Genomic DNA, 57,320 nt, shown 5'->3' with positions numbered 1-57,320 from the left:
GCTACCATGTCAGCCTCTGCTGCGCGCCGCCGCGCGCGCTTGTTCCGCTTTCCCCCCGCTTTTTTCGTTTTTCCCGCTTTCATCGAGGACGATTCCATGGCCTACGAAGCCGCTTCTGAACGCTATTCGGAGATGCAATATCGCTTTTGCGGCAAGTCGGGGCTCAAGCTGCCTGCGCTGTCGCTCGGCCTGTGGCACAACTTCGGCGACACCACGCCGATCTCGACGCAGCGCGAGATTCTGCGCACCGCTTTCGACCTCGGCATCACGCACTTCGATCTGGCCAACAACTACGGGCCGCCGTACGGCAGCGCCGAAATCAACTTCGGCCGCATCTTCAAGGACGACTTCCGTCCGTACCGCGACGAACTGCTGATTTCATCGAAGGCCGGCTGGGACATGTGGCCAGGTCCCTACGGACAGGGCGGCGGCTCGCGCAAATACGTGCTCGCGAGCCTCGACCAGAGCCTGCAGCGCATGGGGCTCGACTATGTCGACATCTTCTATTCGCACCGCTTCGATGTGGAAACGCCGCTCGAAGAGACTGCTGGCGCGCTCGCGAGCGCCGTGCAGCAGGGCAAGGCGCTCTATGTCGGCATCTCGTCGTATTCGCCCGAGAAGACGCGCGAAATGGCGAAGCTGCTCGCCGGATACAAGGTGCCGCTCCTGATCCATCAGCCGTCGTACAACCTGCTCAACCGCTGGATCGAGCGCGGTCTGCTCGATACGCTCGACGATCTGGGCGTGGGCAGCATCGCGTTCACGCCGCTCGCGCAAGGCCTCTTGACCAGCAAGTATCTGAACGGCGTGCCCGAAGACGCGCGCGTGAACCGCCCGGGCGGCGGCTCGCTTCTCGCCGGGCACCTGAGCGCGGAGAACATCGAACACGTGCGCAAGCTCGACGAGATCGCGAAGCGCCGCGGCCAGAGCCTCGCGCAGATGGCGATTGCATGGACGCTGCGTGGCGGGCGCGTGACTTCGGCCCTGATCGGCGCGAGCCGCGCGCAACAGGTGCGCGAGAACGTCGCCGCGCTGAAGAATCTCGAATTCTCGGTGGAAGAACTCGCCGAAATCGACCGCTACGCCACCGAAGGCGGCGTCAACCTGTGGGAAAAGCCGTCCACGGATCAGCACATCTGATCGTCTGATTCACCTCGCGGCGCGGTTGCGCCGGAACGCCTCGCAAAAAAGCGAGGCGTTTTTTTTCGTCTCTTCCCGTCGGCGGACCGGGAGCTGCGGCGTCCGTTGTTCTTCGTTGCCCTGTCACACGCCGCTGCTAACTTCGCGGCTGTCTTTGCCGCGAGGAGCGCCGATGGAGTCCGCAGTCGAGCCCACGATTGAGCCCGCAGTCGCTGACCGGATCGACAACCGAAGGGCCCACCGTCCTGGCACCCGGTCCGGGCACAAAATCCCGTTGCCTGCGCCTGACGCGCGCGCGAACGCCGCGATGCTCGCGCTCGCCGGGCTGGCGCTGGCCTGGCAGCTAATCGGGCTGCCGCTCGCGTTGCGCGCAGCGGGCGGGCCGTCGCTCGCGCTGTTGGCGACACTCGTGCCCGTCGTGCTCGCCACGCCGATCCACTGGGGCTTGATCCACGAGGGCATCCACGGCCAGCTGCTCTCCAGCCGGCGCGCCAACGAGCGGCTCGCGCGGCTGCTCGCGGTCGGCATTGCCATGCCGTTCAACGCCGTGCGCTTCGGACACCTGATGCATCACCGCTTCACGCGCGAGCCGTTCGACCGGCCCGACGTCGACGACGCAACCGAGCCGCGCTGGCGCAGGCGCCTCTGGTATTACGCGCGGCTCCTGGGCGGGCTCTACGTCGCCGAACTGCTGCTGCCGCTCCTCGCCTTCTTGCCCGTGCGCGTGGCGCGCGCGCTGATTGCGCGCGGCGTGGGCGCGCACGGCCCGGAAGGCGCGCAGGTGCAGCGGCACTTCGCGAACCACGCGGGCGATGCGCAAAACCGCCGCCGCGCGCGCCGCGACTGGCTCGCTTCGTGCGCGCTCTATGCGCTTTCGTTTTCGCTTTACGGACCAGCCTGGCCGGTTCTGCTGGCTGCGATGCTGCTGCGCGGCCTGTGGCTGTCGATGGCCGACAACCTGCCTCACTACGGCGTTGCACTCGAAGAACCCGGCCGCTCGCGCGACCTCCGCGTGCCGCGCGTTATTGGCGTGATGCTGATGAATCATCATCTGCACCGGCAGCATCACCTGCATCCGACGCTGCCGTGGACCGCCTTGCCTGCGCTCGCACGCGAGGAAGCGATGCGCGGGCAAGCAAAGGGAGTAGACGCACAACGCTCGCGCCCCGCGTATTTCCGCGCGGCGCTTGCGCAGCTAAGAGGATTGCAGCCCGGCAACCGGGTGCATTGAAGCGGGCTTTCGCGCCGCCGCCTCGCGCTACGGCAGCGCGGTTTCCTGAGGTTTTGTTACAGCAGCGTCGGCAGGGTTTCGACGAGCGCCACGGCGAGCATCGCGCCGATCAGCGCGCCTATCACGCGCAGTGTGTTGTGCCGGAATTCGGTCGCGCACGGAAACGCACCCAGACAAAGCGCGCCGGCGAGGGCCATCGGGATGATCATCACGAAATCGCCAACCGTGAAATAACCTTGCATGCTCGTCTCCTTATCATGTCGGCGGCGGAAACGGACGGTTGTTGTGCACGTTGTTGTGCTCGTCATGGCGCGACGGCTTCCGGCCTTTTCCGAGTATAGGTGAGGGCCGAAAACGCGGCGTGTGCTTTGCGCGCCGCTCGCGCGCGCCCGCCGTGCGGCGGGGGCACGCCCGGCGCTGCTTTGCGGCAGCGCGGCACGTGCGGCGCGGCATGCGCGCGCAGATCCCGGTTATTACAAATTGCCGACGATTGAGGGCGCGAGCGGGTACAAGCAGGGACAAGCGGGTGCTAGCGCGTACAAGCAGATACAAGCGCGCGCGTCAGGCTGTCCCGGCGCGCTCTTTCGCGCGCAGCGCGGCGGCGAGCGCGAGCCCTGCAATCAGCAGCACGCCGACGAGCGCCGCGACGCCGCCCCAGCCGCCGACCACCCAGAAGTGCCCGCCAAGGGAGCCCATGATGCTCGACCCGAGGTAGTACGCGAGCAGGTAGAGTGCGGCGGCCTGACCCTTGGCTTCGCGCGCGAGGCGGCCAACCCAGCCGCTGGCGACGGAGTGGCCCGTGAAGAATCCGATCGTCAGGCAGCAGATGCCTGCGGCGATCATGCCGAGCGACGGGAACAGCGTGAGCACGACGCCCGCGAGCATGGTCGCGAGACCGGCGATGAGGACGCGCCCGCGCCCAAAGGTGTCGGCCATGCGGCCCGACCACGGCGAGGCGATCACGCCGGTCAGATAGACGATGAAGATCACGCTGATGGCCGACTGGCTCATGTTGTACGGCGGCGCGATGAGCCGGTAGCCGATGTAGTTGTAGAGCGTGACGAAGCTGCCCATCAGCACGAAGCCCATCGCGAACAGCGCGGCGAGGCCGGGCCGCGCGAAGTGACTCAGGAGCGCGGCGCGGTGATGGGCGAAGCCGAGCCCCTTTTTCGGCACGAAGCGGCGCGAGGGCGGCAGGAGCGTGCGAAAGGCCAGCATCGAGCCGATGCCGAGCACGCCGATGACGCCGATCGACACGCGCCAGCCGAACAGATCGGCGAGCACGCCCGCGATGACGCGCCCCGACATGCCGCCGACGGCCGTGCCGCCGACATAGAGCCCCATCGCGAGGCCGAGGCCGTCCGGGTGCATTTCCTCGGCGAGCCAGGCCATGGCGACGGCGGGCACGCCGCCGAGCGCGAGCCCCTGGAGCGTGCGCAGCACCAGCAACTGGTGCCAGTGCGGCACGAACGCGGTGGCGAGCGTGAGCAGCGACGACACGCTGAGCGACGCGGTCATCATCGTGCGGCGGCTCCAGCCTTCGGAGACGAAGCCCGCGACGAAGATCGCGATTGCGAGCGCGGCGGTCGTCAGCGAGAGCGAGAGACTGCTCTGCGCGGGGCTCACGCCGAATGCCTGCGAAAACGCAGGCAGGATCGGCTGCACGCAGTAGAGCAGCGAGAACGTCGCGTAGCCCGCGAACAGCAGCGCAAGACAGGCGTGCCAGTAGGCGCGCGAGCCGCGTTCGAGCCAGGTCTGGCTCGACGGCGAAGACCCCGCGGCGTTGCGATCGGCGCCCGATGAAACGGTCACGACACCTTCTCCTGCGGATGACAGAGCCGCAACGATACCGCGGTTGTGCGAATCGGGTCGCCGAGCCCGCAACGAAGCCGGCTCATCCGCCGTGAGCAGCCGCGCCAGGCGCCGCCCGGCCGGGATGCACGAGCTGATCGTCGCCGGGCAGTTCCGCCGTGCTCCAGCCGCCGCCCAGCGCCTTCACGAGCGCGACGCTCGCGGCCATGCGATGGCGTGCTCGAATTGCGCGCGCTCCACGCCGAGGTCGATGGCCTGCGCCCGGGTGGTTTCGAGCTGTGTCTGCGCCTGGCCGACATCGGCATCCGTGGCGATGCCGCCGTCGTAGCGATGCTGCGTGAGGCCCAGCGATTCCTGGTACGCCTTGATCGTGTGTGCAGGCGTAAGCGGCGGCGTCAGGAAGATTACAGTCCGTTACCGTCAGCTTTCCGTAAGCAGTAGGGGCGGCCGATTTTACCGGCTGCACGGACGCAAACCCGGGCCGGGCGGCCGGTTCACCCCCCTAATATTTCACTTTGCGTACCGGCCCAAACACGCAACAATGCGGAAACCGGTGAGCTTTTTTCGTGCACGGTGCGCAAAGAAGGCGGGTTCGCCGGAACGCAGGTATCAAGCAAGGTAGCAAGCAGGTTTCAAGCAAGGTATGGATGCACGCACAACCGTTGGTGCGCGCGGCTTCGATCAGCTCACTGACCGGCGCTTCACACAAGGAAGCCGGCATCGATAACGGGGAAATCCTATGCAAGTCGGTTCTATCGTTCGCTCCGTGCATATCGCCGTGCCGCAAGGCGCGCGTGGCATCGTGATGCGCATTCTCGGCGACATGGCCATGGTGACGTGGTACGACGGCGAGCCTGGCGCATCGAAACAGCTCAATACCGAGCCCTTTTTTCTGGAAGATCTGATCGATACGGGCGAGCAGGTTCGTCCGGTCGGCTCGCTCATCCATTGAGTCGCGCGGCGGCGCGGCGCGCACGGAACGCCACGCGCCGCGTTCGCGCATCCGGCGCCCGGCCGGGGCGGCGCGCCGCGCCAGCCGCCGAATTTGCCCCCGAATTCGCCACCTACGTCGCTCCCGCAGCCCGCAAGAGGCACAATTGCGGGTATGAATCACGACACTCCTCATGCCACCCCCTTTCCGCCGTCCGACTCCCCGGACGACGCCTCATCCGAGGCGCCCTACGCGCGCCTCACGCCCGAGTGCGTGCTCGACGCGCTCGACAGCGTGCTGATTCCCGCCGGCCGCCGCACCGATGGCCGCATGCTCGCGCTCAACAGCTACGAAAACCGCGTCTATCAGGTGGGCGTCGAGGACGGCGCGCCGCTCGTCGTGAAGTTCTACCGGCCCGAACGCTGGTCCGATGAAGCGATCCTCGAAGAGCATGCGTTCGTCGCCGAACTCGTCGCGCGCGAGATTCCCGCCGTGCCCGCGCTCGCGTTCGAGCATCGCACGCTGCATAGCTTCGACGGTTTCCGCTTCGCCGTATTCGAGCGGCGCGGCGGGCGCGCGCCCGATCTGGACCGCCGCGACACGCTCGAATGGATCGGCCGCTTCATCGGCCGCATTCATGCGGTAGGCGCGATGGAGCCCTATCGCGCGCGTCCCACGCTCGACATCCAGACGTTCGGCTACGAGCCGCGCGCGTATCTGATCGAGCACGGTTTTGTGCCCGCCGACGTGCGGGACGCGTGGGAAACGGCCGTGGATCTCGCCCTGGAAGGCGTCGAAGCCGCGTTTGAGCGCGCGGGCGACGTGCGCACGCTGCGCACCCACGGCGACTGCCACTCGAGCAACCTGCTGTGGACGGATGCGGGGCCGCATTACGTCGATTTCGACGACAGCCGCATGGCTCCCGCGATCCAGGATCTGTGGCTGCTGCTGCCGGGCGACCGGGCGGATGCGGTGCGTGCGCTCGGCGATCTGCTCGCGGGCTACGAGGATTTCTGCGAATTCGAGCCGCGCGAACTGCATCTGATCGAAGCGCTGCGCACGCTGCGGCTCATTCACTACTGCGCGTGGCTCGCGCGGCGCTGGAACGATCCCGCGTTTCCGGCAGCGTTTCCGTGGTTCAACACGCAGCGCTACTGGGAAGACCGCATTCTCGAACTGCGCGAGCAGATCGGCGCGATGCAGGAAGGGCCGCTCTGGCCCGTGTGAGTTGCGCACGCGCGGCGTGCGCGTTCGTTGCACGCCCGGCGCGCGTTCGCCGCATCGGCAACGCGCGGCGCACATGGCGCATCGCGCACATCGAGCGTTTTAAACGTGGCAATCCGAGCCCGCGCCCGCCGCGATTTCGCGCGCGGCTTTGGCGCCTTCGACCTGAAGCAGCGTCGGTAGCGAGACGCCGTTTTTCGCCGCGGTCACTTCGGCGAGAATCGACACCGCGATTTCGGGCGGCGTGCGGCTGCCGATGTAAATCCCGACCGGTCCGTGCAGCCGCGCGAGCTCCGTCTCGTTCAGATCGAACTCCTTGAGCCGCTCGCGCCGCGCCGCGTTGTTGCGCCGCGAGCCGAGCGCGCCCACGTAAAACGCGTGGGTTTTGAGCGCTTCCATCAGCGCGAGATCATCGAGTTTCGGATCGTGCGTGAGCGCGATCACGGCGCACCGTTCGTCCAGTTTCATGTCGAGCACGGTGTCGTCGGGCATGGTGCGCACGAGCGTCGTGCCGGGCACGTCCCATGTATCGGTGTATTCCTCGCGCGGATCGCACACCGTCACCTGATAATCGAGCCCCACCGCAATCTGGCACAGATAGCGCGAAAGCTGTCCCGCGCCGATCACGAGCATGCGATAGCGCGGCCCGTGGATCGTGAGCAGACGCGCGCCGTCGAAAAAGACGCCATCGGTGGCGCTGGCGGGTCCGAGCGTGGCCTCGCCGCTCGCCATGTCGAGTGTGCGCGCAACGAGTTCTCCGCGCTCCACGGCGTCGAGCAGCGCGCGAATGCCACTGGCGTTCGCGAGCGGTTCCAGCACGAGCTGGATCGTGCCGCCGCACGGCAGGCCGAAGCGATGCGCTTCTTCAGCCGTAATGCCGTACTTCACGGTCTCGGGCTTGTCGATGTCGATGCCGTCGCGGCGCACGCGGTCGATCAGATCGTTTTCGATGCAGCCGCCCGACACGGAGCCTGCGACCAGCCCGTCGTCGCGCACGACGAGCATGGCGCCTTCAGGACGCGGCGACGAGCCCCACGTCTTCACCACCGTCACCAGCAGGATGCGGTGGCCTTCGTCGAGCCAGCGCACGCTGGATTTCAGGACCTCGATATCCACGCTGTCCATGATCGTTTCCCTTTCGTCGTGAGCGCGACGGCCCAGGCGTGCTCGCCGTCGGCTTCGATACTCTCGCAGCCGGGAATGCAGGCTTTCAGGACGGTTGCGTCGTTGAGCGCTTCCCAGGCCTGCTGTTGCGGCACCGGCAGCGAGCGGCTTTCGGTCAGCGCCATCGTGCTCCCTCTTCAAGTGGTGTGCGCAGCGATGTGCGGCCCGCGCGCGCGGCGAGCGGTGTCACGCTCAGGCTGTGCCCGAAGGCCTCGAGACTTTCGAGGTTATGGACGGGGTAGTGGGCGTCCACATGCGGCAGCATGGCTTGCACGCCGCGCGCCTTCGGTGTGAAGCCGCGATAGCGCAGCAGCGGATTGAGCCACACGACGCGGTGCGCAAAGCGGTGCAGGCGCGCCATTTCGGCTGCGAGCGTGGCCGTGGCTTCCTGATCGAGTCCATCGGTGACGAGCAGCACGGTTGCACGACCGCTCAGCATGCGGCGTGCCCAGCGGCGGTTGAATTCGCCGAGCGTCGCGCCGATGCGCGTGCCGCCCGACCAGTCCGCGACCTGCGCGCAAAGTTGTGCGAGCGCGATGTCGGGATCGCGTTCGCGCAGTGCGCGCGTTGCGTGCGTGAGGCGCGTACCGAACAGGAAGACCTGTAACCGCTCGCGCGATTGCAGCAGCGCGTGGCAGTAATAGAGCACCGCGCGCGAATAGCTGCTCATGGACCCGGAGATGTCGAGCAGCAGGACGACGGGCGGCTTGCGCTCGACGGGCGCGCGATATTTCCACACGGTCCAGTCGCCGCCTGCGTGCACCGCATGGCGCGCGCTCGCGCGCAGGTCGGCGTGGGTGCCGTGCGACGCGGCTTTGAGCCTGCGCGTGCGCTCGGTCGCGAGCGGCAGCCGCCGCGCGCGGATCAGGTGGCGCAGCGTGCGCCATTCGTCGGCGCTGAGCGTGTCGAAGTCGCGGTGGCGCAGGCGCTCTTCCGCGCTGAACGTTGCATGTGCGCGCAACTCGTACGCTTCGCGCGGCGCAGGCGGCTGTGTGCCGCGCTGCACATCCGCGCGCGCAGCGAGCGCATCGGCGAGCCGGTTGTTGCGGCGCGGCGGCGGCAAGCCGCCTTGCACCTTCGGCAGCAGCAGCGCGCGCAGCTTGCCTTCCCAGTCGGGATCGCGCCAGAAGAGATCGAATGCGGCGTAGAAGATGTCGCGCTCGTCGGGCGCAGAGGTGAGCAGCGCGGCCAGCGCCGCGCCAACGTCGTCGCGGCGGGCGAGATCGACGAGGCACAGCGCGTCGAGCGCATCGACGGCCTGCGCGGGCGACATCGGCAGACCCGCGCCGCGCAGCACGCGGATGAAATGCACGACATTGCGCGCGAGCATCGGCGGCGCAGCAACTGTTTCGGAAACGGACGGCGGCGCGGCGTTCATCGGCTCACTCCGCGAGCGCGAGCGTGTCGGCGATCCGCTGCGTGTCGAGCTGCGCGAGATCGTCCTGATACTTGAGCAGCACGCCGAGCGTGTCCTGCACCGATTGCGGATCGAGTTCGGTCACCGCGAGCGCGGCGAGCGCGCGGCACCAGTCGATGGTTTCGGCGATGCCCGGCGCCTTGAAGAGATCCATCGTGCGAAGCTGGTGCACGAAGGCGACGGCGCGGCGCTGCAACGCCGCCGAGCTTTCGGGCGCGCGTGCGGCCACGATCGCGAGTTCACGCTCGCGGCCAGGGTAGCCGAGCCATTGATAGAGACAGCGGCGCTTGAGTGCATCGTGCACTTCGCGCGTGCGGTTCGAGGTGATGACGACGAGCGGCGGTTCGTCGGCGCGCACCGTGCCGTACTCGGGGATGGATACCTGGAAGTCCGAAAGAAGCTCCAGCAGGAAGGCTTCGAACGGTTCGTCGGCGCGGTCGATTTCGTCGATCAGAAGCACGCGTCGCGCGGCCGGATTCTGCGGATCGGGCTGCAACGCCTGCAGCAACGGGCGCTTGAGCAGGAATTCGTCGCGATACAGCGTGCCGCCGCCCGGCTTCTCTCCGGCTGCTTCGGCAAGGCGCAGCGCCATGATCTGGCGCGGGTAATCCCATTCGTAGAGCGCGCTCGCGGTGTCGAGCCCTTCGTAGCATTGCAGCCGCAGGAGCGTGGTGCCGAGCATCGCGGCGGCGGCTTTCGCGAGTTCGGTCTTGCCGACGCCGGGCTCGCCTTCGAGAAAAAGCGGCCGCTGCATGCGCAGCGCGAGAAAGAGCGCGGTCGCGAGTTCTCGGCTCGCGAAATAGCCGCGCGACTGGAGTTGTGCGAGGGTGTCGTCGATCGAGGCCGGTTGCATGGCGCGCCTGAAAAAGCAAAACCACCGGGCGGTCGCTCGCGCGCCCGGAAAATGGTTGCGCGAGAAACCGTCCGGCGTCGGACCTAACCGTTCGCACGCGTCACCGCACGCGCCGCGAGCACCGGAATCAGGTGCGCGCGATACGCGGCGCTCGCGTGCAGGTCGGTGTTGAGGTCGTCGGCGGCAATCGTCACGGCGCGCGCAGCGGTGGGCGTGAAGCTCGCCGTGAGCGCCTGCTCCAGCGGCGCCGAGCGGAACACCGAGGCCGCCGCGCCCGTCACCGCCACGCGCACGCCGTCCGCGAACTTCGCGACGAACACGCCGGTCAGCGCAAAGCGCGACGCCGGGTTCGCGAACTTCTCGTAGGCGGCGCGCTCGGGCACCGGAAACTCGACCGCCACGATCAGCTCGTCGGGGGCGAGCGCGGTCTCGTACATGCCGAGGAAGAACGCGTCGGCCGCGATGCGCCGCCGGTCGGTGACGACCGTCGCGTTCAGCGCGAGCACGGCAGCGGGATAGTCGGCAGCCGGATCGTTGTTGGCGAGCGAGCCGCCAAGCGTGCCGAGCGCACGCACCTGGCGGTCGCCGATCTGCGCGGCGAGCTGTGAGAGCGCCGGCAGCACGTTCTGGATCTGCGCGTTTTCGGCGACGTCCGCATGGCACACGGCCGCGCCCAACTTCACTAGTTTGCTGTCCACCATGACTGCCTGGAGATCGGGAATGCGCGTCACGTCCACGAGCGTCGAAGGCTGCGCAAGCCGCAGCTTCATCGCTGCGAGCAGGCTCTGGCCGCCCGCGAGAAATTTCGCGTCCGGCGCGTTCGAGAGCGTTTTCACGGCGCTTTGCGCGTCGGTGGCGCGCTGGTAATCGAATGAATACATGGTTCGCCTCCGCTCAAGGGTGTGACGACGGGTTGGATGTCTGAGCTGCCTGAATCGCCGACCACACGCGATGCGGCGAAGCCGGCATCTGCAGGTCTTTCACACCGAGCGGCGCGAGCGCGTCGAGGACCGCGTTGATGACCGCGGGCGGCGAGCCGATTGCGCCCGCCTCGCCGCAGCCCTTTACGCCGAGCGGATTGTGCGTGCATGGCGTGCCCTTCGTAGTCTCGACGTCGAAGTTCGGCAGATCCGAGGCGCGCGGCATCGCGTAGTCCATGTACGAGCCGGAGAGCAACTGGCCGCTTTCGGCGTCGTAGACGCAGCGTTCGAGCAACGCCTGGCCGATGCCCTGGCCGATGCCGCCGTGCACCTGCCCCTCGACGATCATCGGATTGATGACGTTGCCGAAGTCGTCGACGGCGCTGAAGCGCTCGACGCGTGTCTCGCCCGTATCGGGATCGACTTCCACTTCGCACACGTACGCGCCCGACGGGTAGGTGAAGTTGGTCGGGTCGTAGAACGCGCTTTCGTCGAGGCCCGGTTCGAGCGTTTCGAGCGGATAGTTGTGCGGCACGTAGGCCGCGAGCGCGATTTCGGCGAACGCTTTGGTGCGGTCGGTGCCCGCGACGCGGAACACGCCGTTGGCGAACTCGATGTCCTCCACGCCTGCTTCGAGCAGATGCGCCGCGATCTTCTTCGCCTTCGACTCGATCTTGTCGAGCGCCTTCATGATCGCCGAGCCGCCCACGGCAATCGAGCGCGAGCCGTACGTGCCCATGCCGAACGGCACGCGGCCCGTGTCGCCGTGCACGATCTCGATCTGCTCGATCGGCACGCCGAGGCGGTCGGACACCACCTGCGCGAAGGTCGTCTCATGGCCCTGGCCGTGACTGTGCGAGCCGGTGAATACCGTGACCGAGCCGGTCGGGTTCACGCGCACTTCGCCCGCTTCGAAGAGCCCCGCGCGCGCGCCGAGCGCGCCCGCGATGTTCGACGGCGCGAGGCCGCACGCCTCGATGTAGCACGAGTGCCCGAGGCCGCGCAGCTTGCCGCGCGCCTTTGAGGCGTCGCGGCGTGCGGCAAAGCCTTTCACGTCGGCGAGTTCGAGCGCGCGCGACAGGCACGCCTCGTAGTCGCCGATGTCGTAGGTGAGGCCGACCGGCGTCGCGTACGGGAACGACGTGATGAAGTTGCGGCGGCGGATTTCGGCCGGGTCGATATTCATCTCGCGCGCCGCCGTTTCCACGATCCGCTCGACGACGTAGGTCGCCTCGGGGCGGCCCGCGCCGCGATAGGCATCGACGGGCACCGTGTTCGTGAACACGGCCTTCACCTCGGCGTAGATCGCAGGCGTCTTGTACTGGCCTGCGAGCAGCGTGGCGTAGAGGATCGTCGGCACGGCGGAGGCGAACGTCGAGAGATACGCACCCATGTTCGCAATCGTGTGCACGCGCATCGCGAGGAAGGTGCCGTCCTTGTCCATCGCGAGTTCGGCTTTCGTCACGTGGTCGCGGCCGTGCGCGTCGGAGACGAACGACTCGCTGCGCTCGGCCGTCCACTTCACCGGGCGGCGGATCTTCTTCGAGGCCCACGTGAGCGCCACGTCTTCCGCGTAGAGGAAGATCTTCGAGCCGAAGCCGCCGCCCACATCCGGCGCGACGATGCGCAGCTTCGTTTCGGGCAGCGAAAGCACGAACGCGGCCATCAGCAGGCGCTCGACGTGCGGGTTCTGGTTCGCGACGTAGACCGTGTAGCTGTCGTCGTGCAGCGAGTAGCTCGCGTTCACGGCGCGCGGCTCGATCGCGTTCGGCACGAGCCGGTTGTTCACGATGTCGAGCGTCGTGACGTGCGCGGCCTGGGCGAAGGCGGCGTCGGTTGCGGCCTTGTCGCCGTGGCCCCACGTGTAGCAGGTGTTGTTGGGCACGTCGTCGTGGACGAGCGGCTGGCCCGCGTCGGCGGCGTGCGCCGTATCGGCGACGGCGGGCAATTCCTCGTAATCGACTTCGACGCGTTCGGCGGCGTCTTTTGCCTCTTTCAGCGATTCGGCGATGACGAGCGCCACCTGGTCGCCCACGTGGCAGGCCTTCCTGTGTGCGATCACGGGATGCGGCGGCTCGTGCATCGGCGTGCCGTCGATGCTGTGGATCAGCCAGCCGCACGGCAGGCCGCCCACGTTTTCGGCGGCCATGTCGGCGCCGGTGAAGACGGCGACGACGCCGGGCGAGGCTTTCGCCGCGGCGGTATCGATGCGCTTGATGCGCGCGTGCGCGTACGGCGAGCGCACGAATACGGCCCAGGTTTGAGCCGGAAGGACGACGTCGTCGGTGTACTGACCGGCACCGGTGAGGAAGCGATAGTCTTCCTTGCGCTTTACCGCCGCGCCGATCATGCGCCTGGGTTCGGGTGCGTTCATGGCGGCCTCCCGGTCAGGCTGCCGTCGCGGCGGCCGGCGCGCCTGCGCGCATGCCTGCTGCGCCCGCGACCACGGCCTTCACGATGTTGTGATAACCCGTGCAGCGGCACAGGTTGCCTTCGAGGTTCGCGCGCACGTCGGCCTCGGTGAGATCCGGGTGAGCCGCCGCCAGCGCGGTCGCGCTCATGACCATGCCGGGCGTGCAGAAGCCGCACTGCAGGCCGTGGCATTCGCGGAACGCGGCCTGCATCGGATGCAGTTCGCCGTTCTTCGCCAGCCCTTCGATCGTGGTGACGTCCATGCCGTCGCACTGGACGGCGAGCCGGTTGCACGACTTGATCGCGCGGCCGTTCAGATGGACGGTGCAGGCGCCGCACTGCGCGGTGTCGCAGCCGACGTGCGTGCCCGTGAGGCGTAGCTGCTCGCGCAGGAACTGGACCAGAAGTGTGTGAGGTTCGACTTCGGCGGTCACGGGCTCGCCGTTGACCGTGAGGCGGATACTGATCGCCATAGACTGTCTCCTGTCGACCAGGGCACGCGTGCCGGCCGGAGCATGCACCTGTTCCGGCGCTTGTTCCGACGCTTGTTCCAACGACGCGTCTTGCACTGGTCCCATGCAACGTTATGGGAAAGAGACCGGCCTGGGCCCGCGTACGCCGAGTTGCCCCGAATTGCCGTCTGCTGGACTGCCATCCGTCGCGTGTGAAACGCACGGCTGCCGCGCGAGGTGCGCAGCCTGGATGGAGTGGGGGCGAGGGTCCGGCTGGTGCTTAGCTTTTCAGTGATGCCAGGGGGTGTTGCTCGGGACAGTAAAGCACAAATCGCCCGTTTGCGCTGCACGGGGTTTTTACGGTCGGGCAGATGAAAAACGGCCCGTTCCAACTGATGGGACGGGCCGTTTGTGCGACGCAGCGTGTTTTGCGCGAGCTTTGTGCGCCCGCTCGTTCGCTGCGTTCAGCGCGTTGTTTGGTGTGCGCTGAAGTGTGCCTGGGAGCGTGCCTGAAAGCGCGGCTTTTTAGTGCACGTCGTGCGGCTGCGCTTCGTGCGGTGCATGCGCGAGGCGCGAATGGCGGCGCGAGTAGCCGAAGTAAATGAACATGCCGATCACGAGCCAGACGACGAACGCGATCCAGGTAATCGGTTGAAGGTTCACCATCAGGAACAGGCACGAGGCGACCGCGAGGACCGGCACGACCGGCACGCCGGGGCAGCGGAACGCGCGCGGCAGATGCGGGTGCGTCTTGCGCAGGATGAGCACGGCGATCGACACCATCGAGAACGCCGCGAGCGTGCCGATGTTGATGAGTTCGGCGAGCACGTTGAGCGGCACGAGCGCGCCGATCAGGCCGAAGAACAGGCCGACGAGCCAGGTCGTGAGGAACGGCGTCGCGAAGCGCGGATGCAGGCGCGAGAGCGCGGCGGGCAGCAGTCCGTCACGCGACATCGCGAAGATGACGCGGGTCTGGCCGTAGCTCATCACGAGGATCACGGTCAGCATGCCGAGCACGGCGCCGAGGTCGATGAAGCCTGCGACCCACTTTTCGTTCGCCATCTGGAGCGCGAACGAAACCGGGTGCGCGATGTTCGCGAACTGCGCGGACGGCACGATGCCGGTGACCACTGCGGCGACGGCGACGTAGAGCACCGCGCACACCGCGAGCGACGCGATGATGCCGATCGGCAGGTCGCGCTTCGGATTTTTCACTTCTTCCGCTGCGGACGACACCGAATCGAAGCCGATGAACGCGAAGAACATCACGGCTGCCGCGCCGAACACGCCGTTCCAGCCGTTGGGCATGAACGGATGCCAGTTGGCGGGCGTGACGTGGAACGCGCCGACGGCGATCACGAGCAGCACGACCGTCACCTTGATGGCGACCATGATGTTGTTGATGCGGGTGGATTCGCGCACGCCGAAGGAGAGGAGCGCCGTGATCGCCATCATCACGAGGAACGCGGGCAGGTTGAAGAACGTGGTGACGCCCGGCAACGCGCCCGGCGCGGCCGAAATCGCGGCGGGCAGGCTGATGCCGAAGCCCGCGAGCAGCGACTGCAGATAACCCGACCAGCCGACCGACACCGCCGAGGTGGCGAGCCCGTATTCGAGCATCAGGTCCCAGCCGATCACCCACGCGGCCAGCTCGCCGAGCGTGGCATACGAGTAGGTGTAGATCGAGCCCGCGACGGGAATGGTCGAGGCGAATTCGGCATAGGCGAGCGCGGCGAAACAGCAGGCCACGGCGGCAATGAGGAACGCGATCATCAGCGCCGGGCCGGCCTGCACGGCGCCGGTGCCGGTCAGCACGAAAATGCCGGTGCCGATGATTGCGCCGATGCCGAGAAACGTGAGGTCCAGGGCGCCGAGTGCTTTCTTGAGACCGGCGCTCTCGGCGCTCGCCTTCAACATGTGCTCGACGTTCTTCTTGCGAAAGAGGGACATTTGGCGGGGAACTCCAGGTTCGTGCGCGGGGAACAGGGCTGGTTCGGAATGCTCAGTGGCCGCGCGCCGTATAAATCGGGAAAACTTTCGATTTTAACGGATATCGCCTGCCGCCCTGGCGAGAACCGGTTGCGAAGTCGATCCGGGTGCGTGCTTTTTTGCCGCAAACGGGCGTGACGGCGCGCGATTCTTGCCTGTGCGGCGGGGATCGGCGCGATCCATTCCCCGATTGCGGGGTGATGGCGGGAAGCCCGCCTCCTGGCGTCGCACCCGCCGCGAATGCCCTTGCGTCCCGCCCGAGGCCTGGCTGCCCGGGTTGGCCTGGTTGGCTTAGTTGCCCGGCGCGGGAGCGAGATCGACGAGCCGGTTGCTCATCACGTAGAACGTCAGCTCGGCGTTGTTGGTGAGCTTCATCTTTTCGAGCAGACGGGTGCGGTAGACGCTCACCGTCTTCACCGAGAGCGAGAGCACGCGCGCGATATCGGTGAGGCGCTGGCCCGTGGCGAGCATGCACAGCGTCTGGTATTCGCGGTCCGAGAGCTTTTCGTGCGGCAGTTGCTCTTCTTCGACGAGCACGTAGTCGGCGAGCGCCTGGGCCATCGCCGGGCTCACGTATTTGCGCCCGGCCGCGACCTGCTGGATGGCCGTGATCATCTGCGCGGCATCCACGGTTTTCGAGAGGTAACCCGCCGCGCCCGCCTTCAGCGCGCGCACCGCGTATTGATCCTCGCGATACATCGAGAACATCAGCACCGGCAGGCGCGGCGCCTTGCGCTTGGCGCGCCGGAGCACCTCGACGCCGTTCATGTCGGGCAGCGAGATGTCGAGCAGCACCACGTCGCACATGTGCTTGCCCATGGCCGCGAGCGCTTCGGCGCCCGTCTGGGCTTCGATGACTTCGCTCGCGACGCCGCGATCCAGCAGCAACTGGCGCACGCCCTGGCGGACGATCGCGTGGTCATCGACGAGCAGGATGCGATGGGTCATGAATGAGCGCCTTTCACGGCGGGCGTGGCGAGAGGGGAGGCCGGGGCGGCAAAGAGCGCGTCCCAGGCGAAGCGCGCGCGCACGACCGTTCCGGCGAGCGCGCCGCGCGTGCCGGCGCGCAGCGTGCCGCCGAAGGCGGCGCAACGCTCGCGCATGCCGGCGAGGCCGTAGCGGTTGCGACGCGCGCCCGTGCCCGTCCGGCTGGCGCCGCGCGGCAGGCCGATGCCGTCGTCGGCGATGGTGAGCGTGAGATGGCGCGCCGTGCATGCGAGCCGCACATCGACGCGCGCCGCGCAGGCGTGGCGCGCGACGTTGGCGAGCGCTTCCTGCGCCACGCGGAAGACGGCGAGCGTCGCGTCGGGGCAGAGGCGGGCGAGGCGTTCATCGGCCTCGCAGACGAAAATTATCGCAAGACCGGTTCGCGCGCCGAAGCAGCGCGTCCATTCGTCGAGCGCCGCAACGAGGCCCGCGTCGAGCTGTGGCGCGCTGAGTCCGTCGAGCACGTGGCGCACCGCTTCGGCCGCCGCGTTCAACGAGCGCGCGACCAGCGCGAGCGCTTCGGCGCACTGCGGCGACGCGTCGGCGGGCAGCGAGGCGTTGACGTTGGCAAGGGCGAAGTGCGTGGCGGCGAGTTCCGCGCCCACGCTATCGTGCAGCTCGCGCGCGAGACGCCGGCGCGCGGTTTCGTCGGCGTCGATGCGGGCCGCTTGAGCCGTCGCGATGGGGGCGACGGTGGCCACGGTGACGATGGGGCTGGGGCGCCGCACACGGGCGACCTGGCTGGGCGCGTCGGCGCCATGCGCTGCGCGCGCGCGCGCAGCAGCGCGGCGTGGCGTCTCCTCGCCCTGAGCGCACGTAGCGACCGCAACGATCTTCGACGTGTCCATTTATCCCCCGTTCTGAAACCGGCCCGTCACACCGTCGGCAGCCGGGGTGGTCGGAGTCCCGGTGACGGATAACAGTACGGCGCAGCGTAACGATATTTACATCCTGTAACGGTCTGATCTAACCCTTTTGGTGTCCCGGAAGGCTGATGCTGGGTCGCGATGGTATCGTAAAAAAAAAATAAATCAGCAGTCTGGATGTGCTTTAGCGGTCAATAGTTGAGAAATTAAGTGAGGTTTTGTCACAAATCTAATGTCAGAAAAATGCTGACATTGAAGGTAGCGACATTTTGTGACATTTGTAACTGCGTCACTGGGGCGCTGTTGTAGGAACGCCGCGTGAAGTGTGGCCAATACGCGGACGAAAAAAAACCGGAGCGCGACGCTCCGGTTTTCGTTGCTGCTGAACAGCGGGTCAATAAGGCGCGCGGCTTAGCCGACGAATGCCTTTTCGATCACGTAGTGGCCCGGTTCGTTGTTGCTGCCTTCCTTGAAGCCGAGCCCCTCGAGCAGTTCGCGCGTGTCGCGCAGCATGTGCGGGCTGCCGCAGAGCATGATGCGGTCGCGTTCGGGGGTAAACGACGGCAGATCGAGGTCTTCGAACAGCTTTTTCGACTCGATGAGGTCGGTGATGCGGCCGCGGTTGGCGAAGGTTTCGCGCGTGACGGTCGGGAAGTAGATCAGCTTTTCGCGGACGATGTCGCCGAGATACTCGTGGTTGCGCAGTTCTTCGCTGATGAACTCCTTGTACGCGAGTTCGTCGACGAAACGGCAGGTGTGCGTGAGGACGACCTTTTCGTAGCGGTCATAGACGTCCGGGTCCTTGATGACCGACATGAACGGCGCGAGGCCCGTGCCCGTCGAGAGCAGCCACAGCACCTTGCCCGGCAGCAGGTTGTCGGCCATCAGCGTGCCGGTGGGCTTCTTGCCGATCAGCACCTTGTCGCCGACCTTCAGATGCTGGAGACGCGACGTGAGCGGGCCGTCCTGCACCTTGATGCTCAGGAATTCCAGATGTTCTTCGTAGTTGGCGCTCGCCATCGAGTAGGCGCGCATCAGCGGCTTGCCGTCCACTTCGAGGCCGACCATGGTGAACTGGCCGTTCTCGAAACGCAGGGCGGGGTCGCGCGTGCAGGTGAAGCTGAAAAGCGTATCGGTCCAGTGGTGGACGCTCAGAACGGTTTCGGTGGTGATTTTGCTCATGGTTCCTGAAGATGCGAAACAAGGGCCGTCAGACCCCGGCCAGGTCTTGGCTCATTCCTGGCCAATTCTGGCCAACCCGCGGGCTGCCGATCGCTTACGGCGGCGCGGCGCGACGATGCCGGCGCTCGCCGGTCAACCCCGTTGCGAACGAAGCGCAAACCGCCATTTTACCGTGACCGCATCGTCTCGACGGCGATGCGCTGGAGGGAGGAATGGCTCGCGCTTCATGTCACAACGCCGGTGGTACTCCGGCGGCTGATCCACGTTGTGCGCGGCGGGACGCCGGCGCCCGCACGCGAACGTAACGGGCAAGGCAGGCATGGACATGGTGGCGGCGCATCGGCCGGTTTTGGGCCGGATCCCGCGGGAGCGGACTGTGTGCCGCCAGCCGGGGCGCCACCTGCGGCGCCCGGTCGGGATGGCCCGGGTGGGGTGTCTCGCAAAGAGCGCACGCAAGCGAATGTTCGGCAAGATGATACCGGAAGCCCTGTCGGACCGCACCATATTGCCCCTTTCGACAGAACAGGTACGGTGCGGCTTCCAGTCGCAGGCGGATTGAAGTTGGGTCGAAGCGGGATCGCCGGAGGACGGCATGAGGCGCCGCTTACCCGGCTTGCGCGAGGCGTCTAGCGGTCGGCCGCGAGCTTCAGGCCGAGGCCGACGAGCGCCGCGCCGCAGAACGCATCGATCGGGCGGCGCACGCGGCGGTAGCCGCGCTGCGTGCGGTCGTCGGCGAACAGGAACGCGATGCTGCAATGCCAGCCGAACGACATCGCCGCCACGGTCGCAAGCGCCACGCCGTAGAACCACAGCGGCGGGTGCGAGGGAAACATCGCGGCGAACACGCTCGTCCAGAACACGCACGACTTCGGGTTCGTGAGGCAGGTGAAGAGCCCGGCGCGCCAGGTGCGGAAGTACTCGCGGCGTCCGGCGGGCGGCAGCGGCTCGGCGACGGTTTTGACCTCGGGTGCGGCGCTGCGCCGCACGCCCGAGCGCAACAGCTTGAAGCCGAACCAGACGAGATACAGCGCGCCTGCCACGCGCACGCCGTTGTAGACCCAGTCGATGCGCTGCAGCACGGTGGCGAAGCCGAGCATCGCGAGCGCGGCCCAGAGGGAGGAGCCCACGCCCACGCCGAACGCCGATGCGACGCCGAGTCCGCGCCGTCCGGCAAGCGACAGTTGCGTGACCATGAAGAAGTTCGGGCCGGGGCTGATCAGCGCGAGCGAATAGACTGCGGCGATCTGGAGCAGCGTGGTGATGTAGTGCATGACTCGGACGGACAGCAGGACGCGCGGCGCGCAACGCGTCATGTTAGCGCGAGGCGAGCAAACTGCGGGGCGAAATGCGTGGCGAAATGCGGGACGAGACGCGGGGTGAGACACGTGTAAAACGCCAGCGTCGAGCGACGCCAGCGGCATCGGCTGGCGTCATGGATCGCGTCATTCCAGGCGCAGCCGCGCCATATACGGCAGGTGATCGGAAAGCCACGCGGTTTCCTGCGCGGGCCGGATCAGCTCGACGGGCTGCAGGCCGCGCACGAACATCTTGTCGAGCGCGAGCGTCGGTGAAAACGCGGGGAACGTGCGCGCGGGTTCGCCGAGCAGCGTCGCCACTTCGTGCATGCCGTGTTCGGCGAAGATCGGCACCGAGTCGTTGCGCCAGTCGTTGAAGTCGCCCGCGAGCACGAGCGGTCCTTGCGGCGCTTCTTTCGCGATCCAGTGCGCGATCCAGTTCATTTGCCGCAGGCGTGCGCTGCGCGTGAGCGCAAGGTGCGCGCACAGCAGCGTGACCGAGCGTGAGCCGACGCTCGCCCGCGCCACGAGCAGCCCGCGCCGCTCGAACCGGTGCGCGGAGATGTCCCAACGTCCGCCGAGATCGAGCGGATGCGGCGAAAGAATGGCGTTGCCGTGCCGCCAGGACGGCTTGAACACGTTGGTGCCCAGTGCGATCTGGAGTTCGAGCGAGCGGGCGATCTCGGTGGCCTGGCAATGCCAGACGTCTTCGAGCGGATCGCCGAGCGGCGCGCCGAACGTGGAAGCGAGCACGGGCTGCGGCAGCCGCCGCGCCATGGCTTCCTGAAGGAACCAGGCATCGGCGTGGGTGGACTGCACCCAGCGCCGCATGGCGTGCCAGGCCTCGAAGCCGAGCGGTGAGCGGCCCTTGTGCAGGTTCCAGCTCACCGCGACGAAATCGAGGTTGTGTGTAGTGTCTATCAGCGGTTCTTCGGGATTTCTCATACGAGGGTAGTTCTGTGATGCGCCGGGGGGCTCAGAGCGGCGGCGGCGCGAGGCTTGCGCTGATCCGGTACGCAAGCGCTGGATTCTGGTCGACGATCTGCCAGTTCACCGTTTCGCCCGCCGGCACGCGCAGCCCCGGATGGCTGGCGGCAACCCGGCGCGGCTGCGGCGGCAGCGCGCAGCCTTCGGGCGTTTGCGACGGGTGGGCGGATTCGAGCGTTTCCTGGGCGTCGATCGCGAGAATCGTCTCGCTCGCATTCGCCTGCAGCGGGGAGACGGTCAGCGTGCGCTGGAGGTCGATGCTGGCGTCCGGGTGATCCTTGCAGCCGACGTTGTGGGTGACGACATGATGGTGGGTGTCCGTGCGCGCCTGGCCGACCGTGGTCGTGCCCTCGAACGCATCGACCGGCTGGCCGTCCTGCAACACCTGCAGCGTCCATTTCACGACGAGCTGCGCCGCATCCTGCGCATGCGCGCTCAAGGCGGCCGTACTGGCGGCTGCGGCGAACAGCGTGGTGGTGAGGCAGTGTTTCCACAACGTCATATCGTTGACTCCGTGCACGCGCGCCGTCCGGGCGGCGACGGCGTGACCCTGGCTGCGTGGCAGGATGGTCGTGACATTCGATCCTATACCCGGTTCGCAAATGCCGGACCGTCGCAGTTCAATATGAGATGGGGATGTGCGCCGGAGGTTCAACCGCGACATTTGCGCCCATTGATGTTGCAGTGGCAACGAATGCATCTTGATTGGATGGATTCGGGGCGCGATGTTGCTCGTTGTTGCGTTATATGCAACGGTGACGCGGCCATCCGCTGACCCGCCTGGCGTAGGCGCTAACGCGTCCATGCGTTGCCGCGCATTGCCCGCCGGACAGCCGCACGGCATTGCGGATGCTGCACCGCGGCACGGCGTACAATTTTCTGCATCGCGGCGGCGCGGCTCGCGCCGTCACCCGGACTCAGCAGATCGCGGACGTCAGGCCGAAGTCCCGGCCCGCGCCGCAGGGACGGATGTGGAGACATGGATCAGATCGACTGTGTAGTGATCGGCGCAGGCGTCGTCGGGCTGGCGGTGGCGCGCGCGCTCGCGGCGCGCGGGCGCGAGGTGATCGTGCTGGAAGCCGCCAGCGCCATCGGCACCGGCACCAGTTCGCGCAACAGCGAGGTCATTCACGCCGGGCTCTACTACCCGCGCGGCTCGCTGAAAGCCACGCTCTGCGTGCGTGGCCGCGAGATGCTCTACGCGTACTGCGCGGCGCGCCACGTCGAACACGCGCGCTGCGGCAAGCTGCTCGTCGCCACGGCGACCAACCAGATCCCGCAGCTTGAAGCGATTCTGGCGCGCGGCAAGGAAAACGGCGTGTTCGATCTCACGCGCATCAGCGGCAGCGAGGCGCTCGCGCTCGAACCGGCGCTCGAATGCATCGCGGCCGTCTATTCGCCGCAAACCGGCATCGTCGACAGCCATCAGCTCATGCTTGCGTTACAGGGCGACGCCGAACGCGACGGCGCGGTGATCGCGCTCCAGTCGCCGGTCGAGTCGATCGATGTGGCGCCGAATGGCTTCGTCGTCCGGGTTGGCGGCGAGTCGCCGGCCGAAGTGCGCGCGGCCTGTGTCATCAACAGCGCCGGCCTGCAGGCGACCGCCGTGGCGCGGCGCATCCGTGGCCTCGACGCGCGCCACATCCCGCCGCTCTATCTCGCGCGCGGCAACTACTTCGGCGTAACGGGGCGCGTGCCGTTTTCGCGCCTCATCTATCCGATGCCGAACGAGGCCGGGCTGGGCGTTCATCTCACGCTCGACATGGGTGGCCAGGCGCGCTTCGGCCCAGACGTCGAGTGGATCGATGCCATCGACTACAACGTCAATCCGCAACGCGCCAATACGTTCTACGCGCAAATCCGCCACTACTGGCCCGCCTTGCCCGACGGCGCGCTGCAACCGGCTTACGCCGGCATCCGGCCGAAGCTCTCGGGCCCGGGCGAAGCCGCCGCCGATTTCATGATCCAGGGCGCCGCCGCGCACGGCGTGCACGGGCTCGTGAACCTGTTCGGGATCGAATCGCCGGGGCTGACGGCGTCGCTGGCGATTGCCCAGCGCGTGTGCGAACTGGCCGACGCGCGCTGAGCGGACCCCGCGAGGCCCAGCTCGCGGGGTGTGTTGCGTGTGGTTTAGCTCGAAGTGCTTACCACGAATGCCCGAGGCCGCCGTTGACCATCAGGCGCGAGCCATTGACCGTGCCCAAGCCCAGTTTGACCACGGTGTTCTGGGCAATTCGCACGCTGCCGCCGATTGCAACGGCCGTATAGCCGCCGTAGTTGCCGAAGCCGACACTGGCCGATGCGACCTTGCCCGGATCGACCTGTGGCATCCCCGCGAGCGCACCGGCGATTGCAATGCCGGAGTACGCGGTACGCGCGAGGTGATTCACGCCTTCCTGCATGGAATCCAGCCGCTGGTCGGTGTACCGGTTCGCCGTTTCGGTTGCTGCCGTGAGCTGGCGGACGTTGACGGCGTCCGTCGCCTCCGTGCCGTCCGCGACGTTGACGATCTGGCGCTGCTGGTCTGCACTGCCGACGGACACCACATTCGAGCGGCCGCCGTCGTTGGAGTTGGCGCCGAGCGCCACCGAGTTCGAGCCCGCCGTGACGGTCGGCTTGTCGTTGGTCGTGCCGTTCATGTCGGCCGCGATGCCGTTGGCGTTGACGACCGTCGTGTTGTTGATGATCGTCGACAGCGAGTTCAGCGTGTTGTTGATGTTCGCCACGCCCGTCGACAGCGAGGCCACGTTGCTGTTCGTCGTGCCGAGGCCGGTGGACAGCGAGTCGAGGCCAGCCGAGGTCGTTGTCGACAGCGAGTCGAAGTTGTTGTTCGCCGAGCTCAGGCCGGTCGACAGCGAGGAGACGTCGCTCTTCGTGTCGCCCAGACTCGTCGACAGCGACGACATGTTCGACGCAAGCGATGTCGACAGGCTGTTGAGAGCCTGGTTCGTCGCGTTGAGCTGGCTGCCGTTGATCGCGTCCGTGCTGGTGCCCGAGACACGGCCGGCTGCAACGTTCGTGATCTGGCGTTCCAGCCCTGCTGCGCCGACGCTGAAGACGCCCACCGGCGCGATGCCGGCGACCGCATACGAAGCGTTGCCGATCGTGATGGTCGGCACTGCGACTGCGTTGCCCGTGGTCGAATTTGCGCCCATCGCAATCGAGTTCGCGACGTTGGCCTGCGCGTTCGTGCCGAAGGCGAGCGCGTCGGTCGCCGTGGCGTTGGCGCCCGAGCCGTAGGCCTGTGCGCCGATGGCGCTTGCGACGGCCTGGTTGCCGAGCGCGATCGTGTAGTCCTGGGTGGCCTGGTTCGCGTTGCCGAGCGCCAGTGCGCCGGTGCCGGTTGCCGTGCTGTCCGCGCCGATCGCCACGGCGCCGGTACCGGTCGCGACGTTCGGGTCGCCGATTGCGACCGCGCCGTTGCCGCTTGCCGTGTTGCCGGAGCCGAGCGATACGGCCTGGCCGCCGGACGCCGATGCGTTCTGGCCGATGGCAACCGCACCGTCCGACTGGGCATTCGAGCCATCGCCGACCGCGACACTGCTCGTGCCTGCCGCTTTGGCTTTGACGCCTACCGCGAGGGAGTGGATGCCGGTTGCACCGCTGCCGTCGTGGTTGTCCTGCGGCGTGCCGTTGTCGTTCACGCTGTGATAGCGCGTCTGCGCATCGTTGATTGCGTTCGTGGTCGACAGGGACAGCGACAGGATCAGGTCTTTGGTATCGCGGATGCCCGTGGACAGCGAAAACATGCCGGTCGCGGTCGAGGTGGACAGCACCGCGAGGGAACTATCGGTCGAACTCAAGCTGGAAGTCAGCACACCGATCGAGCTGTTGGCCGTCGAGAGGCTGTTGAAAGTCGACGTCGATAGCGCAGCGAGGGAACTACCGGTCGAGCTCAAGCTGGAAGTCAGTACGCCGATCGAGCTGTTGGCTGTCGAGAGGCTGTTCGAAGTCGACGTCGATAGCGCAGTGAGGGAACTACCGGTCGAGCTCAAGCTGGAAGTCAGCACGCCGATCGAGCTGTTGGCCGTCGAGAGGCTGTTCAAAGTTGACGTCGACAGCGTCGCGAGGGAACTACCGGTCGAGCTCAAGCTGGAAGTCAGTACGCCGATCGAGCTATTGGCCGTCGAGAGGCTGGCCGAAGTCGACATGGACAATGAATTCAACTGCCCCACATTGACGGCATCGGTAGCTTGCGTACCGGCGTCCACATTGACGATTTTGCGCTGGTTTTTACTCGATCCGACCGAGACGACATTGTTTACGCCGTCATCGGATGAACCGTTTCCGAGCACCACGCTGCCCGTTCCGGATGCGCTTGCTTTCACACCCAGGGCGACACCTCCGCCAGTCGCCTTCGCGTACGAGCCAATTGCAGTATTCGCCTGATCATTCTTTCCACGCTCACCTGCAGTTGCACCCGTGCCAATTGCAGTGTCGAAATTAGCCGCCGCCGCCGCGTTTGCTCCAATCGCGATGGGATCTGCGTTATTCCCGCATACGGCTGCACCCGCCCCATCTCCTGCTATCGCACCCGAGCCGTAGGCTATCGGCGTGTTGCACGTTAGAGCCGGACCAATTGTGCCGCCGTCAAAGGCGCCAGCCAGTGCCTCGCCCGAACAACACAAACCGAGAATGGCCGGAAGGAGGACAGTGGAGGCGGTTTTTTTGCCGCGTGCGCGAGCATGCTCCGGGACGGCAATCCAGGAACCCAATGCTTCACTAAATATAGAGTGGTAAATCCTGTTCATTTCTGTATTGCGAGATCGTGTTGATGGTATGAGGGAAAATTGATAAACAAAACTAAACTTCTATAAAACCTACAAAACCCGAGACTTTTTGTTAAATGCAGTTGAAACTCTGATATCCCAGATAGCCCCCTGTATTCGCTCAAGTGCCGCTCCGATGTGGCGCTTCTGAATTGGTTTAGCCGATGCGCGGTTGCTAGCCGGATTGTCAATTCGCAATCCTGATCAATCATGTCGTGATGCCTGTTTGCGTTGCCTGATGCCTGCCAGGTCCGTGCGTTAGCGATATGTGTCTTTGCTAACCGCAGTGTCGTTGCCGTGCGCGGTGCGCGTGTTCGCCAGTCACTGGCGATACGTTTGAGCTGCAGCGTTTGCGCGACGTGGTGCCATCTGTGACACCGTCGTCCTTCGTCTTGTTATTGCGCCGTTTCCATCACCCGCTCTTGAGTCCGCGTCCGTCGGGGAAAAGCCGCCAACCTCTATCAATATGGCCGCTTCACATCGGTGCACACCGGCCATTTTTCAGGTGGCCGCTCACCTTTCAAAAAGCTTTCGGAGTGTAAACGTATGCGCGTTTCATGTGCAAGAGGAAAAATCGCGATCCTCGTTGAAGTGGTTGCGATTTATCTGACATTTACTGTGATATGGCCCTTGCGACCATGAGGAACTGCTTTGTGGAACGGCAAATTACGCGGTTGTTTGCTGGAGTTGAGGTTGGTATGACAGTCAGGAAAGGCGGGTGCCTGTCGGTCAATATCTACGCAGTTTGCTTGTCTCGGGAGAGCGCCTCTATATCCGATCCGGAACTTCATTGTTATGCTTGCGCCGCGCTGTCATAGAACCGCGTATTGCCCCACATATTGGATATTGGAGTGACTCTTTCATGAAATCGTCCCGCCGCAGCTTCCTGATCACGAGCATTGGTGTTGCAACGACCGTCGCGCTGTCGAAGCAGGCTTTCGCTGCCGACGCAACGAAGGTTAGCGAATCCGACGCCATGGCCGTGACGCTGGGCTACAAGATCGACGCGACCAAGGTCGACAAGGCGAAGTTCGCCAAGTACGTCGCAGGCGAGAAATGCGACAACTGCGCGCTGTTCCAAGGCAAGGCCGCTGACGCATGGGGCCCGTGCCCGATGTTCGGCGGCAAGCAGGTTTCGGGTAAGGGCTGGTGCAACGGCTACAACAAGAAGGCTTAAGCGCCGTTTGTCGTAGATCGACCGCTCCCGCAAACTCTGCACGGATGCGTCAATCAGACGCGGGGCATTGGTCCACGCGCCTGCAGTAAAGGCGGTCGCCGGCCAAACCACGGCCGCGCCGCCTCAAGCTGCGCCGCAAGGCGCAGCAGCAGTGCATCGTTGCCGTCGCGCGCGGCGAACTGCACGCCTATCGGCAGTCCACGCGCGCTCCACATCAGCGGCACCGACATCGACGGCTGGCCCGTCAGGTTGAACAACTCGGTACAGCCCGCCCAGGCGAACGCCTTGTTCGAAGCCTCCATCAGCAACTTTCGCATCAACGCTTCCATCGGCATGGCCGTGACTGCGCGCATCTGCAGGCGCTCGGTCTGTGACGGCTTAAGCTCGCCGATCTTTACCGGCGCCGCCGCGAGCGTCGCGCAGAGGATCACGTCGTAGCGCGTCATGAGATCGGCGAGTTGCGCCGTGATGTGCTGCTGCACGTCGAGCGCGCTGGACAGATTGCGCTCGCCGAACTTGCGGCCGATATGCGCCATCGCCCACGTCGCCACTTCGAAATCCTGGCGGCGCGGCGTCGTGCCGGTCACGTCGTCGGCCTTGAGCACGGACTGCTCCGCCACGATTGACCACAGCATCAGAAACGCGTCGCGCGCGGCGGCGAAATCGACCGGCAGCGCAACCGGCTCCACCCGATGGCCGAGCGACGCGACGAGCGCGGCCGCATCGTCGACGGCGGCAAGTACCTCGGGCGTGAGCGAAAAGGCGAACATCGGGTCGGTGATGAGCGCGACGTTGAGTGCGAATCTGGGTTGATTCGCGTGGTCGAACGGCTCGCGAACCGCCGCGAGGAACGTGCCCGGCGCGCCGGGTGCGAGTGCGGGGTCGCCCGCGATGAGGTCGAGCGTCAACGCGCTGTCGCGCACGCTGCGCGAGATGGCCAGATCGACACCGAGCGCGCCCGGTGGCGGAGCGAGGTTCGAAGCCGGCTGGCGCGAGCGTGACGGTTTCAGGCCGAACAGGCCGCAGCACGACGCGGGAATGCGGATCGAGCCGCCGCCGTCCGATGCGTGTGCGAGCGGGACAACGCCCGCGGCGACCGCTGCCGCCGCGCCGCCGCTTGATCCGCCGGGCGTGTGGTCGAGGCTCCACGGGTTGCGGCATGCGCCGAAGAGTTCGGGCTCCGTGTACGGCATCTGGCCCAGTTCCGAGGCGCTCGTCTTGCCGAAGATGTTGAGGCCCGCCGCGCGAAAGCGCGTGACGACCGGAGCGTCCTCGGCGGGCACGTAGTGGCGGTAATGTCGGCTGCCGAACGTCATGCGCAGTCCCGCCACCGCCGCGCCGAGATCCTTCACGAGGAACGGCACGCCGGCGAGCGGGCCGTCGGCGAGCGCATCGATGCCGTTCGCGCCCGCCTCGATCCGCGCTGCGCGGCGGCGTGCCGCGTCGTAGTCCTTGAGCACGATCGCGTTGATCGCGGGATTGGCCGCTTCTGCGTGCGCAATCGCCGTATCGAGCAGTTCGCGCGCGCTCACGTCGCCGCGCTTGACGAGTTCGGCGAGGCCGATGGCGTCATATTCCAGATAGTCGGACTGCAAGATGCGGCCTCCTGTGACTGGCGAACGGGCGATGCGTGAGCGCCTGGCTGACGGTGATTGTGGCGGTAAGCGTGACGGCGAAACCGAAACCGAAGCCGTCACCCGGCGCCTGTGATGCCGGTCAGCCGCCGTGGGCGTGCAGATGCCCGGCGAGGAACGTCAGCGTGCGGCCATGCGCGAGCGCCGAAGCGTGCTGGTTGTACGACGCGCGCGCCGAGCAGTTAAAGCCGTGCTCGGCGTTCGGGTACAGGTGAAATTCGGCGTTGTCGCGGCCTGCGAAGCGCTCTTTCACCTGGCCCACCGCGTCGGGCGGAATGGCGTGGTCGAGTTCGGCGTAGTGGAACTGGATCGGCACGGTCACCTTGTCGGCGACGCCGAGTGCGTTCTGGATGCCGCCGCCGTAGTAGGAGACCGCCGCGTCGAGCGTGTCGTTCGCCGCCGCCAGATAGGCGAGGCGGCCGCCGAAGCAGTAGCCGATGGCCGCGACCTTCCCGGTGCACTCGCGCATCTGGCGCAGCACCGTGGCCGCCGCGCCGATGTCCTGCGCGGCGAGTGCCGCATTGGTCTTTTGCAGCAGCTCGATCCCCTTGTCGCGGTCCGCGCCCACATATTCCAGTTCGACGCGCGGCTGCGTGCGCCAGAAAATATCCGGTGCGATGGCAACGAAACCGTCGAGCGCGTACTGCTCGACGACGTCGCGAATATGGCCGTTGACGCCGAAGATTTCCTGCACGATGACGATGCCCGGGCCCTTGCCGCCTTTCGGCAGCGCGAGGAAGCCGCAGAAGCTGTCGTTACCGGCCGGAATGTCGATCCATCGAGTCGATACGCTCACGTTGCTCTCCTTGCTGTTCGGGTTGCCTGTCTGCGAAATGCGGGACAGTTTGCCACACCCCGACGATGGCCTGCCGCGCCTGAAGCGCGTTCTACGTTCTGATGGGAGGATTCTGACGATTCCGATTATTCAATTTCTCATGGGCTTTCGCCACGGGCTTTCGCCACGGGCTTTCGCCACGTGCTTTCGCCACGTGCTTTTGCCACGGCATGGCGCCGCACAGCCAATGCACACGCGGCTCTGCGCGTTGACATAATTAATCGAATGTTTAATTGAACGAATAACAAACCCGGCGACTTCACTCGATGCAGGCGCCGATTTTCGTGACACGCCGTCGCACGATCAGCGCAATATCCTGAATTCAGTCGCCCGAAGCTTCCGGGAAGCTTTCTGGCCGATTGCGGCCTCTATTGAAAACCCCCTGTATTTAAGGCGTAAAAGCGTATCTTTAAGGGGCTGGAAGGGTGGGGGTAGAAAGCCTATTGGTACTCATACCAATATCTGAAAAAAATCCCCCCATTTAATTTGATCGCCTACACTTGCGCGCAAGTATGACCGGGCGGCCTGCAATGAACGGGCCCGCCGGCATGCTCGCCAGGTGCATCGACGATGCATCCTGCGTGGTCGTCCGCACGGGGAGCGACACGTTCGGTGCAGGGGAGCACGGGACGATTACGTTGCTTTTGGGTTCGAAACTGGAGACTTATATGACTATCAAGCTTCAAAAGCTGTTGCCGATCAGCGCCGCAGCCATGCTGTTCGCCGTGATTTCCACGGCAGCTAGCGCAGACGTAGTGGTCAAGATCGGCCACGTCGCCCCGCTGACGGGCGGCATCGCTCACCTCGGCAAGGACAACGAAAACGGCGCGCGTCTCGCGGTCGAAGAGATCAACGCAAAGGGCCTCGTGATCGGCGGCCAGAAGGTTACGCTGCAACTCGACGCGCAGGACGACGCAGCCGACCCGCGCACGGCCACGCAAGTTGCACAGAAGCTCGTCGACGACAAGGTCGTCGCGGTGGTGGGCCACCTGAACTCGGGCACCTCGATCCCGGCTTCGAAGATCTATAGCGATGCGGGCATCGTGCAGATCTCGCCGTCGGCAACCAACCCGGCCTACACGCAGCAAGGCTTCAAGACGACCTACCGCGTCGTCGCGACCGATGCGCAGCAAGGCCCGGCACTCGCCAACTACGCCGCCAAGACCCTGAACCTGAAGAGCGTCGCGATCGTCGACGACTCGACCGCTTACGGCCAGGGCCTCGCAAACGAGTTCGAGAAGACCGCCAAGTCGCTCGGCATGAAGGTGCTGTCGCATGACGCGACGAACGACAAGGCCGTGGACTTCCGCGCAATTCTCACGAAGATCAAGGGCGAAAACCCCGACGCGATCATGTACGGCGGCATGGACGCCACCGGCGGCCCGTTCGCCAAGCAGGCGAAGCAACTGGGCCTGCGCGCGAAGGTGCTCGCGGGCGACGGCGTCTGTACCGACAAGCTGTCCGATCTGGCCGGCGACGCGACCGACAACATCGTGTGCTCGGAAGCGGGCATGGCGCTCGAAAAGATGCCGCAAGGCAAGGAGTTCGAAGCGAAGTTCGAGAAGCGCTTCGGCCAGCCGATCCAGATCTACGCACCGTTCACGTATGACGCCGTGTACATCATCGTCGACGCGATGAAGCGTGCGAACTCGACCGAACCGGCGAAGATCCTCGCTGCGATGCCGACGACCGACTACAAGGGCGTGATCGGCGAGACGACCTTCGACTCGAAGGGCGACCTCAAGCACGGCGTGATCTCGCTGTACAACTACAAGTCAGGCAAGAAGACGCTGCTCGACGTCGTCAAGATGTAAGGCGACTGCCGCGCAAGCGGCATGAGAGCAGTATCAAAGTGGTATCAAGCGGCACGCGGACGAAAGTCCGCGTGCTTTTTTTTGCCCGTATATGGCGTGTCAGATTCCGAGCCGTTTGAGTACCTTCGGCGCGGCCCACGCGATGAGCGCGGCGCACAGCGCCACGACGGCCAGCCCGGTCGTGAGACTGGTCACCTGCGCGATGGCGCCGATCACGACCGGCCCGAACAGCAGGCCGAAATACGCAATGCCCGCGACATGCGCGAGCCCTTCGGCGGCATGGATGCCCTTCACGCGGGCGGCGGCGGTGAACAGCACCGGCATCATGTTTGCGAGGCCGAGGCCCATCAGCGTGAAACCCATGAGCGCGGTGAACGCAAACGGCAGCACGAGTACGCCGACCATCCCGGCACACGCGAGCGACGCGCTCGCCATGACGAGCTGCGGCGCGCCGAAGCGCTTGCGCACGGCGTCGCCCGCGAAACGCGCGGCGGCCATGCCGCCCGAGAACGCGGCATACGCGGCGCTCGCGAGCGCGGGCGTGGCGACGACCACGTCGCGCATATAGACCGTCGCCCAGTCGTACATCGCGCCTTCGGCGATCAGGGCGATCAGCGCGATGCCGCCGAGCGCCCAGAGCGCGGGCGTGCGCCAGCGGTTGCCGGTGCGCGCGTGCTCGCCGTGGGTGGGATGCGGCACGTGCGGCAGCACGACCGGGCACGACGCGAGCAGCACGAGCGTGGCGAGCGCGGACGCGAGCGCGAGATGGACCGCGGGCGCCATCCCGTGCGCGAGCAGCGCGCCGCCGATCGCCGCGCCCGCCATGCCGCCGAGGCTGAACATGCCGTGCAGCGCCGACATGATCGGACGGCCGAGCGACTCTTCTACCGCACTGGCTTCGGCGTTCATCGCGACATCGAGCGTCGCCATGCCGACGCCGAACAGCGCCAGCACGACGAGCAGCATCCAGAACGCCGGTACGGCGAGGATCAGCGCGCCGCACACGGACATCGTGAGGCCGCCCGCAAGACACGCGCGGCGCGTGCCGGCGCGGGCGATCCAGCCGCCGATCGTCGTCATCGCGGCGATCGAGCCGCCTGCGACCGCGAACAGCGCGCACGACAGCAGTGCGGGGCTTAAATGAAAGCGGTCGCGCACGGTCGGAACGTGCACGCCCCAGGACGCATACATCATGCCGGCGATGAAGAAGAGCGCCATCGTGGCAAGGCGCGCGCGCTGACGCGTCGTCTCGGGCAGGGCGCGGTGCGCGGCAGCGGGCGAGGGCCCGCCGACGGCGGATTCTGCGGTTCGATCGGACACGGGAAGTTCCGGATAAGAAAAAAGGAAGGTGTCTGAAAGTAAGTGCCGATTCTAACGAAGGTCGCGACGCCTTGCCGCACTGCGACAAGTGCGCTGCACTAATATGATTACGCGCCCGGCACGCCGCCGGTGCAGCGCCGCCGTCACTGTACGGCCGAAGCCGATTAGCCAGAGGACGCACCCATGAAGGTACCCGCTCAAGCTCCGCTCCATTTGCTGCACCAGGTTCCGGTCGGTACGCTCGCGACGCACGCGCGCGAGCCGCATGGTTTTCCGTATCCGAGCCTCTTGCCGTTCGCGCCGGACGCGTTGCACCGCCCGGTGATTCTCGTCAGCCGGCTTGCCGAGCACACCCGCAATCTGCAGGGCGATCCGCGCGCGGGCTTTCTTGTCGCGCATGTGCCGGACGGCGACGTGCTCAACGCGCCGCGCGAGACGCTGCTCGGTGTCTTCGCGCCGGTCGATGCCGACGACGAGGCAGACGTCGCGCGCCGCTATCTGCGCTATCACCCCGACGCGCAGCGCTATCTCGATCTCGGTGATTTCGCGTTCTGGGTGCTGCACGTCGAGCGGTTGCGCTATATCGCCGGATTTGGGGCGATGGGCTGGCTGGACGGCGCGGATCTCGACACGCTCGATCCGCTGTCAGCTCAGGACGAGGTAACGCTGGTCGCATTCTTCGAAGCGCATGCTGCGCGGCGGCCGGGGCTCGAACTGGTGGGCGTCGACCGCTACGGCGCCGATCTGCGGTTCGACGGCGTGCGCACGCGCTTTATCTTTGACGCCCCGCAACCGGATCTTCCGTCCTTGTACGCGGGGTTGGCGGATTGCATCGAGCGCCATCGGGTCTGAATTATTTCTTGACGTGATGCAGGCGCCGGCACACGACAATTGAATCTTGTCATCCTGCCTCGGATGATGCTACGACGGTATTCGCAAAAGTTCGCATGAAATGAAATGTTCGACGTTTCCAAACCAGAACATTTCCATAAATTGATAATTAAGTGGGGTGGAATAATCCATCAAACGCCCCATTAAGCGCGCGTGCTGATTTGTAGCGGATAAGAAAAGGATGAAAAACGGGTAAGCCGCGGACGAGAAGCACAGGATGTCACGTTGCGACCGGGCTATTCTGACTCCCGGTTTATAATAATTTTTATTCCTTACACTTTTACGGATATTCAATTTTGTGCTAATCTCGCCTCCACTTTCCGGGGCACAGAACCGTCATTCGGCATACCGGCACAAGACCGGTGGCCGTAAATGCCAAAACCACAAAGGTAACTATGTCTTCCTACAAGGAACTACTCGCCCAGCGTGAAAAGCTGGAGAAGCAGATTGAAGAGGCGAAGGCACGTGAATACGCCGAAGTTCTTGACGAAATCAAGCAAAAAATGGCCGATTACGGCATTACGCTTGCCGAACTCGGCGGTGGCCGCGCCGGCGGCAAGAACGCCAAGGCGAACCGCTCGCGGGCCAGCGTAGCCCCCAAATATCGCGACCCCGAAAGCGGTGCCACGTGGTCCGGCCGCGGCAAGCCGCCCCGCTGGATTGCTGGTCAAGACCGTGAAAGGTTTCTGATCGAGAAGTAATACCGGCGTAAATCATCGGGCGGGTCCTGGTCAGTCCCGAGGTTCAGCCTTATGGGGCAGCGCCAGGGGCCAGTCTTGAAGAAGTCCGATCCCAAGGGCCCGCCTGGTCGAAAGCCGCGCAAGTCGTCATGACGCGCGGCTTTTTTGCTGTCTGCGATCCGGCTGTCGGGCAGCCTCGATGCGAATGCTTCGCGTTTCTGTAGATATATGATTTAAAAGGAATTTTCGTAGTAGTCTCGAATTTACGAGGGCGCCGCGATTACAATCGTGGATATTCCTGCATTCGCCCTTTTTTCATCGTATGTCCACTCCAGCCGTCGCGTCGTTATCAGATAAACACCAGGTCGCGCGCATAACCACGCTCGTGAGCGTCGCCGTCAATTCGGTGCTCGTCGTGCTGCAAATCACGATTGGTGTGATTGCGCATTCACAGGCACTCGTTGCCGACGGTATTCACTCGCTTGCCGATCTTGTCTCCGATTTCGTCGTGCTACTGGCGAACCGGCACAGCGGCGCGAAACCGGATGCCGATCATAACTACGGCCATAGCCGCTACGAAACCGTCGCTTCGCTCTTTCTCGGCGCGTTGCTGATCGCCGTCGGCATGGGCATGCTGTGGCGTGCGGGCACGCGCATCGCGAATCTCGGTGACATTCCGCCCGTGCATATCAGCGCGCTCGTGGTCGCCGTTCTCGTGCTCGCCTCGAAGGAAGGGCTCTTTCGCTACATGCTGCGCGAGGCGCAGCGCGTGCGCTCGCAAATGCTGATCGCCAACGCCTGGCATGCGCGCTCGGACGCGGCGTCCTCGCTCGTCGTGGCGATCGGCATTGTCGGCAGCCTGGCGGGTGTGCGGCTGCTCGATCCGATTGCGGCGGCGATCGTCGGCTTCATGGTGGCGCGCATGGGCTGGGTGTTCGGCTGGGACGCGCTGCAGGATCTTTCCGACCGCGCACTCGACGAAACGGACACGGCCAACCTGCGCGCGCTGCTGCTCTCGACGCCGGGCGTGCTCGACGTCCACGAAATGCGCACGCGCAAGACCGGCGACCTCGCGCTGGTGGACGCGCACATCCTCGTCGATCCGTATATTTCGGTCTCCGAAGGCCACTACATCGCGGAGACGGCGCGCAAGCGCGTGCTGACCGATTCGCGCGTGCTCGATGCGCTCATTCACGTCGACCCCGAGGACGACATGCACGTGCGTTCGGTGGCGAACCTGCCGCCGCGCGAGGCGCTGGCCGGAACGCTGCGCGACGTGTTCGCCGAACATGGCGTACACGTCGAAGCGGTGACGCTGCACTATCTGAGCAGCGGGCTGGCCGTGCAGGTTGCACTGGCTGCCGGGGACGATGTCGCGCGCGTCGCAGGCGTCGATCTCGACGCGATCAAGAAGCGCATCGGCGCGGACCGGCTCGACGTCGTGCATGCCGTCGTGCAGGCGGCCGCTGCGGAGCCGGAGCCGGAGCCGCGCGACCACGCGAGCGTGCCGCCCGCGGCGGGTTGAGCGCGGCGGCGCCGCGCCGGGCGCGCTATTTCAGAGCGGCAATTGCGTATCGAACTTGATCTCGCGCAGCACGACGCTCGTGCGCACCTGCGCGACAGCGGGAATGCGGAAGATGCGCTCGTGCAGGAACGTGTCGTATGACTTGATGTCCGGCGCGACGATCTTGAGGATGTAGTCGGATTCCCCGGTCGTGCTGTAGCACTCGGTGACTTCGGGGCAGGTGGCGATCTCGCGCTCGAACTGCTCGACGCCGCCTTCGGTGTGACGCGTCAGATGGATATGCGCGAGCGCGCAGACGTGCAGCCCGAGCTTCTCGCGATCGAGCAGCGCCGTATAACGCTGGATCACGCCCGATTGTTCCATGTCCTTGATGCGGCGCCAGCACGGCGTGCTGGACAACCCCACCTGATCGGAAATCTCCTGCACCGACCGGCGCGCATCGAGTTGCAGCAGGCGCAGGATCTTTTGAGAGAACGAATCGAGAGTCAACTGCGCCTCCGTTTGTGTCGGTGTATTCCTGAATGTTAGAGGCCAGGAAAACGAAACGCAATGCGCGCAGCCATTGATGAGACGGATTGCCTAATTTGCCGGGTTACGCGCGGCGTTTTGCCCTGAGGCGTCCCTTTCACGGTCGGCGGCCTCGCGTTCGGCCTCCCGCGCGCGCAGTTCGGCGAGCATGTTGCAAAAAAGCGCGCCTTGCTCGATGGCGTCGTCGAGCGCGACGTGCGTGTGCGGATGCTCGTCGAACCAGTGCTTCGGCAAGCGCGGCTTGATGCACTTGCGGTAGGGCAGCCCGGTCATGGCGAACGCAAGCGTCTTGATGTCGAGCGCCGACCACGAAAACGGGCAGCGCCCCGCGAAACGCATCATGTACCAGAACATGAACGTGAAATCGAAACCGGCGGGCATCGCGACGAACACGGGCTTGCCGGGCAACGCCTCGACCCACTCCACGTAGGCGACGAGCGCCGCCGCCGGTTCCTGCAGATCCTTGCGGCAGGCAGCCCACGCCTCAGGCTGCGTTTCCCACCAGGCGGCCTGCACCGGATGCGCCGCCGCGCCTTCGAGCGTGGCGAGATTCGCGGAGAAGGTGGCGATCAGACGCTTGTCGGCGCTATAGGCCGCCGACGCGAAACTCAGCATCGAATGCGGGCCGGGGATCGGGCCGTCGGCCTCGACGTCGGTGCTGACGTAAATCTCTTCGATAGCGACGTTGTTCATCATCCGGGTACGCCGTCTGCTACGTAAGGGTTGGAGCGGCGCTCTTCACCGAAGGTCGAAACCGGGCCGTGACCGGGCACGAACGTGACGTCGTCGCCGAGCGGCCAGAGTTTTTCGCGGATCGAGCGGATCAGATCGGCGTGGTTGCCGCGCGGAAAATCGGTGCGGCCGATCGAACCCGCGAACAGCACGTCGCCGACGATTGCAAGACGGTGCGCACGGCTGGAGAAAATGACATGACCGGGCGTGTGGCCCGGGCAGTGATAGACCTCCAGTGCTTCGTCGCCGAAGCGCACGGTGTCGCCGTCGTTGAGCCAGCGGTCGGGCTCGAAAGCCTCCGCAGCCGGGAAGCCGAAGCGCGCGCTCTGCTCGGCGAGCTTGTCGATCCAGAAGCGCTCGTCCTCGTGCGGCCCCTCGATCGGCACGCCGAACTTCGTGGCGAGCGTTTTCGCGCCGGCGCAGTGATCGACGTGGCCGTGCGTGAGCAGCACTTTTTCGAGCTCAACCTCCTGACGCGCGAGTTCGGCCTCGATGCGCTCGAGATCGCCGCCGGGATCGACGACCGCTGCGCAGCGCGTCGCTTCGCAGACGAGCAGCGAGCAGTTTTGCTGGAACGGCGTGACGGGAATCAGCGTGACTTTCATGCGTGTGGGTGGTGCGGAAAAGGAGTGGCCCGGGGCGGCCCGAATGACGGGCCGAGGCCAAAGCCCCGATTGTACCGGCGCACGCGAGGGACCGCGTCAGGTGGTCGCGCAGTTGGCCGTACAGGCAAGGGCATTCGCCGGAAAGCCCCGCTGGACGGGGCTCGGCAACCGGCGTTGTTACACCGATAGATATAAATCATCGGGATTCGGGGCGAACTTGGATGACAGGAATTGATTTTCGGTATAATGCGTCCCTACGCGCACGTTTTTCGTGCTTTCACTGGGCGATGCAACCCGCTTGAAAAAGGGTTCCGATGCATCGCCGTCAAGCAGTGCCGTCGCCGGACGACCGCCTTTTTGCGGACTGAAGCGATGGCAAATCAGGTGCCGGTCCTTCCGGCACCGCACGTCTTGCCCAGCCAGGCGCCACGCGCCTGCTACGGCCTTGCTGCCGTGACGCTGGGTGGGGCCTACGCCGCCGTTCCTGCGCGCCATGTGTCACTGGCGCCCCTGAACGAGAAGTCACGTCGTGAAATCACGTTCGATGGCGGCACGTGGGGTCTGGTCAGGCTGCCGGGGACAGGTTGCGCCAGACGTGGAATAAAACCAGCGGTTGGCGACCCGATAGGGGTCGCATCCGGGTGCCTGCTCGAACTCGCCATTCGCGAGAGGAGCGTTGCCGCGCCTGGCGCCGCCGAAGCCTTTCAGCCGCGTGCTACGACGCCGCCGAAGGGTTTCGACTTGTGATGGCAAGCTTATGAAACTCAGACTTTCTCGAAGACTCGGGAGTCTCGCAGCCGTGTCCGTGCTGGCCGGTTGCGCCATGCCGCCCGGTCCGCAGAGTCCGTCCGATCAGGCGGCCCTCAGCACCACGGGCGCGCACGCCGCGTTCGGCTCACCGCCGGGCTATGGCTCGGCGCTCGCGGCACTGCCCGCATCGGGCACCGGCGGCGACAAGTCGCTGGCCGGCGCCCAGCCGATCGGCAACGGGCCGGACGTCTCGTCGTTTCACCAGACGGGCCGCGCGTCGTGGTACGGCCGTGCGTTCCACGGACGCCGCACCGCGAGCGGCGAGCGCTTCAATATGGGCAACCTGACCGCCGCGCACCGCACGCTGCCGCTCGGCGCGTACGTACGCGTGATCGTGCCTTCAACCGCGAAATCGGTCGTCGTGAAGATCAACGACCGTGGACCCTTCAAGCGCGGGCGCGTGATCGACCTCTCATATGCGGCTGCGAAGAGGCTCGGCCTGCAGCACGTGGGCACCGCGAACGTGAAGATCGAAGGTCTTTCGCGCGACGAGGCGAGGCTCGCGATGGCGCAGCAAGTCGCCGCAAACAGCGATCAGTGATCACCGATCGCCGCGCCTGATTCAGAAGGGCCGCCGTTTGAACGGCGGCCCTTTTTCATTTCAATCGTCTGCTTTTCCGTCGGCTTCTTTCTCGCCTTTCAGTTCGAGTGCGCGCGCGTAGAGCGCGTTGCGCGACGCCCCAGTCAGTGCCGCGGCGAGCTTCGCGGCGGTCTTCACGGGGACTTCCTGTAGCAGCACGCGCAATAGCGCATCTTGATCGCCGTCCGACGAAGCGGCGCCGCTCGCGCCCTCCACGACCAGCACGAACTCCCCGCGTTGACGATTGGCATCCTCGGCGAGCCACGCTGGCCCTTCGGCCAGGGTGCAGCAATGGAGCGACTCATGTAATTTCGTCAGTTCCCGGGCGATCAACAGGCGCCGCTCTGGCCCGAACGCGTCCGCAAGCGCCTGAACGGTCTCGACGATGCGATGCGGCGCCTCGTAGAACACCATCGCGTGCTCGTGCGCCGCGAGCGGCTGTAGTGCGCTCGCACGCTGCTTTGGCTTCGGAGGAAGAAAACCGATGAACGTGAACGTCGTCACCCAGTCGCCTGCTGCGCTCAACGCAGTTGCGAGCGCGCTCGCACCGGGCAGCGGCACGACCTGGAAACCGGCGTCGCGCACGGCCTCGACGAGCTTCGCGCCCGGATCGGAAATGCCGGGCGTGCCCGCGTCGGACACACAGGCCACGCGCTCGCCTGCGCGCAGGAAGTCGATCACGCGCTGCGCGGCCTCGCGCTCGTTGTGCTCGTGCACGGCGATGAGCGGCTTCGTCATGCCATAGCGGACGAGCAGCTGGCCGGTGTTGCGCGTGTCCTCGGCGGCGATGCGGTCGACAAGACCGAGCACGTGCAGCGCGCGCAAGGTGATGTCGGCGAGATTGCCGATGGGCGTCGCCACGACGTACAGCGTGGCGGCCGGGTATTGCTGGGCCTGTGCGAGTTCGAGGAGGGACGTCATGGCACGAAACGCGCGAACGCAAGAAAGGAGGCCGACATTGTGCCACGCGAAGGAACGTACAGCGGCAGGCGCGGATGCACGCGAAGCTGTTCCGCGCACAACGCAGACACTTTCGGATGGCGCACGCGAATCCGCGCATCGCGTATTGGCGACGGAGAGCGCAAGCGCGTCGCTTGTGGCGCAGCCGTCACGCGGCGACAACTTTTACGCGCGCCGCGAGTCCAACGCCGAATCGCGCGCGGCGGGCGCGCGTTTCGAAGCGCATGCGCTCGCGTTTCTGCGACGCCAGCGGCTCGTGCTTGTCGCGCGCAACGTGCATTGCCGCGGCGGCGAACTCGACCTCGTGATGCGCGAACGGGACGGCACGCTGGTCTTCGTCGAAGTGCGCGCGCGCTCGCGGCGCAGTTACGGCGGCGCGGCGGCGAGCGTCGGCTGGCACAAGCAGCAGCGCATTCTGCGCGCCGCGCGGTACTTTCTCGCGCGAGGCCGTGCCGCAGAAGGCGCGTGCGAACGTCGGCACGTCACGCCCGCGTGCCGCTTCGACGTGATCGCCTTCGAGTGCGGGCGTCTCGTGTGGCTGCGAGACGCTTTCCGCGCCGATGGCAGTTGAATGCGCGGAGAACGCGCGTGAGTGCGCTAAACTTGCGACAACCCGCACACAGGCACGCGGATTTTTCGCGATATACGCAGTACAGATTAGAGAGTCGATGTCCGTCGAACGCATTCAACAACACTTCCGCGACAGCGCAGCCGTCAAGCTCGCGGCCATGGAAACCCTCGCGGTGCCGATCGCGGCCGCCGTCGATACGATGTTCGCGGCGCTTGCGAACAGCAACAAGATTCTGGCTTGCGGCAACGGCGGATCGGCCGCTGACGCGCAGCATTTCGCGGCCGAACTGATCGGCCGCTTCGAGCGCGACCGCCCGGGACTTCCGGCGCTGGCCCTCACCACCGACGCCTCGGTGCTCACGGCACTCGCCAACGACTACGCCTACGACCAGGTATTCGCGAAGCAGGTGCGTGCGCTCGGCCAGCCGGGCGACGTGCTGCTGGCGATCACGACGTCCGGCAATTCGGCGAACGTGCTGGCGGCGATCGAAGAGGCGCACGAGCGCGAAATGATCGTGATCGCGCTGACGGGCAAGGGCGGCGGCCAGGTCAACGAAGCGCTCGCGGACACCGACATACACCTGTGCGTGCCGTCCGAGCGGACCGCGCGCATTCAGGAAGTGCATGTGCTGACCATCCACTGCCTGTGCGACGGCATCGACGCGATGCTGCTGGGCGACGACTGACATCGATGGACGAAGGAGAGTGACGTTGAAGAGCAGATACGGCATCCATAGCGCACTGGCGCGCACGACGCTGACGATTGGATTTGCGGCCGCACTCTCGGCGAGCCTGCAGGGCTGCTTCGTCGCGCTTGCAGGTGCGGCGGGCGGCACGGCGCTCGTGGCGACCGACCGGCGCACGGTGGGCTCGCAGACCGAGGACCGCGAGATCCAGGTGAAGGCGCTGTCCGACATCACCAAGAATTTGCCGGACACGGCGCACATCAACGTGGCGGTGTTCAACCAGCGCGTGCTGCTGACCGGCGAAGTACCGGACGAAGCATCGCGACAGAAGGCCGAGACGACGGCGCGGGCGATTGCGAACGTCGAGTCGGTCGTCAACGAACTGGCGGTGCAGCCGGCGAGTTCGTTCTCGTCGCGGGCGAACGACTCCTACCTCGAAGGACGCGTGAAGGCCGAGCTGATCGCGTACAAGGACATCTCTGCGAACAACTTCAAGGTGGTGAGCGAGCGCGGGACCGTCTACCTGATGGGCCTCGTGACGCAGCAGGAAGGCGCCACGGCCGCCGACGCGACGAGCAAGCTGATGGGCGTTGCGAAAGTCGTGAAGGTCTATCAGTACATCCGGCCTGGCCAGGCGGCGGCTCCGATTGCTGCGGCGCCGAGCGCGCCGGCGCCGGCCAATGCCGCCGAGGAGCCGACGGTAGGCGCGGTGCCGGACGCATCGGTGAGTTCGCGCCCGATCGATCAGCAGCCGCCTGCGCCGGTGATGGAATCGTCACCCGGGCAGCCGGGCAACGGGAAGGCGATGTGATGCGGGGTTCGTTGCGCGTGGTTTTTTGCCTGGTTTTTGCGGCGATGGGCGTTCTGATGGCTTCGCAGACGGTTTTTGCCGCCGCAGATGGGCAGGCTGTCGCTCGCACGAACGCCTGCATGGGATGTCATGCGGTGGATCGCAAGCTCGTCGGGCCTTCGTTTCAGCAGATCGCGGCGCGGTATAAGGGCGATGCGGGGGCGCAGGCCAGGCTCGAGAAGAAGGTGCGGGACGGAGGGGCCGGCGTTTGGGGGGCGATTCCGATGCCGTCGCATCCGGCGATGAACGCTGCGGACATTCATACTGTTGTCGCCTGGGTGCTTGTCGGCGCGCCTTCGAAGTGATTTGTGGGTGGGCGGTTTTGGTGGGGTGGCGATTTCGGTTTTCTGGTTTTCGCTGTGTTATACTCCTCGCTTCGTTGGGGCGGTAGCTCAGCTGGGAGAGCGTCGCGTTCGCAATGCGAAGGTCGTGAGTTCGATCCTCATCCGCTCCACCAAGAATTCAATCCGACGAAATTCGGCGACGTTCGGAAAGTGACAAAAAACCCCGTAAGATCAATGCTTACGGGGTTTTTTTTGCCGGTAAGGTTCGGCGCCGTCCGTTGACATTCGGACGCGAAGAGGGATAACTTTTGGGGCAACTGTCCAAACAGTCGCTCCAGTATTCCCCAAATGGCGTTGACCGAGACCATCATCAGGAACGCGAAGCCCGCCGACAAGCCTAGAAAGCTGTTCGACGGCGGCGGCCTTTATTTGCTCGTCGTTCCTAGCCGGGCCAAATACTGGCGGCTCAAGTACCGGTTCGGCGGCAAGGAGAATACCCTGTCGTTCGGTGTCTACCCGGCTGTGACGCTCGCAGTGGCCCGGAATCTAAGAGACGAGGCCCGCGCGCTACTGGTTGCCGGAATCGATCCCAGCGATGTGCGAAAGCAGGAGCGCGCAACCAAGCGAGACGAAACCGTTCGGCTGGAGGCACAGATGCGCTTTTCGGTGGACAACGACGGTGCGCTGTCGATTCGCCTCGGCGCGCGCCGCGTAAATCTAAATCCGTTGGAGACAGTCCAGCTTCGCGCCTTTCTGGATGCAACGCGGGCTGTGCTTCCCAAGGAGTAGTGTGCATGGCACTCACTGACGTAGGCGTTCGCAGTGCGAAGGCGACTGGCAAGCTCTATCGTTTATTCGATGAGCGCGGGATGTACTTGGAGGTTTCTGCTGCCGGCGGCAAGTGGTGGCGCTTCAAATACCGATTCGACGGCAAGGAGAAGAGGCTATCGCTTGGCGTCTATCCAGATGTCGGGCTCAAGGACGCACGTGAGCGCCGGGACGAGATGCGCAAGCTTCTCGCGCAGGGCGTCGACCCAGGTGAGAACAAGAAAGCGAAAAAAGCAGCGACGCTTGACCAGGCCTCCAACTCGTTCGAAGTTGTCGCTCGCGAGTGGTTTGCTCGCCAGTCGCCTGGATGGGCTCAAAGTCATGCAGATAAGATCATTCAGCGTCTCGAAAAGGACATCTTCCCGTGGCTAGGCATCCGGCCCATCTCGGAAATCACGGCTCCCGAGCTGTTGACGGTCATTCGGCGAATCGAGGAGCGCGGGGCGAAAGATACGGCGCATCGCGCCTTGCAGAATTGTGGACAGGTGTTTCGGTATGCCGTGGCGACAGGGCGAGCAGAACGTGATCCTTCGGCAGACTTGAGAGGCGCTCTCCCCCCCGTTCGACACGAGAACTTCGCGTCCATCACGGAGCCCGCGAAAGTCGCTGAGCTTTTGCGCGCGATCGATGGCTTTCGCGGTACGTTTGTAGTGAAGAGCGCATTGTTGTTGGCTCCTCTCCTATTTGTGCGCCCCGGCGAATTGCGCAAGGCTGAGTGGTCGGGCTTTGATCTTGAAAGGGCAGACTGGCGTTACCTGGTGACCAAGACAAAGACGGAGCATCTCGTACCACTGGCTGTGCAGGCCGTTGCGATTCTGAGAGAGCTGCATGCGCTCACCGGCCACGGCACCTATGTATTCCCCGGTCGAGACCCGAAGAAGCCGATGAGCGAGGCGGCAGTTAATGCTGCATTGCGGCGCATGGGCTATGACACCAAGACGGAGATCACCGGGCATGGATTCCGGGCTATGGCTCGCACGATCTTGCACGAGGAACTGCATGTCAAGCCGGAGGTAATTGAGCATCAACTCGCACACAAGGTGCCCGACGCTCTCGGTACCGCATACAACCGCACCAAATTCCTGAAAGAACGACGTGCCATGATGCAGCAGTGGGCGGACTATCTCGGCTCGCTCAAGGCGGCAACGTGATTCCGGCTTAGGAGCACACATGGAAAATCGGCCGGCCGGATTCTGGCAGGATTGCATCGTCGCCTTAATTAGGTAAAATCTTTGTCGCCATCAAGACTTTGCCGACAGCAAACTCAGCTCATGTCGCGGACACTAAGTGTCTATGCCCCAAGTGGGTTGGCTATGGGACGAACCATGCGCGTTCCAGAACACATTCCATGCTGCTGACGCTCCAGTAGAGCGGTGGCACTACGGCTCGGCACTTTATCGTGCAGGCGCGCTCCTTGCGTTCTTGATGTGTCTCCTGTCGCGGCAATCGGCAGGCATACCTTCAAGCGACTGACGTATGGAGACCCGGGTTATTCGACCCAAGACATCTGACGCCGATGTCAACGATCCCACACCAGAATGATCTGGTGTGGACGCTGACTCACATCTAAATCGGATCGTCATATGAGCCGCACATCTGAGGTCGACGCGCGTCCGCCGTCTAACTGCGCGAATTGCACGCCCATCGCATCGCATCTTGGCATTGCTCTCGCTAATGAGAGCGCGCCGCCTACCGACCGCATCCTCCGCCTGCCCGAAGTCCTCGAGATTGTTGGCATAGGGAGGACTTCCCTTTACGGCATGGTGAAAACGGGGAGGTTTCCAGCACCACTGCACCTGTCGGAGCGCATGCGGGGCTGGAAACTCTCAGCTATCCTGAAATACCTTGCATCGTTGGAGGCTGAACAATGACGCAAGTGCAAAAGTCGCTGGCCAGCATGCCAACCTCAGCCTCTATCCCGACAAAGTCGCTCGCCGATCACGTTCTGAATGACTTGGGTCCGGAATCGGACGCTTTGAGGGGCGCTCGCAAGCGCGCGGCTACCGAAATTGCGCAGACGATGAAGACCGCGTTCCGCGCCAACGTGAAACCGGCCGAAGGCGTTGTGCTCGTGACGTGCGCTGACCCGACCATCCTGACGGTCGCCGCTGCTGCCATCGCGGATGGCATCCTCGCCGACGATACGATTGCCGACCAGCCCGTGCGCGCCGTCTCGACGCTTACCTTCCTGCATTCGTCTGGCTCGCGTGAGGCTGAGTCGATGAAGTCGTATACGCGCTCGTGCAATCAAGCGGACAAGATGCGGGCGGAGGCGATTGAACATTGCCGTCGCTTCAACCCTTTGGCACCCGAAGGTGTTCCTCTCTTGATGGACCACGTGAAGCCGGATGCCTGCGTCTTCACTACGGTGGCGTACCGTGACCTGAAGCGCGACGAGGCGATTGCAGCCATCGCGCAACTCAACGCTGAGGCGCAAAGGCTCGGTGCACTTATTGTCCTCTTTATCGTTCATGCGAAAAAGCAGGACGTGACCGGACTTCGCGCATACTGCAACGCGTGCATGGAGGTTAGCACTTGTGAGCCGGGGCCGGGTGCGCAGATCGCAGTTTTGCTGGACAACGTGACGTTGACGAACTGGCACCAGCAGGGTATCGGTCGCGTAATGGTCGAAGCATTCCTCGAATCGAACGGCACCTGGACCTTCGCTCAGGAGCAGTTCATAGCTGCACGTGCGATTATCCGTGTGGCGTGGTACTTGCGTGCCAAGGGTGCGACGATCGAGAAGATCGCGGAGGTCATCGGCATCAACAAGTCGAACGTCTCGCGTGGCTTGGAATCGTCGCTGATTCCGCCCGAGAACACGGTGGGCCTCGTTCCACCGACGGGTTGGGCTAAACGCTGGGCTAGTCGCTACAACTTTGACGGCGTGTTGTCACGAAAGTCTTCGATCAAAAGCACGGATACCAGCCCCGAGGATGAGACGGCAAATGACCTGGTTACCACTAAGGCTGATGACGGTGGGGCCAATCGCCTAGGACACGCTTGCTCCTGACCGCACTTACCGTGTCGCACCTAACAGCGAGTAATAACTAGCAGTTGCGGTCGTTGCGCAAAATTCCAGCGGCTTCGAAATAAGCGCAACAACCGCAACACGGCACCAATGGCAGCCTCAGCTGCTGCCTTTCCGCTCGTTTTTCGAGGGCGACCCTAGCGAGGAAAGTCGACCATAGACACGACACCGCGCGCGCACTAGGACCTCAGAAAGGCCTTAAAAATTGCGCTTTCAAGGCAATTCAGCGCAATTTCGACGGTGGCAGGGTCTAGCGAGGAAAGTCGACGAAAAACAGCCGCGTGTGGGACGAGAAAAACGCCTCACTCTGGACGACAGCCCCGTTTTTAAGCGCGTTCGGCGTGATCGAAAGCGAAGAACCACGCGACTGTAATAACAGATACATATCCATATCAATACGGAAGACACCACGAACTCGGAGGACAATCTGACACACGAATCCGACACCGGATTCCCAAGGCTGTAAATGATCTGGTCCGGTATTCATCCGGATCGCACACTGTTATCAATCGAAGAGTTGGCATGAAAAAAATAAGCATGTCTAAATTATATTCCGGGCAGAACGGTGCCCTGTTCCCGCTCGATCATATCGTCGAGATCGGCGTCGACAAGTTCAAGTGTTGTATTCGGACCGAACATGTTGATGATTCCCTCGCGGCATATCTGCAGGCGCAATTCGATGTGATCGAGACTAGACCGGGTGCCAAGAAACTCTCATCCCAGCGCAAGGCGTTCCAGAGACGCCTGCACGTTCCGGTTGGTGGGAATTCAGTCTTGGTCGAAAGCCTGCCGAACAAGAAGACGTATCCGTGGGCGGTAACGATCGAGTTCAACCCGAACCCGTATCTCCGAAAGGGCGGTCAAGCAATCGCTAATCTCGGGAAATTCCTTCGCTTCCTGTTCGGGACCGATGCGCATCGCGTTCTACCGCAAGCGGTCGTTCCCATGCTGCATGCGAATGTTGACTACGATATCAATCCGCTGGAAGGTACGCTCGTCGAAGCGAAAGGAAAGCGCAGCGGCGCGAAGGTACTGTACGACTTTGGCGGTGACGGCGTTCTCGGCTCGCTTTACGTCGGCGCGCTTCATTCAGATCGTCGGCTCTGCATCTACGACAAGGCGGTAGAGGTTCTGCATCGCGAACTAGAGCCGCACGCCGACAAGATACTTGCTGCGCTGGCATCTGATGAGTGGGATATTGAGGTGGCAACGCTGAAGGAAAAGCTTGATGGTCCGCCGCGTTGGCGACTGGAGGTCCGCTGCGAGCCAACGGATGCTGTTCCGGTTTCGGATATTGCCAATTTCGCGTCGTGCTTTGACGGCATCCGCTTCCTTCATCTGCCGCACGACGTTGCCCCGTTCAACACGCCGGAGGGCCGCCTTTTCATCGCATGCGCTCGCAATGACGGCATCAACGCTGCGCTCAATGCACTCGACGCAAACCAGCGTCGCCGGTTTACGCGCAAGCTCGCTCAGCAGCAGGAGGTTGACTGGTTCAACGCCGAACTGCTGCGCGACGCGATCGGTCAGGTGATTGGCAGGCTCTCGCCGCTCTTCGTCCCGCCGCAACACCAAGTAAAGGTGGCAAAGGCGGTTGAGCGTCAGTCCCAGGCAACTTCATCCCGTCCGGCCAGCAGTGTGAAATTCCGGCGCACAAGCCCCGATCTCGCAAAGCCGGGTAGCGCGCGAACGCCGATTACATCCGAGGTGCCCGCCCGCGGCAAGGCTCATCGTAGTGGCTGACGGCACTTGCAGCGGAACGTTCTGCGTTCCGCTGCACCGCCTGTTGCGTTGAGTTGCTCACCACTTCGGGCGGGCGCGCGATTGAAGGCGTGCCCGATCGAAGTGGACAAATCGCAGGAGGAGTTGGCCTACGAAGCTTGTCTAGACCGAACCCGCATAAGTGCCATCGAGCGTGGCGTCGCCAATCCCACGGTTGAGACGCTGGCGACCATCTGCTACGTGCTAGGCATCACACTCTCCGACCTGTTTGAGCCGCTGACGCTTTCGCTCAAACCGTCCGGCGAGCATCGGTATGAAGCGCCGCGACCGAGACGCAGGCCGTTGCGGTAGCTACGGCGACTTTCCGCTTCGGATCGACATCCCGCCCGCGAGTACTACCTTGCGACGCTCGAACGCTGTCACGTATTGGGCATATTCGCCCTTCTTGCCGCGTCGTGTTGTCCACGTCAACCGTGCGTTGTAAACCGCGAGGATAGGCTCGGTCTCAGCAGAGTCAATCAGCAGCAGCGTGTGGCCTTCAAAGGTCCGGCCGGTTAGCCGCCCTTCGATGCCTACTGCGAGTACCGCATGCAAGGTCGCCCAATGTAATTCGCGCCACGTCACGATCACCGGTTGCCCGCGTAGCAATTCGCGCTCACTGAATCGGAGGACGTGCGCATGCGCTCCTTCGAAGACGGCAGGTCGCAATCCCCAGTTGAGCTCCCGGATAAGCGTTTGCAGTTCTTCTAGCGAAATTCCGGTATGCCAGAACGGTGTCGCTTTCCTGACATATTCGGCCTCACGACTACTTCGCCGCGACAGCGCACGTAGCGGGTTTGTCACGCACCCATGCATCGCTAACGCCATTGCTGCCGCATGCAAGGCACACGTCGAATCGAAACTGCCCTGGAAACTGAAGGTCGGAATGTTCGAACCAACGATCGTGAGGCGTCGTCCGGGCCGCAAGGCGGGATGAAGTTTCTGCACGGTGAACTCCATCAATATTCGTCCGGCAGCAGCAGAGTCGTCACGCGCCGATCAGCCTCGGTGATGATCCATACTCGCTCACGTCTATCGCCCAGGTCATAGGCCGAAAGAAGGCGCATTCCGTTCGTAACGGCCAGATCGTTTGAGCGAGCATCGGCGAGGCAGACGGCTCCCCAGTCCCCGCACTGATGCCTACGCAATAGTTCGGCCGCATTGGTGCCGGTTCGGTCGAGAAGGTCGAGCGCGCCGGGCGTCGCCACGGTTCGGCCGAGAGAGAAAAGCGGTGTAGGATTTTTCCTGTTCATGATCAGGTATCCTTAATTATCAATGCGAGCGTTATCGCCGGATGGATATCCGGTGAAAAGCTCAGCAGGTGGGAAAAGCTGAAACGCGAGGCTACTGCCGTGCGTTTCAGGAACGTGACAATGCTGCGGGTGTGATTTGCAAGGCGCGTCGGTGTGCAGCGCTCAGGCAGTGGAGAAAATCACGCAGGCAACGGCGAGGTCGACGTGTCAGGAGCGGAATATGATCCGAAAATGGGTAGGAATTACCCGAAAACGCTGGTCTGGTAGAAAAAAATGTAGCACAGATCGATCAGACGATACAAAGGGTCATATCAAAATCGTGCAAATCGGTAATTTCTACCCACTCGCCCATTTCAGTGACTTTCGCTCGCTCTCCCGACACCGGGAATCCCCCTCCTGCCCGTTTTCCTGCCCGCTGGCGGGTTCGTGCGATCCGGGCAGGGGCAATGGATGGCCCCGGCCCGTCGGCCGTTATCAGGGTCGCACGTCTCAAGAAGAAAGCTTTGTAATGTGTGTTGCATCGCAGCAATCGACATTTCCGGCACATTTTCGGGTCCTGATCGGCGCATTTTGCTCATTTTTTGAGCAAATTGGCCCATTTCAGGTGCTTGGCACTCCGAAACCTGTAGTTGCGGTATCCCTAAGGTTGGTCCCATTCGTACGATTCGCGATAAGTCGCTGCGCCAATTGTTGCCTCCGTCCAACTATCTCAGTGGTCGCATCAGAACCGACGAGCCCCGCGAGCATCCCGAGTGGCACTGGACGCAAAATGACCGACGCGGGTGCTCTATTCGACCACGACACTGGTTGACGAATTTCAACTTCTTCATCAAGTGCCGACTCGGACATCGACGCATATAGAAGTACGCTAACCTCGACGGGCGATGCGAGCGCATAGATGGTTAGCTGATAGAGCCATTCGACCGGGAGACTTTTACGCCACAAGTCGCGGTATTTCGCGTCGAGGAAACGATTTAGACGCCTCCCGTGGAATAGAGCATAGTCAGGGCGCGGTGAGGGTGCTCTGCGCTGCTTAATGTTCGAACCGGAAGCAAACGCAAACATACCCTGAATGGAGTGCTCGTCGACGATCCGAGCATCGACGAGGTTCTCGCGAAGGAACCGTGACAGCAGGCGCTGGAAAAACAGGTTCATGTCGAATAGGAACCCAGGCGTCCTACTCGCCCCGATGTCCGTCTCGAGTTCAACTCCCTGCATATCGTGCAGCAATCGAATCAGCGTGAGCGCAGGTCGGCAGGCTGTCGTGAGCCGGGTCAAGTTTCGTGCGACTAAATCGATATCGTCAGTGCGCAGCCTGGGCATTTCGCGGACGTCGCCAAACATCGCTGAAAGCTTATGCGCGTGTCGGCGCAACTCGCGGTCCTCAGTTAACCGTGCAGCGTGATCGAGCCCAGCGCGCAACACTTGGTTCAGGCTCCAGTCGGAGCGGCGTTCGTATTGCCGACACGGAAGCATCGGCTCAAGCACTCCTCCCCGTCGGATGATCTGGTCAATCAGAATCTGGCCGCGCGGGCTATCGAGCCTTCGGTCCCGTGCGACGTAGTGACGTGGTAGACCACGATGCAGCAACTCTTCGACCTCCCCGGCCAGCAATGCGATCAGCAAATCATGCATGCCGCGTTCGTCCGTTGGGGAGCGCGTTTCAGCCGTCGACGTCAAGTCACGCAACCCGTAGGCATAACGCAATAGCCGCGTAAGCGGCATGGCGGGCAACTTCGGCTGAACCACTATGCGCAACGGCCCGACATCGACGCGGCCGACAAATGACGAGGTTTCGATCGTAAGGCCATCGTAGCGCTCGTATATATCAATCCTTCCGCGAAGGCCATCGGCAAGCCGACGCCATGCGGTGTCGCCCGCAAGCGACATATCCTTCAGGCGTGGATCGCGCGAAGGGGCGGTCCAGTCCCATTCGGAGAGCCGGATAGTCAGGCGCGCCGAGTCTTCACTGGGAACGAACGGCATCGTCTTCATCCTCGGCGCTGTCGAGGGCGTCGTCGTTATCCTGATACAACACCAAGGGCTGCATTTCCTTGAACGAGACTGCCTCGATAAGATCGTTATCCCGGTTCGGTAGGAACATCTCCTCACGGATACGGCACGCATCCACGTCGACCAGTTCGCTGCCGAGGATGTCCCTTAGTGTCCCGAAGTCGTCGTAACAGTATTCTTCGAGAAGCGGAATGATGTCGTCACGTAGCACGCGAGCAAAATCGGCAACCGAGGTGATCGGTGTAGGCGGCATGAGATACGCATGCCCGATTTGCAGATTTCGGGCATCGCGCTTCAGGGACTGACGCAGCCGGGCATTAAGCGCATCGAGCCAAGCGCTCAGCGAGAGTCCGCCGACACGGCGGTTTGCCAATAGCGAACTGTCCGGCATCAGCTCAATAAATCCGAAGCGACGGCGTAGCGCCACATCCATCAGTGAAATCGAGCGGTCGGCCGTGTTCATGGTCCCGAGTATGAACACGTTGCGCGGCACGGCGAAAGGCGCACGGGTCACGGGCAACGTTACGGACGTATCCCGCTTGTCGATTTCGATTGTCGTGAGCAGTTCGCCGAAAATGCGAGGCAAATCTCCCCGATTGATTTCGTCGATGATGAGGAAAAATTGCCGCTCTGGTTTGTCAATTGCGCTCTGACAGAGGCGTTTGAATGTACCATCTTGCGGTTCGAACACCATCAGACCGTTGCCGTTAGTTTTCGGCCGTAGCCCTTCGACGAAGTCCTCGTAGCCCCATCCCGGATGGAATGTACAAATGCGCACGAGACCATCTGCCCCATTGACTTGGGCCAGTTCGGTCTCGCTCAGCGACGAGTAACTTTTGCGGAAGGTGTGGCGTGCCGCCAGTTCGCGGGCGACCTGCAATGCGCGATATGTTTTGCCAGTTCCCGGGGGGCCGTACAGCACAATTTGCCCCTTGCGACGAAGAATGTTGTCGACTCTAGACGCAAAGGGATCGAGAGGAAGCAACGCGTAGCTCTTGTCAACAGACTCTCCTTTAACCACCCGTGCCGCAATCTGAGCCTCGGGAAGCGAATGTCCGTCCAACACCTGCTCAATCGTGAGAATATTTCTTGCGCTCTTTCCAAGTTCGAAGACGGTTGTACGTGGACCTTCCGATTCCGGCATGCTCCACGTGGTAAGCGAGAGCCACTCGACAGGCCGTTTATGCGGAAACAAAAGCCCGGATTCGTATTCGTAAGACCCAGTGATCCGGCCGATGCCGAGCACTGATTGCCCCCCGCACGCAAGCACGATATCGTTCTCGGACATCTCACGTGCGAAGTTCGTTATTTCGCCCGCTTTGCGAGAGGCCATGCCAGAATTGTTCCCGTACGACGGCAACAGCCATTGCTTGATCTTGTCCTTTACTTCCGACTTGTCCTCGGCCAGCAGCCCCGACAGGTCCGGCACCTGTTCCGGCCATCCAATCGAAACGAAGTTGCCATCTCGCATCGTCGCCCATTCGCTGTCACCGTCACTGCCCGCTGTCGTACCGATCTTCCAATAGCGGTGAACGGTCCCGTTCCTCTGATTCAGCATCACACAGAGTGCTGCAACCGGCAGCGAGAGCTGACGCCCCATTTTCACGAAGCGGCCAGCGCAGACAAACGTCGGCGCGTTCGGATCGCGAACGCCTACGTTATCGGGCGGCAATTGCAACAGCTTGAGCAGGTGAAAACGCTGATAACGCGGATTGTGAAAACCGTCAAGTTTGTCAGGGAAGTTCAGAAACCAGTATTTGTGCGACCAGCCAAAACTGAAGAGCTTGGGTGCCGCGTTTTGCATCGCAGTTTGAAGTTGTGCATAGGCCGCGTCGGATGCCTCGGTTGGATCGAACGCGGCAAGAACATCTGCTCCGGCAACCAGTTCATCCCGCTGGCTTTGTGCGATCGCGATAGCACCGTCGAGCGAAAGGGCGACCTGCTGCTGCGGAGACCCCGCCATCCAAGCGCCGTCGCTCTCCCGCTGAAAAATGCCGAATTTGAGGGCGGAGCCACCACGAATTCCGCCGAACTGATTGCTGGAAAATTCATCGTCGTTCTTGAATTCGAGCCAGTATGCCAGGCAACGAGTATCGTTGCCCTGACGCCCGTGCATCAGTTGCAATAGCGCTGAGCCGTCGAGTTGCCGCAAGACGTCCGGCCCGAAGGTGTCGCGGAATAGTTTAGTCTGCTCGTCGATCCAGTTTTGTGCGGATAGCCGCCCGGACGCGACGCTTTCAGACGCTACTGCTTTTAACTCGTCGTGAATGCGCTGGTCGAATATTTCCTCAGTCATATGAGTTCCCGATTTTGTGTTTTCAGCTAGGTAGGTGCTATTCGTCGGTCCAGAGCGGTGCTCCTAGCATCACGTTAGCGTGGGGGTAATGGTGAGTTGATGCTGGCGGGTCGCTACTCCGACGGACTGGACAACGCTCAGCGTCCCGAGTCGAACGACCGATTGCTATGTCGGAGCCGTCGCCGGAACGTCTGAAAGACCATGGAGATGGATGGCCCTTCATGGCCGACTGATGCGCGACGCAGGCGATCGGCAGAACGCGACTCCAAGCGGTCGGTGGCGATTCACAAATACACGGTCGGGTAAATGATCACAGCGGTCAGTCGCAACCATAACAATACGAGACCTCGAATGCGGGCCTCCGTTTTCTTGCGCTAGAGTGTCAAGCGGCCCAACGGCGATGATGGTTTGCGTAATCAACTGCAAGATCGAAAACGTTGTCGCACTTCTGCTTAAACGTGGCTCGGTCATAGCTCTCTGGGAGTGCCTCATCGAGCACACGCTCGATTTCCGACCGTACCTGTTGCATGGACTGACGATCCTTGAACCAGTCCTGCACCAATAGCTTGGGATGCTCCTCGACCAAACGCTTCAACAAGCGCTTAGCCGACAGCTTCACGCGCTGCATTTCCTCCTGGGTCATCGTATCCTTCTTCAGCAGATCGAACAGTTCAAGCTCGTCCTCGCTGAGGCCTTCGCGAATGTGGCGCTCCGCCTCCTCCTTGAGCGCCTCGGCAAACGCCGACAGTTCCTCGTAGTAGTTCTCCGTTGCGGTCGCGCCGGAGTTGTACGCATCGATCACGCTCTGCAGTCGCTGCAAAAAATCGATACGTGTCGCGTTCTGCGCCAGCATCTCGGCCAGCTTTTTTTGAAGGAAAGCCCGCAGATCGGCGATGGCGATATGTTTAAAAGGCGCCTGCTTGAATTCCTCACGCAGTTTTTCCACATTAACCTTGCTCAAGTCCCAAGTCCTGCCGCGCTGGACGATCTGGTATTCCGCCTGGAACTGCTTGGCCTTGAACGCCTCGACGTTATCCACCACCACGCTCTCATCGAGCAAGGCAGAGAGTCGCAGTACCGCATTGTCTACGTCCGTCTGTTCGACAATGCTCTCCAATACGCCGCGTAAGTATTGGAAGGCCGAGATCAGCCGCCCCTTCCCCTGCCCCAGCACCTCCGGCTTACACGCCTCATAGAGGCTGCTTATAGTGTTTTCATAGACGTTGAAGGACTTGCGCAACTCATCCGTCGCCAACAACGTGTCGGCAAACACGTTAAATTGGCCCAGCTTCTCGAAGACATCGCCACGATCAAGCACACCCCGAAGATTGACCTCGTGTGTGTCGCAAAACACCAGTCCCTGGGCAATGGCCTCATCGAGCAATGCAAACAACTCCTGCTTGTTGCGGACGGGCATATCTTCCTCGTCGTCGCCCGGTCCGGCGGCATAGTCCTTCAACGCCCGCTTCATGCGACGGAACACGTTGTAGTAGTCCACGATCTCGCCGTTGTGCTTCGCAACCCCATTAATCTCATGGCTGGTCACGCGGTTGGCGCGGGCGATGGTCTGCATCAGCGTGTGGCCCTGCATGGGCTTGTCCAGATACAGGGTGCTGACCGTCGGCGCATCAAAGCCCGTCAGCCACATGGCGCAGACGAAGACCAACTGCAGTGGATGCTCCGGGTCCTTGAAGTTGAATTCGATGTCGTGGCCATGCTTATCGAGCCGGTTCATTCGTTCGCGATGCGGCTTGATGTTGAGGCCGAGCTTTTCGAACTTCTCGTTCTCGCCCGCCTCCTCGCTAACTACGACGGCCATCTCAACATCGCGCATCCAGTCCCGGATTCGCTTCAGGCGTAGGCGTTCGATGTCATTCTGCGTCCCGTTGATGATGCCCGTGAGCTTCTTGATCTCGTCTTTCCACAGCGCCTGCACCTTGTCGTACATAGTCACTGCGGTGAACTTGTCCACCGAGATCACGATTCCCTTGCCCAGATAGCCCCGGCGTGGGAAGTGATAGGCGATATCGCGGGCGATGGTATCCAGGCGGTCGTCTACCTTGATCACCGCCATTTCCTGGGCGAAGCGCTTTTCGAGCTTCTGTTGTGCGGCCTCGTCGAGGTTCTCCTCCTCGACGATTTCGGCGAACTCCTGATTGAGATCATCGTTCTGGATGAGCACTTCCGGCACGCGCTTTTCGTAGAACAATGGCACCGTAGCGCCGTCCTCCACGCTTTGCTGGAAGTTGTACTCCGAAACGTAATCGCCGAACCAGGCGTTGGTCTTGCGCTCTTGGCCCAGCAACGGCGTGCCGGTGAAGGCCAGGTAGGCGGCATTCGGCAGACCCACCCGCATGTTCTCGGCTAAGCCAGCATATTGCGTGCGGTGGGCTTCGTCGACAATCACCACGATGTCGTCGCGATCCGACAGCAGCGGGTAGTCCTTGCCCTTGTCGTAGCGGAACTTCTGGATCAGCGTAAACACCACACGCTTGTTCTTGCCCAGCATTTCGCGCAACTGGGCGCTATTGCGTGGCCGCACATCGTCCTTCGGGCCGATCACACCGGTGTGCAGGAAGTTGCGGTAGATTTGGCCATCCAGATCGTCCCGGTCGGTCACCACCACGAAGCTGAAATTGCCCGTGAGCTTGCGGAAAATCTTGCGGGTGTAGAACACCATTGAGAAGCTCTTGCCCGAACCCTGGGTGTGCCAGAAGACCCCCAGCTTGCCTCGCAGCTCACGGCGACGGATGAATTGGGCGAAGGCGTTGTTCACGCCGATGAACTGGTGGTTTTGCGCGATTACTTTCTGCGTTTCCCGATAGAACACGCAGAAGTTCTCGACGTAATCCAGCAAGCGTTGGGGCATAAGCAAACCCAGCACAGCTCGCTCCACGCTCAATCCCTGTTCGGCGATAGCCGTGCGGTCCAGCGCCTCCTTTTCATCCTCCACACGCAGCCAGGCAAAGAAATGCTCCCACCGGGCGGTCAGGCTACCTACCTTGGTCTCGATGCCGTTAGACAGCAGGCACAATGCATTCGCCACGAAGAGCTGCGGAATCTCGGCCTTGTAGGTGGTGACATTGTCGTCGAAGGCGGCCCTCAGCTTGACATTGCTGTTCTTAAGTTCGAGGAAGACCAGGGGCAGCCCGTTCACATAGAGCAGTACGTCCGGGCGGCGGTAGCCGAACTCACCCCGTATCCACAACTGACTAACGGCCAGATATTCGTTTCGACCGGCCTTCGGGTCGGATTGATCGAAGTCGATCACCTTCAGACGCTCAGTCACCGTCTGCCCCGCCTGGGGCCCGTGCTCGGGCTTGTAGGTGACGGGCACGCCATCGCGGATCAGACCATCCATCTCGCGGTTGGCGGCCACCAGACTCATGGCCGTGCGGGGCTGCAGCAACTGACCTATGGCCTGATCCACCGCATGGGCCGGGACTTGGGGATTGAGGCGCTCGACCGCTTCACGTAGCCGGTCGGCCAGAATCACCTCGCGCTTGTCGCCGCGCCCCGAGCCGTCGTTGAGGTCATCGGGCTGGGCGGTGTAGCAGTTCAACGCATCGAAGCCGCACAAGTGCTGCAGGCGCTGGATCAGCCCCTGCTCGATGTCATCTTCCGAGATGAAGTTCTTTGCCACCCGCTTCCCCTTATTCCGTCCTTAAGTAGCCTGTACCAACTCCGGCTTCATGCTAAGCGGATATGTTATATCGAGGTGATCGACGCGTAGCTTGCCGGAGATGAGGCGGGGTAATAACGATTTGGCTTGCTCAGTCAGTATCTCGCTTACCTGAATTAGGGTTGCCATCTCATCCAACATGGGCCTGACTACTTTGATGAACGCCCCCAAAAGGGCATCACTCGGCGTTGACACCTTCAGTTGCTTCAAGAAATCCCAATCCGCTCTAGAGCGTGTTAGGCACTTCCCGCCAGACCTGGTATCCTGGCGGAATGAAAAAGCGCAGAGCCTACCCAACGGATGTGTCGGATGAGGAATGGTACTTCGCCGCTCCGTACCTGACC

The 57,320-nt window shown here is 63.5% G+C and carries 49 protein-coding genes, 1 tRNA gene and 4 pseudogenes; 22 read left to right on the top strand and 32 right to left on the bottom strand.

Annotation, left to right across the window (positions count from 1 at the left end):
- Window positions 1–96 precede the first annotated feature (96 nt).
- Window positions 97–1,140, top strand: coding sequence for an L-glyceraldehyde 3-phosphate reductase (gene mgrA, locus EPN59_RS09940; protein WP_293033510.1), 1,044 nt, complete (start codon window positions 97–99; stop codon window positions 1,138–1,140).
- 274 nt (window positions 1,141–1,414) lie between these two features.
- Window positions 1,415–2,371 carry a fatty acid desaturase gene (locus tag EPN59_RS09935; RefSeq protein ID WP_293033512.1) on the top strand — a complete coding sequence of 319 codons (957 nt, stop codon included), beginning with the start codon at window positions 1,415–1,417 and terminating at the stop codon, window positions 2,369–2,371.
- Between the two features lie 56 nt (window positions 2,372–2,427).
- On the opposite strand, the gene EPN59_RS09930 is transcribed toward EPN59_RS09935, so the two are convergent.
- The 4 genes and pseudogenes from EPN59_RS09930 to EPN59_RS09915 form a co-directional block, all read right to left on the bottom strand.
- Complete coding sequence (locus EPN59_RS09930; RefSeq protein WP_293033514.1) at window positions 2,428–2,613, bottom strand: hypothetical protein; 186 nt, start codon at window positions 2,611–2,613, stop codon at window positions 2,428–2,430.
- A gap of 319 nt (window positions 2,614–2,932) precedes the next feature.
- Complete coding sequence (locus EPN59_RS09925) at window positions 2,933–4,183, bottom strand: MFS transporter (protein ID WP_293033516.1); 1,251 nt, start codon at window positions 4,181–4,183, stop codon at window positions 2,933–2,935.
- A gap of 82 nt (window positions 4,184–4,265) precedes the next feature.
- Window positions 4,266–4,391, bottom strand: coding sequence for a hypothetical protein (locus EPN59_RS09920; RefSeq protein ID WP_293033518.1), 126 nt, complete (start codon window positions 4,389–4,391; stop codon window positions 4,266–4,268).
- Window positions 4,391–4,555: pseudogene (locus EPN59_RS09915) on the bottom strand (RND transporter); the annotation flags it as partial. The pseudogene EPN59_RS09915 and the gene EPN59_RS09920, both read right to left, overlap by 1 nt.
- 367 nt (window positions 4,556–4,922) lie before the next feature.
- Between EPN59_RS09915 and EPN59_RS09910 the strand changes: the two are divergent.
- Together EPN59_RS09910 and EPN59_RS09905 are read left to right on the top strand one after the other, a co-directional pair.
- Window positions 4,923–5,135 carry a hypothetical protein gene (locus tag EPN59_RS09910; RefSeq protein ID WP_293033520.1) on the top strand — a complete coding sequence of 71 codons (213 nt, stop codon included), beginning with the start codon at window positions 4,923–4,925 and terminating at the stop codon, window positions 5,133–5,135.
- 153 nt (window positions 5,136–5,288) lie between these two features.
- On the top strand, window positions 5,289–6,341 hold the full coding sequence (locus EPN59_RS09905) for a serine/threonine protein kinase (protein ID WP_293033522.1): 1,053 nt from the start codon (window positions 5,289–5,291) through the stop codon (window positions 6,339–6,341).
- 99 nt (window positions 6,342–6,440) lie between these two features.
- Here the strand turns inward: EPN59_RS09905 and EPN59_RS09900 are convergent, their stop codons facing one another.
- The 14 genes and pseudogenes from EPN59_RS09900 to EPN59_RS09835 form a co-directional block, all read right to left on the bottom strand.
- Window positions 6,441–7,463 carry an XdhC family protein gene (locus tag EPN59_RS09900; protein ID WP_293040645.1) on the bottom strand — a complete coding sequence of 341 codons (1,023 nt, stop codon included), beginning with the start codon at window positions 7,461–7,463 and terminating at the stop codon, window positions 6,441–6,443.
- 17 nt (window positions 7,464–7,480) lie between these two features.
- Window positions 7,481–7,627 (bottom strand): annotated as a pseudogene (locus EPN59_RS09895) (SRPBCC domain-containing protein); the annotation flags it as partial.
- On the bottom strand, window positions 7,618–8,880 hold the full coding sequence (locus EPN59_RS09890; RefSeq protein ID WP_293040642.1) for a VWA domain-containing protein: 1,263 nt from the start codon (window positions 8,878–8,880) through the stop codon (window positions 7,618–7,620). The pseudogene EPN59_RS09895 and the gene EPN59_RS09890, both read right to left, overlap by 10 nt.
- Before the next feature lie 4 nt (window positions 8,881–8,884).
- Entirely contained in the window at window positions 8,885–9,772 is an 888-nt protein-coding gene (locus tag EPN59_RS09885; protein WP_293040639.1) for a MoxR family ATPase, read from the bottom strand.
- Window positions 9,773–9,855: 83 nt separating this feature from the next.
- The gene (locus EPN59_RS09880; RefSeq protein ID WP_293040637.1) at window positions 9,856–10,653 is read right to left on the bottom strand and encodes a xanthine dehydrogenase family protein subunit M; all 798 of its coding nucleotides are present in this window, start codon (window positions 10,651–10,653) and stop codon (window positions 9,856–9,858) included.
- Window positions 10,654–10,666: 13 nt separating this feature from the next.
- Window positions 10,667–13,066, bottom strand: a complete 2,400-nt coding sequence (locus tag EPN59_RS09875; protein WP_293040634.1) for a xanthine dehydrogenase family protein molybdopterin-binding subunit — start codon at window positions 13,064–13,066, stop codon at window positions 10,667–10,669.
- Window positions 13,067–13,079: 13 nt separating this feature from the next.
- Window positions 13,080–13,577: a (2Fe-2S)-binding protein gene (locus EPN59_RS09870; protein ID WP_293040632.1), complete on the bottom strand. Its 498-nt coding sequence runs from the start codon at window positions 13,575–13,577 to the stop codon at window positions 13,080–13,082.
- Between the two features lie 504 nt (window positions 13,578–14,081).
- Complete coding sequence (locus tag EPN59_RS09865) at window positions 14,082–15,506, bottom strand: amino acid permease (RefSeq protein ID WP_293040629.1); 1,425 nt, start codon at window positions 15,504–15,506, stop codon at window positions 14,082–14,084.
- 330 nt (window positions 15,507–15,836) lie between these two features.
- Entirely contained in the window at window positions 15,837–16,493 is a 657-nt protein-coding gene (gene rqpR / locus EPN59_RS09860) for a response regulator transcription factor RqpR (protein ID WP_293040626.1), read from the bottom strand.
- Window positions 16,490–17,380: an ATP-binding protein gene (locus EPN59_RS09855; RefSeq protein WP_293040623.1), complete on the bottom strand. Its 891-nt coding sequence runs from the start codon at window positions 17,378–17,380 to the stop codon at window positions 16,490–16,492. The genes rqpR and EPN59_RS09855 overlap by 4 nt, the downstream gene beginning before the upstream one ends.
- A 429-nt stretch (window positions 17,381–17,809) precedes the next feature.
- Window positions 17,810–18,580 (bottom strand): ferredoxin--NADP reductase, encoded by a 771-nt coding sequence (locus EPN59_RS09850; protein WP_293040621.1) that lies wholly within the window; start codon window positions 18,578–18,580, stop codon window positions 17,810–17,812.
- A gap of 626 nt (window positions 18,581–19,206) precedes the next feature.
- Window positions 19,207–19,851, bottom strand: a complete 645-nt coding sequence (locus tag EPN59_RS09845) for a LysE family transporter (protein ID WP_293040619.1) — start codon at window positions 19,849–19,851, stop codon at window positions 19,207–19,209.
- A 171-nt stretch (window positions 19,852–20,022) separates the two neighbouring features.
- Window positions 20,023–20,820 (bottom strand): endonuclease/exonuclease/phosphatase family protein, encoded by a 798-nt coding sequence (locus tag EPN59_RS09840; protein WP_293040616.1) that lies wholly within the window; start codon window positions 20,818–20,820, stop codon window positions 20,023–20,025.
- A 31-nt stretch (window positions 20,821–20,851) separates the two neighbouring features.
- Complete coding sequence (locus EPN59_RS09835) at window positions 20,852–21,364, bottom strand: hypothetical protein (RefSeq protein WP_293040614.1); 513 nt, start codon at window positions 21,362–21,364, stop codon at window positions 20,852–20,854.
- Window positions 21,365–21,841: 477 nt separating this feature from the next.
- Here EPN59_RS09835 and EPN59_RS09830 point away from each other — a divergent pair, with 477 nt between their 5' ends.
- Window positions 21,842–22,948 carry an NAD(P)/FAD-dependent oxidoreductase gene (locus EPN59_RS09830; protein ID WP_293040611.1) on the top strand — a complete coding sequence of 369 codons (1,107 nt, stop codon included), beginning with the start codon at window positions 21,842–21,844 and terminating at the stop codon, window positions 22,946–22,948.
- A gap of 58 nt (window positions 22,949–23,006) precedes the next feature.
- Here the strand turns inward: EPN59_RS09830 and EPN59_RS09825 are convergent, their stop codons facing one another.
- Entirely contained in the window at window positions 23,007–24,611 is a 1,605-nt protein-coding gene (locus tag EPN59_RS09825; RefSeq protein ID WP_293040657.1) for a YadA-like family protein, read from the bottom strand.
- A gap of 414 nt (window positions 24,612–25,025) precedes the next feature.
- Window positions 25,026–25,613, bottom strand: a pseudogene (locus EPN59_RS09820) (ESPR-type extended signal peptide-containing protein); the annotation flags it as partial.
- An 880-nt stretch (window positions 25,614–26,493) separates the two neighbouring features.
- Here EPN59_RS09820 and EPN59_RS09815 point away from each other — a divergent pair.
- A complete protein-coding gene (locus EPN59_RS09815) occupies window positions 26,494–26,808 on the top strand; it encodes a high-potential iron-sulfur protein (protein WP_293040609.1) in 315 nt (104 codons plus the stop codon).
- Between the two features lie 53 nt (window positions 26,809–26,861).
- Here EPN59_RS09815 and EPN59_RS09810 read toward each other — a convergent pair whose 3' ends face one another.
- Window positions 26,862–28,403 carry an amidase gene (locus EPN59_RS09810; protein WP_293040606.1) on the bottom strand — a complete coding sequence of 514 codons (1,542 nt, stop codon included), beginning with the start codon at window positions 28,401–28,403 and terminating at the stop codon, window positions 26,862–26,864.
- A gap of 121 nt (window positions 28,404–28,524) precedes the next feature.
- On the bottom strand, window positions 28,525–29,238 hold the full coding sequence (locus EPN59_RS09805; RefSeq protein WP_293040604.1) for a dienelactone hydrolase family protein: 714 nt from the start codon (window positions 29,236–29,238) through the stop codon (window positions 28,525–28,527).
- Window positions 29,239–29,945: 707 nt separating this feature from the next.
- On the opposite strand from EPN59_RS09805, the gene EPN59_RS09800 reads away from it, so the two are divergent.
- On the top strand, window positions 29,946–31,091 hold the full coding sequence (locus tag EPN59_RS09800; RefSeq protein ID WP_293040601.1) for a branched-chain amino acid ABC transporter substrate-binding protein: 1,146 nt from the start codon (window positions 29,946–29,948) through the stop codon (window positions 31,089–31,091).
- Window positions 31,092–31,190: 99 nt separating this feature from the next.
- Here EPN59_RS09800 and EPN59_RS09795 read toward each other — a convergent pair whose 3' ends face one another.
- A complete protein-coding gene (locus EPN59_RS09795; protein ID WP_293040599.1) occupies window positions 31,191–32,411 on the bottom strand; it encodes an MFS transporter in 1,221 nt (406 codons plus the stop codon).
- A gap of 183 nt (window positions 32,412–32,594) precedes the next feature.
- On the opposite strand from EPN59_RS09795, the gene EPN59_RS09790 reads away from it, so the two are divergent.
- From EPN59_RS09790 to EPN59_RS09780, 3 genes are all read left to right on the top strand, one after another.
- Window positions 32,595–33,263: a pyridoxamine 5'-phosphate oxidase family protein gene (locus tag EPN59_RS09790; protein WP_293040596.1), complete on the top strand. Its 669-nt coding sequence runs from the start codon at window positions 32,595–32,597 to the stop codon at window positions 33,261–33,263.
- 434 nt (window positions 33,264–33,697) lie between these two features.
- Entirely contained in the window at window positions 33,698–34,003 is a 306-nt protein-coding gene (locus tag EPN59_RS09785) for an H-NS histone family protein (RefSeq protein WP_293040594.1), read from the top strand.
- A 301-nt stretch (window positions 34,004–34,304) separates the two neighbouring features.
- Complete coding sequence (locus EPN59_RS09780; RefSeq protein WP_293040592.1) at window positions 34,305–35,507, top strand: cation diffusion facilitator family transporter; 1,203 nt, start codon at window positions 34,305–34,307, stop codon at window positions 35,505–35,507.
- 30 nt (window positions 35,508–35,537) lie between these two features.
- Here the strand turns inward: EPN59_RS09780 and EPN59_RS09775 are convergent, their stop codons facing one another.
- The 3 genes from EPN59_RS09775 to EPN59_RS09765 form a co-directional block, all read right to left on the bottom strand.
- Window positions 35,538–35,996: an Lrp/AsnC family transcriptional regulator gene (locus tag EPN59_RS09775; protein WP_293040590.1), complete on the bottom strand. Its 459-nt coding sequence runs from the start codon at window positions 35,994–35,996 to the stop codon at window positions 35,538–35,540.
- Between the two features lie 90 nt (window positions 35,997–36,086).
- Window positions 36,087–36,731 carry an exonuclease gene (locus EPN59_RS09770; RefSeq protein WP_363928552.1) on the bottom strand — a complete coding sequence of 215 codons (645 nt, stop codon included), beginning with the start codon at window positions 36,729–36,731 and terminating at the stop codon, window positions 36,087–36,089.
- Complete coding sequence (locus EPN59_RS09765; protein ID WP_293040587.1) at window positions 36,728–37,372, bottom strand: MBL fold metallo-hydrolase; 645 nt, start codon at window positions 37,370–37,372, stop codon at window positions 36,728–36,730. The genes EPN59_RS09770 and EPN59_RS09765 overlap by 4 nt, the downstream gene beginning before the upstream one ends.
- A gap of 757 nt (window positions 37,373–38,129) precedes the next feature.
- Here EPN59_RS09765 and EPN59_RS09760 point away from each other — a divergent pair.
- Window positions 38,130–38,723, top strand: coding sequence for a septal ring lytic transglycosylase RlpA family protein (locus EPN59_RS09760; RefSeq protein ID WP_293040585.1), 594 nt, complete (start codon window positions 38,130–38,132; stop codon window positions 38,721–38,723).
- A 60-nt stretch (window positions 38,724–38,783) separates the two neighbouring features.
- Here EPN59_RS09760 and rsmI read toward each other — a convergent pair whose 3' ends face one another.
- Window positions 38,784–39,683, bottom strand: coding sequence for a 16S rRNA (cytidine(1402)-2'-O)-methyltransferase (gene rsmI, locus EPN59_RS09755; protein WP_293040582.1), 900 nt, complete (start codon window positions 39,681–39,683; stop codon window positions 38,784–38,786).
- Window positions 39,684–39,858: 175 nt separating this feature from the next.
- Between rsmI and EPN59_RS09750 the strand changes: the two genes are divergently transcribed.
- The 11 genes and pseudogenes from EPN59_RS09750 (at window position 39,859) to EPN59_RS09700 (ending at window position 48,044) form a co-directional block, all read left to right on the top strand.
- Window positions 39,859–40,293, top strand: a complete 435-nt coding sequence (locus tag EPN59_RS09750; protein ID WP_293045987.1) for a YraN family protein — start codon at window positions 39,859–39,861, stop codon at window positions 40,291–40,293.
- 97 nt (window positions 40,294–40,390) lie between these two features.
- Window positions 40,391–40,978 (top strand): phosphoheptose isomerase, encoded by a 588-nt coding sequence (locus EPN59_RS09745; RefSeq protein ID WP_293040579.1) that lies wholly within the window; start codon window positions 40,391–40,393, stop codon window positions 40,976–40,978.
- Window positions 40,979–41,003: 25 nt separating this feature from the next.
- Window positions 41,004–41,789, top strand: a complete 786-nt coding sequence (locus EPN59_RS09740; protein WP_293040577.1) for a BON domain-containing protein — start codon at window positions 41,004–41,006, stop codon at window positions 41,787–41,789.
- Complete coding sequence (locus EPN59_RS09735; RefSeq protein WP_293045952.1) at window positions 41,789–42,133, top strand: c-type cytochrome; 345 nt, start codon at window positions 41,789–41,791, stop codon at window positions 42,131–42,133. The genes EPN59_RS09740 and EPN59_RS09735 overlap by 1 nt, the downstream gene beginning before the upstream one ends.
- 76 nt (window positions 42,134–42,209) lie before the next feature.
- Window positions 42,210–42,285: transfer RNA gene (locus tag EPN59_RS09730), tRNA-Ala, on the top strand.
- A gap of 175 nt (window positions 42,286–42,460) precedes the next feature.
- A pseudogene (locus EPN59_RS09725) lies at window positions 42,461–42,727 on the top strand (Arm DNA-binding domain-containing protein); the annotation flags it as partial.
- Between the two features lie 179 nt (window positions 42,728–42,906).
- Window positions 42,907–44,091 (top strand): integrase arm-type DNA-binding domain-containing protein, encoded by a 1,185-nt coding sequence (locus tag EPN59_RS09720; protein ID WP_293040572.1) that lies wholly within the window; start codon window positions 42,907–42,909, stop codon window positions 44,089–44,091.
- A 432-nt stretch (window positions 44,092–44,523) separates the two neighbouring features.
- Window positions 44,524–44,811 carry an AlpA family phage regulatory protein gene (locus EPN59_RS09715; protein WP_293040569.1) on the top strand — a complete coding sequence of 96 codons (288 nt, stop codon included), beginning with the start codon at window positions 44,524–44,526 and terminating at the stop codon, window positions 44,809–44,811.
- Entirely contained in the window at window positions 44,808–45,953 is a 1,146-nt protein-coding gene (locus EPN59_RS09710) for a hypothetical protein (RefSeq protein ID WP_293040566.1), read from the top strand. Before EPN59_RS09715 ends, EPN59_RS09710 begins: the two co-directional genes overlap by 4 nt.
- Before the next feature lie 540 nt (window positions 45,954–46,493).
- Window positions 46,494–47,714, top strand: a complete 1,221-nt coding sequence (locus EPN59_RS09705; RefSeq protein WP_293045949.1) for a hypothetical protein — start codon at window positions 46,494–46,496, stop codon at window positions 47,712–47,714.
- 48 nt (window positions 47,715–47,762) lie between these two features.
- Window positions 47,763–48,044, top strand: coding sequence for a helix-turn-helix transcriptional regulator (locus tag EPN59_RS09700; RefSeq protein ID WP_293040648.1), 282 nt, complete (start codon window positions 47,763–47,765; stop codon window positions 48,042–48,044).
- Here the strand turns inward: EPN59_RS09700 and EPN59_RS09695 are convergent, their stop codons facing one another.
- From EPN59_RS09695 to EPN59_RS09675, 5 genes are all read right to left on the bottom strand, one after another.
- Window positions 48,045–48,692, bottom strand: coding sequence for a hypothetical protein (locus EPN59_RS09695; protein WP_293040560.1), 648 nt, complete (start codon window positions 48,690–48,692; stop codon window positions 48,045–48,047).
- Complete coding sequence (locus tag EPN59_RS09690; protein WP_293040557.1) at window positions 48,692–48,985, bottom strand: hypothetical protein; 294 nt, start codon at window positions 48,983–48,985, stop codon at window positions 48,692–48,694. The genes EPN59_RS09695 and EPN59_RS09690 overlap by 1 nt, the downstream gene beginning before the upstream one ends.
- A gap of 600 nt (window positions 48,986–49,585) precedes the next feature.
- Window positions 49,586–50,971: a hypothetical protein gene (locus EPN59_RS09685; RefSeq protein WP_293040554.1), complete on the bottom strand. Its 1,386-nt coding sequence runs from the start codon at window positions 50,969–50,971 to the stop codon at window positions 49,586–49,588.
- Window positions 50,952–53,294 (bottom strand): AAA family ATPase, encoded by a 2,343-nt coding sequence (locus tag EPN59_RS09680; RefSeq protein WP_293040551.1) that lies wholly within the window; start codon window positions 53,292–53,294, stop codon window positions 50,952–50,954. Before EPN59_RS09680 ends, EPN59_RS09685 begins: the two co-directional genes overlap by 20 nt.
- Before the next feature lie 382 nt (window positions 53,295–53,676).
- Window positions 53,677–56,937 (bottom strand): type I restriction endonuclease subunit R, encoded by a 3,261-nt coding sequence (locus EPN59_RS09675; RefSeq protein ID WP_293040548.1) that lies wholly within the window; start codon window positions 56,935–56,937, stop codon window positions 53,677–53,679.
- Window positions 56,938–57,320 lie beyond the last annotated feature (383 nt).

The sequence above is a fragment of the Paraburkholderia sp. genome (assembly GCF_004298475.1).
Classification (GTDB): Bacteria; Pseudomonadota; Gammaproteobacteria; order Burkholderiales; family Burkholderiaceae; genus Paraburkholderia; species Paraburkholderia denitrificans.
Note: the sequence above shows the minus strand (reverse complement) of the source record. Positions and strands in the feature narration are given on the sequence as shown.

Bases quoted from the DNA above. Each gene is read 5' to 3' on its own strand.
- mgrA (WP_293033510.1), top strand. From the start codon at position 97: ATGGCCTACGAAGCCGCTTCTGAACGCTATTCGGAGATGCAATATCGC.
- EPN59_RS09930 (WP_293033514.1), bottom strand. From the start codon at position 2,613: ATGCAAGGTTATTTCACGGTTGGCGATTTCGTGATGATCATCCCGATG.
- EPN59_RS09920 (WP_293033518.1), bottom strand. From the start codon at position 4,391: ATGGCCGCGAGCGTCGCGCTCGTGAAGGCGCTGGGCGGCGGCTGGAGC.
- EPN59_RS09910 (WP_293033520.1), top strand. From the start codon at position 4,923: ATGCAAGTCGGTTCTATCGTTCGCTCCGTGCATATCGCCGTGCCGCAA.
- EPN59_RS09905 (WP_293033522.1), top strand. From the start codon at position 5,289: ATGAATCACGACACTCCTCATGCCACCCCCTTTCCGCCGTCCGACTCC.
- EPN59_RS09900 (WP_293040645.1), bottom strand. From the start codon at position 7,463: ATGGACAGCGTGGATATCGAGGTCCTGAAATCCAGCGTGCGCTGGCTC.
- EPN59_RS09890 (WP_293040642.1), bottom strand. From the start codon at position 8,880: ATGAACGCCGCGCCGCCGTCCGTTTCCGAAACAGTTGCTGCGCCGCCG.
- EPN59_RS09885 (WP_293040639.1), bottom strand. From the start codon at position 9,772: ATGCAACCGGCCTCGATCGACGACACCCTCGCACAACTCCAGTCGCGC.
- EPN59_RS09880 (WP_293040637.1), bottom strand. From the start codon at position 10,653: ATGTATTCATTCGATTACCAGCGCGCCACCGACGCGCAAAGCGCCGTG.
- EPN59_RS09875 (WP_293040634.1), bottom strand. From the start codon at position 13,066: ATGAACGCACCCGAACCCAGGCGCATGATCGGCGCGGCGGTAAAGCGC.
- EPN59_RS09870 (WP_293040632.1), bottom strand. From the start codon at position 13,577: ATGGCGATCAGTATCCGCCTCACGGTCAACGGCGAGCCCGTGACCGCC.
- EPN59_RS09865 (WP_293040629.1), bottom strand. From the start codon at position 15,506: ATGTCCCTCTTTCGCAAGAAGAACGTCGAGCACATGTTGAAGGCGAGC.
- rqpR (WP_293040626.1), bottom strand. From the start codon at position 16,493: ATGACCCATCGCATCCTGCTCGTCGATGACCACGCGATCGTCCGCCAG.
- EPN59_RS09855 (WP_293040623.1), bottom strand. From the start codon at position 17,380: ATGGACACGTCGAAGATCGTTGCGGTCGCTACGTGCGCTCAGGGCGAG.
- EPN59_RS09850 (WP_293040621.1), bottom strand. From the start codon at position 18,580: ATGAGCAAAATCACCACCGAAACCGTTCTGAGCGTCCACCACTGGACC.
- EPN59_RS09845 (WP_293040619.1), bottom strand. From the start codon at position 19,851: ATGCACTACATCACCACGCTGCTCCAGATCGCCGCAGTCTATTCGCTC.
- EPN59_RS09840 (WP_293040616.1), bottom strand. From the start codon at position 20,820: ATGAGAAATCCCGAAGAACCGCTGATAGACACTACACACAACCTCGAT.
- EPN59_RS09835 (WP_293040614.1), bottom strand. From the start codon at position 21,364: ATGACGTTGTGGAAACACTGCCTCACCACCACGCTGTTCGCCGCAGCC.
- EPN59_RS09830 (WP_293040611.1), top strand. From the start codon at position 21,842: ATGGATCAGATCGACTGTGTAGTGATCGGCGCAGGCGTCGTCGGGCTG.
- EPN59_RS09825 (WP_293040657.1), bottom strand. From the start codon at position 24,611: ATGTTTTCGCTGTCCACGGGCATCCGCGATACCAAAGACCTGATCCTG.
- EPN59_RS09815 (WP_293040609.1), top strand. From the start codon at position 26,494: ATGAAATCGTCCCGCCGCAGCTTCCTGATCACGAGCATTGGTGTTGCA.
- EPN59_RS09800 (WP_293040601.1), top strand. From the start codon at position 29,946: ATGACTATCAAGCTTCAAAAGCTGTTGCCGATCAGCGCCGCAGCCATG.
- EPN59_RS09790 (WP_293040596.1), top strand. From the start codon at position 32,595: ATGAAGGTACCCGCTCAAGCTCCGCTCCATTTGCTGCACCAGGTTCCG.
- EPN59_RS09785 (WP_293040594.1), top strand. From the start codon at position 33,698: ATGTCTTCCTACAAGGAACTACTCGCCCAGCGTGAAAAGCTGGAGAAG.
- EPN59_RS09780 (WP_293040592.1), top strand. From the start codon at position 34,305: ATGTCCACTCCAGCCGTCGCGTCGTTATCAGATAAACACCAGGTCGCG.
- EPN59_RS09770 (WP_363928552.1), bottom strand. From the start codon at position 36,731: ATGATGAACAACGTCGCTATCGAAGAGATTTACGTCAGCACCGACGTC.
- EPN59_RS09765 (WP_293040587.1), bottom strand. From the start codon at position 37,372: ATGAAAGTCACGCTGATTCCCGTCACGCCGTTCCAGCAAAACTGCTCG.
- EPN59_RS09760 (WP_293040585.1), top strand. From the start codon at position 38,130: ATGAAACTCAGACTTTCTCGAAGACTCGGGAGTCTCGCAGCCGTGTCC.
- rsmI (WP_293040582.1), bottom strand. From the start codon at position 39,683: ATGACGTCCCTCCTCGAACTCGCACAGGCCCAGCAATACCCGGCCGCC.
- EPN59_RS09745 (WP_293040579.1), top strand. From the start codon at position 40,391: ATGTCCGTCGAACGCATTCAACAACACTTCCGCGACAGCGCAGCCGTC.
- EPN59_RS09735 (WP_293045952.1), top strand. From the start codon at position 41,789: ATGCGGGGTTCGTTGCGCGTGGTTTTTTGCCTGGTTTTTGCGGCGATG.
- EPN59_RS09720 (WP_293040572.1), top strand. From the start codon at position 42,907: ATGGCACTCACTGACGTAGGCGTTCGCAGTGCGAAGGCGACTGGCAAG.
- EPN59_RS09715 (WP_293040569.1), top strand. From the start codon at position 44,524: ATGAGCCGCACATCTGAGGTCGACGCGCGTCCGCCGTCTAACTGCGCG.
- EPN59_RS09710 (WP_293040566.1), top strand. From the start codon at position 44,808: ATGACGCAAGTGCAAAAGTCGCTGGCCAGCATGCCAACCTCAGCCTCT.
- EPN59_RS09705 (WP_293045949.1), top strand. From the start codon at position 46,494: ATGAAAAAAATAAGCATGTCTAAATTATATTCCGGGCAGAACGGTGCC.
- EPN59_RS09695 (WP_293040560.1), bottom strand. From the start codon at position 48,692: ATGGAGTTCACCGTGCAGAAACTTCATCCCGCCTTGCGGCCCGGACGA.
- EPN59_RS09690 (WP_293040557.1), bottom strand. From the start codon at position 48,985: ATGAACAGGAAAAATCCTACACCGCTTTTCTCTCTCGGCCGAACCGTG.
- EPN59_RS09685 (WP_293040554.1), bottom strand. From the start codon at position 50,971: ATGCCGTTCGTTCCCAGTGAAGACTCGGCGCGCCTGACTATCCGGCTC.
- EPN59_RS09680 (WP_293040551.1), bottom strand. From the start codon at position 53,294: ATGACTGAGGAAATATTCGACCAGCGCATTCACGACGAGTTAAAAGCA.